The organism is Paenibacillus sp. NPDC093718 (assembly GCF_050279985.1).
In the GTDB taxonomy this organism is placed as follows: domain Bacteria; phylum Bacillota; class Bacilli; order Paenibacillales; family Paenibacillaceae; genus Paenibacillus_AQ.
Genome location: NZ_JBNNUS010000003.1, coordinates 388,993 through 446,663, shown reverse-complemented (window position 1 = coordinate 446,663; position 57,671 = coordinate 388,993). Strand labels below are relative to the sequence as shown.

At 50.8% G+C, this 57,671-nt stretch carries 50 protein-coding genes; 37 read left to right on the top strand and 13 right to left on the bottom strand.

All coding sequences use genetic code 11. The features are described from left to right. The first annotated feature begins 189 nt into the window (after positions 1 to 189). Complete coding sequence (locus ACQKPA_RS11890; protein ID WP_427492406.1) at positions 190 to 1,296, top strand: GIY-YIG nuclease family protein; 1,107 nt, start codon at positions 190 to 192, stop codon at positions 1,294 to 1,296. Between the two features lie 133 nt (positions 1,297 to 1,429). Here ACQKPA_RS11890 and ACQKPA_RS11885 read toward each other — a convergent pair whose 3' ends face one another. The 3 genes from ACQKPA_RS11885 to ACQKPA_RS11875 form a co-directional block, all read right to left on the bottom strand. Beyond that, positions 1,430 to 1,939, bottom strand: coding sequence for a hypothetical protein (locus tag ACQKPA_RS11885; RefSeq protein WP_427492404.1), 510 nt, complete (start codon positions 1,937 to 1,939; stop codon positions 1,430 to 1,432). Between the two features lie 25 nt (positions 1,940 to 1,964). Beyond that, complete coding sequence (locus ACQKPA_RS11880; RefSeq protein WP_427492402.1) at positions 1,965 to 2,927, bottom strand: phosphotransferase enzyme family protein; 963 nt, start codon at positions 2,925 to 2,927, stop codon at positions 1,965 to 1,967. 407 nt (positions 2,928 to 3,334) lie between these two features. After that, the gene (locus ACQKPA_RS11875; RefSeq protein ID WP_427492400.1) at positions 3,335 to 4,222 is read right to left on the bottom strand and encodes a sigma-70 family RNA polymerase sigma factor; all 888 of its coding nucleotides are present in this window, start codon (positions 4,220 to 4,222) and stop codon (positions 3,335 to 3,337) included. 241 nt (positions 4,223 to 4,463) lie between these two features. Here ACQKPA_RS11875 and ACQKPA_RS11870 point away from each other — a divergent pair, with 241 nt between their 5' ends. Continuing rightward, complete coding sequence (locus ACQKPA_RS11870; RefSeq protein ID WP_427492398.1) at positions 4,464 to 4,772, top strand: hypothetical protein; 309 nt, start codon at positions 4,464 to 4,466, stop codon at positions 4,770 to 4,772. 320 nt (positions 4,773 to 5,092) lie between these two features. Here ACQKPA_RS11870 and pgmB read toward each other — a convergent pair whose 3' ends face one another. After that, complete coding sequence (gene pgmB, locus ACQKPA_RS11865) at positions 5,093 to 5,773, bottom strand: beta-phosphoglucomutase (protein ID WP_427492396.1); 681 nt, start codon at positions 5,771 to 5,773, stop codon at positions 5,093 to 5,095. Between the two features lie 215 nt (positions 5,774 to 5,988). Continuing rightward, positions 5,989 to 8,277, bottom strand: a complete 2,289-nt coding sequence (locus ACQKPA_RS11860) for a glycoside hydrolase family 65 protein (protein ID WP_427492393.1) — start codon at positions 8,275 to 8,277, stop codon at positions 5,989 to 5,991. A 111-nt stretch (positions 8,278 to 8,388) separates the two neighbouring features. Here ACQKPA_RS11860 and ACQKPA_RS11855 point away from each other — a divergent pair, with 111 nt between their 5' ends. From ACQKPA_RS11855 to ACQKPA_RS11800, 12 genes are all read left to right on the top strand, one after another. Continuing rightward, the gene (locus ACQKPA_RS11855; RefSeq protein WP_427492391.1) at positions 8,389 to 9,132 is read left to right on the top strand and encodes a helix-turn-helix domain-containing protein; all 744 of its coding nucleotides are present in this window, start codon (positions 8,389 to 8,391) and stop codon (positions 9,130 to 9,132) included. A gap of 294 nt (positions 9,133 to 9,426) precedes the next feature. Continuing rightward, positions 9,427 to 9,897 (top strand): DinB family protein, encoded by a 471-nt coding sequence (locus ACQKPA_RS11850; protein WP_427492389.1) that lies wholly within the window; start codon positions 9,427 to 9,429, stop codon positions 9,895 to 9,897. Between the two features lie 550 nt (positions 9,898 to 10,447). After that, complete coding sequence (locus tag ACQKPA_RS11845; protein WP_427492387.1) at positions 10,448 to 11,002, top strand: glycerol-3-phosphate responsive antiterminator; 555 nt, start codon at positions 10,448 to 10,450, stop codon at positions 11,000 to 11,002. 300 nt (positions 11,003 to 11,302) lie between these two features. Next, the gene (locus ACQKPA_RS11840) at positions 11,303 to 12,640 is read left to right on the top strand and encodes an ABC transporter substrate-binding protein (protein WP_427492385.1); all 1,338 of its coding nucleotides are present in this window, start codon (positions 11,303 to 11,305) and stop codon (positions 12,638 to 12,640) included. Further along, a complete protein-coding gene (locus tag ACQKPA_RS11835; RefSeq protein ID WP_374198218.1) occupies positions 12,640 to 13,596 on the top strand; it encodes a carbohydrate ABC transporter permease in 957 nt (318 codons plus the stop codon). The genes ACQKPA_RS11840 and ACQKPA_RS11835 overlap by 1 nt, the downstream gene beginning before the upstream one ends. Further along, positions 13,586 to 14,446, top strand: coding sequence for a carbohydrate ABC transporter permease (locus ACQKPA_RS11830; RefSeq protein ID WP_427492383.1), 861 nt, complete (start codon positions 13,586 to 13,588; stop codon positions 14,444 to 14,446). The genes ACQKPA_RS11835 and ACQKPA_RS11830 overlap by 11 nt, the downstream gene beginning before the upstream one ends. A gap of 245 nt (positions 14,447 to 14,691) precedes the next feature. Beyond that, complete coding sequence (locus tag ACQKPA_RS11825) at positions 14,692 to 15,411, top strand: glycerophosphodiester phosphodiesterase (protein WP_427492381.1); 720 nt, start codon at positions 14,692 to 14,694, stop codon at positions 15,409 to 15,411. 358 nt (positions 15,412 to 15,769) lie between these two features. Further along, the gene (locus ACQKPA_RS11820) at positions 15,770 to 17,218 is read left to right on the top strand and encodes an MDR family MFS transporter (protein ID WP_427492786.1); all 1,449 of its coding nucleotides are present in this window, start codon (positions 15,770 to 15,772) and stop codon (positions 17,216 to 17,218) included. A gap of 28 nt (positions 17,219 to 17,246) precedes the next feature. Continuing rightward, complete coding sequence (locus ACQKPA_RS11815; protein WP_427492379.1) at positions 17,247 to 17,846, top strand: TetR/AcrR family transcriptional regulator; 600 nt, start codon at positions 17,247 to 17,249, stop codon at positions 17,844 to 17,846. A gap of 167 nt (positions 17,847 to 18,013) precedes the next feature. Beyond that, positions 18,014 to 19,045 carry a copper amine oxidase N-terminal domain-containing protein gene (locus ACQKPA_RS11810; RefSeq protein WP_427492377.1) on the top strand — a complete coding sequence of 344 codons (1,032 nt, stop codon included), beginning with the start codon at positions 18,014 to 18,016 and terminating at the stop codon, positions 19,043 to 19,045. Positions 19,046 to 19,382: 337 nt separating this feature from the next. Further along, positions 19,383 to 20,705, top strand: coding sequence for an MFS transporter (locus tag ACQKPA_RS11805; RefSeq protein ID WP_427492375.1), 1,323 nt, complete (start codon positions 19,383 to 19,385; stop codon positions 20,703 to 20,705). Then, positions 20,677 to 21,597 (top strand): polysaccharide deacetylase family protein, encoded by a 921-nt coding sequence (locus tag ACQKPA_RS11800; RefSeq protein WP_427492373.1) that lies wholly within the window; start codon positions 20,677 to 20,679, stop codon positions 21,595 to 21,597. The genes ACQKPA_RS11805 and ACQKPA_RS11800 overlap by 29 nt, the downstream gene beginning before the upstream one ends. A 110-nt stretch (positions 21,598 to 21,707) precedes the next feature. Here ACQKPA_RS11800 and ACQKPA_RS11795 read toward each other — a convergent pair whose 3' ends face one another. Beyond that, entirely contained in the window at positions 21,708 to 22,412 is a 705-nt protein-coding gene (locus tag ACQKPA_RS11795; RefSeq protein ID WP_427492371.1) for a hypothetical protein, read from the bottom strand. A gap of 160 nt (positions 22,413 to 22,572) precedes the next feature. Here ACQKPA_RS11795 and ACQKPA_RS11790 point away from each other — a divergent pair, with 160 nt between their 5' ends. The 5 genes from ACQKPA_RS11790 to ACQKPA_RS11770 all read left to right on the top strand — a co-directional run bounded on the left by ACQKPA_RS11790 (position 22,573) and on the right by ACQKPA_RS11770 (position 30,054). Continuing rightward, positions 22,573 to 23,292 carry a response regulator transcription factor gene (locus tag ACQKPA_RS11790; protein ID WP_427492369.1) on the top strand — a complete coding sequence of 240 codons (720 nt, stop codon included), beginning with the start codon at positions 22,573 to 22,575 and terminating at the stop codon, positions 23,290 to 23,292. Further along, a complete protein-coding gene (locus ACQKPA_RS11785) occupies positions 23,289 to 24,656 on the top strand; it encodes an ATP-binding protein (RefSeq protein WP_427492367.1) in 1,368 nt (455 codons plus the stop codon). Before ACQKPA_RS11790 ends, ACQKPA_RS11785 begins: the two co-directional genes overlap by 4 nt. Before the next feature lie 233 nt (positions 24,657 to 24,889). Beyond that, entirely contained in the window at positions 24,890 to 26,350 is a 1,461-nt protein-coding gene (locus ACQKPA_RS11780; RefSeq protein ID WP_427492365.1) for an aspartate ammonia-lyase, read from the top strand. A 367-nt stretch (positions 26,351 to 26,717) separates the two neighbouring features. Then, positions 26,718 to 28,331 (top strand): ATP-binding protein, encoded by a 1,614-nt coding sequence (locus ACQKPA_RS11775; RefSeq protein ID WP_427492363.1) that lies wholly within the window; start codon positions 26,718 to 26,720, stop codon positions 28,329 to 28,331. Between the two features lie 106 nt (positions 28,332 to 28,437). Beyond that, a complete protein-coding gene (locus tag ACQKPA_RS11770; RefSeq protein ID WP_220686757.1) occupies positions 28,438 to 30,054 on the top strand; it encodes a Na/Pi cotransporter family protein in 1,617 nt (538 codons plus the stop codon). Between the two features lie 110 nt (positions 30,055 to 30,164). On the opposite strand, the gene tsaA is transcribed toward ACQKPA_RS11770, so the two are convergent. Further along, positions 30,165 to 30,623, bottom strand: coding sequence for a tRNA (N6-threonylcarbamoyladenosine(37)-N6)-methyltransferase TrmO (gene tsaA, locus ACQKPA_RS11765; RefSeq protein ID WP_427492360.1), 459 nt, complete (start codon positions 30,621 to 30,623; stop codon positions 30,165 to 30,167). A gap of 17 nt (positions 30,624 to 30,640) precedes the next feature. Beyond that, positions 30,641 to 31,441 (bottom strand): AraC family transcriptional regulator, encoded by an 801-nt coding sequence (locus ACQKPA_RS11760; protein WP_427492358.1) that lies wholly within the window; start codon positions 31,439 to 31,441, stop codon positions 30,641 to 30,643. 223 nt (positions 31,442 to 31,664) lie between these two features. Between ACQKPA_RS11760 and ACQKPA_RS11755 the strand changes: the two genes are divergently transcribed. The 18 genes from ACQKPA_RS11755 to ACQKPA_RS11670 all read left to right on the top strand — a co-directional run bounded on the left by ACQKPA_RS11755 (position 31,665) and on the right by ACQKPA_RS11670 (position 53,891). Further along, positions 31,665 to 32,117 (top strand): SRPBCC family protein, encoded by a 453-nt coding sequence (locus tag ACQKPA_RS11755; protein WP_427492356.1) that lies wholly within the window; start codon positions 31,665 to 31,667, stop codon positions 32,115 to 32,117. A 302-nt stretch (positions 32,118 to 32,419) separates the two neighbouring features. Beyond that, entirely contained in the window at positions 32,420 to 33,751 is a 1,332-nt protein-coding gene (locus ACQKPA_RS11750) for a hypothetical protein (protein ID WP_427492354.1), read from the top strand. Positions 33,752 to 34,193: 442 nt separating this feature from the next. Continuing rightward, on the top strand, positions 34,194 to 35,288 hold the full coding sequence (locus tag ACQKPA_RS11745; protein ID WP_427492352.1) for a DUF4349 domain-containing protein: 1,095 nt from the start codon (positions 34,194 to 34,196) through the stop codon (positions 35,286 to 35,288). A gap of 131 nt (positions 35,289 to 35,419) precedes the next feature. Continuing rightward, a complete protein-coding gene (locus ACQKPA_RS11740; RefSeq protein ID WP_427492350.1) occupies positions 35,420 to 35,554 on the top strand; it encodes a hypothetical protein in 135 nt (44 codons plus the stop codon). 206 nt (positions 35,555 to 35,760) lie between these two features. After that, positions 35,761 to 36,777: an NAD-dependent epimerase/dehydratase family protein gene (locus ACQKPA_RS11735; protein ID WP_427492348.1), complete on the top strand. Its 1,017-nt coding sequence runs from the start codon at positions 35,761 to 35,763 to the stop codon at positions 36,775 to 36,777. Next, the gene (locus ACQKPA_RS11730; RefSeq protein ID WP_427492345.1) at positions 36,777 to 37,859 is read left to right on the top strand and encodes a dihydrodipicolinate synthase family protein; all 1,083 of its coding nucleotides are present in this window, start codon (positions 36,777 to 36,779) and stop codon (positions 37,857 to 37,859) included. Before ACQKPA_RS11735 ends, ACQKPA_RS11730 begins: the two co-directional genes overlap by 1 nt. Positions 37,860 to 37,898: 39 nt before the next feature. Then, positions 37,899 to 38,582, top strand: a complete 684-nt coding sequence (gene sdaAB / locus ACQKPA_RS11725; RefSeq protein ID WP_071222255.1) for an L-serine ammonia-lyase, iron-sulfur-dependent subunit beta — start codon at positions 37,899 to 37,901, stop codon at positions 38,580 to 38,582. Beyond that, on the top strand, positions 38,579 to 39,511 hold the full coding sequence (gene sdaAA / locus ACQKPA_RS11720) for an L-serine ammonia-lyase, iron-sulfur-dependent, subunit alpha (RefSeq protein ID WP_427492343.1): 933 nt from the start codon (positions 38,579 to 38,581) through the stop codon (positions 39,509 to 39,511). The genes sdaAB and sdaAA overlap by 4 nt, the downstream gene beginning before the upstream one ends. A 622-nt stretch (positions 39,512 to 40,133) precedes the next feature. Then, a complete protein-coding gene (locus tag ACQKPA_RS11715; protein WP_194540661.1) occupies positions 40,134 to 41,741 on the top strand; it encodes an extracellular solute-binding protein in 1,608 nt (535 codons plus the stop codon). 79 nt (positions 41,742 to 41,820) lie between these two features. Continuing rightward, positions 41,821 to 42,786 (top strand): ABC transporter permease, encoded by a 966-nt coding sequence (locus ACQKPA_RS11710; protein ID WP_427492340.1) that lies wholly within the window; start codon positions 41,821 to 41,823, stop codon positions 42,784 to 42,786. Continuing rightward, the gene (locus ACQKPA_RS11705) at positions 42,780 to 43,661 is read left to right on the top strand and encodes a carbohydrate ABC transporter permease (protein WP_009595681.1); all 882 of its coding nucleotides are present in this window, start codon (positions 42,780 to 42,782) and stop codon (positions 43,659 to 43,661) included. The genes ACQKPA_RS11710 and ACQKPA_RS11705 overlap by 7 nt, the downstream gene beginning before the upstream one ends. 65 nt (positions 43,662 to 43,726) lie before the next feature. Next, on the top strand, positions 43,727 to 45,967 hold the full coding sequence (locus ACQKPA_RS11700) for a helix-turn-helix domain-containing protein (RefSeq protein ID WP_427492338.1): 2,241 nt from the start codon (positions 43,727 to 43,729) through the stop codon (positions 45,965 to 45,967). 23 nt (positions 45,968 to 45,990) lie between these two features. Continuing rightward, positions 45,991 to 46,998 carry a zinc-dependent alcohol dehydrogenase gene (locus ACQKPA_RS11695; RefSeq protein ID WP_427492336.1) on the top strand — a complete coding sequence of 336 codons (1,008 nt, stop codon included), beginning with the start codon at positions 45,991 to 45,993 and terminating at the stop codon, positions 46,996 to 46,998. A 352-nt stretch (positions 46,999 to 47,350) separates the two neighbouring features. Continuing rightward, positions 47,351 to 48,574 (top strand): glycosyl hydrolase family 8, encoded by a 1,224-nt coding sequence (locus ACQKPA_RS11690; RefSeq protein ID WP_427492334.1) that lies wholly within the window; start codon positions 47,351 to 47,353, stop codon positions 48,572 to 48,574. Positions 48,575 to 48,855: 281 nt separating this feature from the next. Next, positions 48,856 to 51,261 (top strand): family 43 glycosylhydrolase, encoded by a 2,406-nt coding sequence (locus ACQKPA_RS11685; protein WP_427492332.1) that lies wholly within the window; start codon positions 48,856 to 48,858, stop codon positions 51,259 to 51,261. A gap of 292 nt (positions 51,262 to 51,553) precedes the next feature. After that, a complete protein-coding gene (locus tag ACQKPA_RS11680) occupies positions 51,554 to 51,958 on the top strand; it encodes a DoxX family protein (RefSeq protein ID WP_427492330.1) in 405 nt (134 codons plus the stop codon). 22 nt (positions 51,959 to 51,980) lie between these two features. Then, positions 51,981 to 52,607: a nitroreductase family protein gene (locus ACQKPA_RS11675; RefSeq protein WP_427492328.1), complete on the top strand. Its 627-nt coding sequence runs from the start codon at positions 51,981 to 51,983 to the stop codon at positions 52,605 to 52,607. A 174-nt stretch (positions 52,608 to 52,781) separates the two neighbouring features. Continuing rightward, entirely contained in the window at positions 52,782 to 53,891 is a 1,110-nt protein-coding gene (locus tag ACQKPA_RS11670; protein ID WP_427492326.1) for a hypothetical protein, read from the top strand. 82 nt (positions 53,892 to 53,973) lie between these two features. Here ACQKPA_RS11670 and ACQKPA_RS11665 read toward each other — a convergent pair whose 3' ends face one another. The 5 genes from ACQKPA_RS11665 to ACQKPA_RS11645 form a co-directional block, all read right to left on the bottom strand. Beyond that, positions 53,974 to 54,408: a DUF6376 family protein gene (locus tag ACQKPA_RS11665; RefSeq protein ID WP_427492324.1), complete on the bottom strand. Its 435-nt coding sequence runs from the start codon at positions 54,406 to 54,408 to the stop codon at positions 53,974 to 53,976. 142 nt (positions 54,409 to 54,550) lie between these two features. After that, positions 54,551 to 55,048, bottom strand: a complete 498-nt coding sequence (locus ACQKPA_RS11660; protein WP_427492322.1) for a hypothetical protein — start codon at positions 55,046 to 55,048, stop codon at positions 54,551 to 54,553. Positions 55,049 to 55,315: 267 nt separating this feature from the next. Further along, entirely contained in the window at positions 55,316 to 55,966 is a 651-nt protein-coding gene (locus tag ACQKPA_RS11655; RefSeq protein ID WP_427492320.1) for an amino acid ABC transporter permease, read from the bottom strand. A gap of 42 nt (positions 55,967 to 56,008) precedes the next feature. Next, positions 56,009 to 56,668, bottom strand: a complete 660-nt coding sequence (locus ACQKPA_RS11650) for an amino acid ABC transporter permease (protein ID WP_100539919.1) — start codon at positions 56,666 to 56,668, stop codon at positions 56,009 to 56,011. Between the two features lie 133 nt (positions 56,669 to 56,801). Further along, positions 56,802 to 57,611 carry a glutamate ABC transporter substrate-binding protein gene (locus ACQKPA_RS11645; RefSeq protein WP_427492317.1) on the bottom strand — a complete coding sequence of 270 codons (810 nt, stop codon included), beginning with the start codon at positions 57,609 to 57,611 and terminating at the stop codon, positions 56,802 to 56,804. Positions 57,612 to 57,671 lie beyond the last annotated feature (60 nt).

Here is a 57,671-nt window from a genome sequence, read left to right as displayed (position 1 = left end):
GCATGACAACCAATTCACCCTATGCGAGAAGGGGATAATAGAGGCTGTAGCCTTAGTCCCTAATAGAGCACCACGTTCATCAAGCTGGATCAGCCCGTGACTGTGGTGCTTTTTGGTGTGCATATGGTATCTTGGAAGTGAACGAAAACGCCATGTTTAATAGATTCGTTGAGAGGATCGACAGTCAAAATGAAAACAAAAATACAAGAGCTGCCGCTGTCGCCGGGCGTATATCTCATGAGAGATTCGCGGGGAACGGTCATTTACGTTGGCAAATCCAAAAGTCTCAAGAAGAGAGTACAATCGTATTTTTACAACAATAAATCGCACTCCCCAAAAGTAAAGAAGCTGGTTCAGCATGTCAAAGACCTGGAGCATATCGTCACCGACACGGAGTTTGAGGCGTTCATGCTGGAATGCAGGCTCATTCAGGACATAAAGCCGATGTATAACCGCAAGATGAAAAATCCGCTAGGTTATAGTTATATCGTATTGCGGCAAAAGCGAGATTGGCGATGGTTGGAATTTACAGATACGCTGGATGAAGGTGGTCACGACCGGTCTCGTTTTTTCGGCCCCTATACCGCCAGCAGACATAGTCTTGAACATGCAGTGCAAAAGATTAAGGAATGCTGTAAAATCGCCTGCAATCATTCACCTGCCGCTCCTTCGGCAAATACTCCCTGCTTGAATTATTCGATTGGCCTCTGTCTTGGCAAGTGTCTTGGCGGCGAAACCGCGCGGCAATTTGATGAAATCATGGATCGATTCATTGCGCTGCTTCAAGGGGACGACCGAAGTTTATATGATGAAATGGAGCGAAACATGCTCGACGCCGCAGAGCGTTTCGATTTTGAGCAGGCTGCAAAATACAGGGACGGCATGGAGGCGGTGAACTTGCTCTTAAGTAAACGGCATGTGATCGAGTTCGCCGAAGAGAATCACAGCATCGTTGTCTACGAGCATTTAAACGAAGATACGATCAAGTTATTTCTGATTAAGGGGAACGTTGTGCTGCACAGCGAGCGATGCTCTGTGGCTGCAACAGTGGACATTGAATCGTTGAGGTGGAGGGTCAAAGCGTTGATTCTTAGCTATTTCACGAGGGATCCGGAATGCGATGCTGCCGAGGTTACCCGGGAAGATATCGATGCTGCACAAATCATCTACAGCTATTTGCAGAGCAGCGCCTGCCGCTATCTTGTTCTTCAGGATTCATGGCTCGAAGACGGTGGGGAGCTTGCTATGGAGGCTGCACTGCGGGATTTTTTGAATCATTATGTTGTATCATCTTAATTGGATTATGAACCGGGCTGCTGCAGCCCGGTTTTTTCTTACCAAAAAATTTCCAATCCTATGTTGTGGAGACGTTATCCCGCTGGGCGGAAATTGTATCGTAGGAAAGCTATCAGCAACACATCTATGAGGATTAAGGTTTATTGAAAAATCGCCCCATCGGCATCTCTCTCGTAAAAGTGATCCCCCAATACTTATATTTTACTTCAATTCGGGTGATGGGCTCATCGTTATAAAGACGTACGCCGTAATTAAGCGGAATGCGCGTTCCTTGATCGAGTGCAGCTCTCTTCTCATCCGGCATTAGCTCGGGGGTTATCGGCAGCTCCCGAATATCCACGAATTCGATATCGGGATCTTCAGCAAGGGCCTCGCCGCCGACCAGATGAAGGGAATAACTGACGCCCAGCTCGGCCTTGGTAGGCTTCATGCCATTATTCACCCGCACGTCCAGCAGCTCCACATCGGCGAATCCTTTATTGATCACTTCAAAGATGATGGTGTTCTCCCCCGTAAAGGATGTAAATCCACCCACCTTGATGGGCGTGGGGCGAAGGAACAGTAGGTAGAGCATGATGGCCGAGAGGAGCAGCCCCAGGCCCATATATCCGAGCCGGCGGAGAGGTTTGGATTTTATTTTCATGGCAGAGCAATCTTCCTTCGCTAATTTAAATAGACAGCTTTACAACCGATTTGCCTGCCTCTATATCCGCTTTCATCGTTAACAGATATTTCCGGGTCCGCTCATCCATCTCATTCCAGTTAACGAATTTGGAGAAGTAGACAAAGGAGTAGATATTGCGAAAGTCGAGGAACAACGGGATCCGCTGGATCCATTCCTCGCTCAGCGTATTCTCTTCAAGGTAGCCGGATAGAAACGAATCGAAGAATCGGGCCACAAATTCGGCTTTCCTGTTCTCAGGAACCGTCTGCACCGCATGATAGATGGCAATAGCGATATCGTAGGCGAACCAATGATACGAGACATCCCCGAAGTCGAAGAAGATTAACTCCCCGTTATGTACATGAAAGTTGTTATGGTGAAAGTCATTGTGAACGATGCCGTAGCTGTCTTGATCCTGCGGAAGGGACTCCAATTCCTTAAGATACTGCTTCCATTGGGTATGTACCTTTTGGCCGGCACCCTCCGGGAACGCATCGGCAAACATCATATGATCATTCCACTGGGGAAAGGCCATTCGGTGAACGAGCGAAGCTGCGGTGGCGTCCTTCTTGCCGAGTTTGTGCATCTTGCCCATCCCTCGCCCCCACTGCTTGACTATCGCAAAATCCGACGTCAAATCCGTTAACGGGTTGCCGGGAGCCTTCGTAAAAGCAATGACATAATATCGCTTGGAGTCGTGGGTTACCTCTTCAATCAGAAGATCCTGGGCCGATCGAATGGACACCGCCATGTTGAGTCCCTGCTCGGCAAGATAGGCCATCCACGTAAGCTCGCGAATGATGGAGGCTTTGCGGTATTTGGCTGCGTCCAAAAATTTAATGATGAAGCGGCGTCCGTCTTCACCGTTGTATTCAAATACATTCTGATCGAATCCCCCAAGTACCTTCAGCGAATAAGAACCTCGGCCGAACCGTTCGGCTCCTTGATCCAAGACAGCCTGTTCCATGGAAAGTCCCCTTTATCGTATTCTCGATATGATGCTTATGCTTACATACCGGTAAGTTATTGTACTCAGTTACTGTACTCGCTACCAACTACAGTCTAACGAAGATCGCGGGTGGTTGCAAAAAATGGGACAGCGCACGAAAAAGGGTGTGTGGCAGCAGATAACGTGGTAATAATCCCTTTAACTTATAATGCGCTCCCCTTATAATTATCAATACTGGGTGGAGTATTTTCTAAAGCCATTGTCTCAACCCATTTTGGTTCATCAAGTGTTGTTATGATATATGCAGTGGAATCATTTACTGATAAAGCAAGAAAAAACGCATTGTCTACGATCTCGACAGTGCGTTTTTTTGTTCTTTTGTGTTCTATTTTAGCGTTGTTGCAGTTCCTTAGATCCTCAGCTAATCAATCGTTCAAAGCGGCGATGTCGAGCCTGCGAAGGCGTGCCTGGTCGGCAATCATGCCGATCTCGGTGATCTTGCGATCCACAACCGTGAATTCGAGAATGAATATTGGTTGATCCAAAGGACCCGCGATGACGCCTACCGATCCGTTCACGAGCACCGGCTTCATGCTCCGGGCACGATCGGCGAATTGCTTGGCCAGCTTGGCCACGGCCTCTGAACCGCGAACAACCGGCGCATTTGCGACTGGCGCGAATACGGGGTCGTTTCGAAGTACGACATTCGGGTCTAATACCGAAAGTAGCTTCTCAAAGTTTCCGTTGCGCGATGCGGCGAAGAATGCGTCGACAAGCTCCCGTTTACACTGAAACTCCGCAGTTTCCGTAGTTGCATCGGCATCCTGAACCCGGCGTCGTGCGCGGCTCGCCAATTGTCTTGCTGCGGCCTCGTTACGCCCGATAATGGGAGCGATCTCCGAAAAAGATAAGGCGAATATATCGTGCAACACGAATGCAATGCGTTCGGCAGGATTTAATTTTTCAAGGACCACGAGCATCGCAAGACCAACAGAATCGGCCATCAGCGCTTCGTGCTCGGGGTCGCTTCCATCTTGGCGGCTAGTTACCGGTTCAGGTATACTAACCATCGTAAGCTCCTGGCGACGCGATTTACGAGATCGAAGCATATCAAAGCATACTCTTGAAACGATTGTTGTCAACCATCCTCCAAAATTCTCGACTCCGCTCGTATCTGAGCGACTAAGACGTATACATGACTCCTGTAGAGCGTCATCCGCTTCGCTCAGAGATCCGAGCATCCGGTAAGCCACCGCCTGCAGGTGATTCCGATGCGCCTCGAATTGTTCTACAAGCCAGTTGTGATCGTTCATGCGCCTCATACCCTCCTTCATTCCTCTTTATTTATATGTCGAATGAAACTCAGCAGATGTGACCGAGTTGTACGAAAACTACAGTTTTTATTTCGAATTTCTTATCCAAACATTTTTCGCCATTTCTGTCACGTTTCCTTTATGACTTACGACATAGTTAGTGACAAAGGAAACCGGTCTATGTGAAAGAAGAGTATATCGGTTGTCCGTTGAAAACATTTAAACCAAGGAGATGATCGTTGTGAGTACGAGTTTGATCCCTTTTCTTGAAATGAACGGAAGCGCGAATGAGGCCATCGATTTATACGTGAAGGTGTTGGATGCCAAGGTCACTTATATGCTTCGGTTCAGAGACATGCCGGAAAATCCGGAAGCCCCACTTCCGCTGGAAAAGAAGGACTGGGTGAATTACGCCGTTTTGAAAATTGGCGATTCCGAGCTACAGATTACGATAATGTCACTGGAAGCACCTACGAGAAGGGAACGCAAATCACCATCGTTGTTCAAACCGACGAAAAAGAAAAAGCTATCCAATATTTCGAGGCATTGAAGCTAGGTGGTCGAGTGAACGACCCGCTACAAGCAAGTTTCTTCAGCCCCGCTTACGGTAATGTAACGGATAAATTCGGTATCACGTTCCGGATCCTTGCAAAAGGACGTCAGTGATCTATCGCGCCATAAACACACAAAGAACATAAAGAAAACGCCCTCCAACTTGCCGAGAAGGCAAGCTGAAGGGCGATTGTGTTTTTTTGGAGGAATTCTCGGTAGAAATCCACTGTGCCCCCCAAATATACTCCTTCACTTTATCAAAGAAACCACTTTTCTCTACATTCTGAAAGGTGCACCTACAGGAGCACTCTTTTAATTCTATGATCTGCCTTCAAACGTCTGCGCCAGTTCCCGGAAGTCCAGCTCCGCCGTGCTGGACAGCACAACATCCGCATGCGGGAAATGCGCGGCGTTGCCGATCGCGACGGCGAACATGCCGGCGCCCTTGATGGCGTCAACACCGGATGCGGCATCCTCCACGCCGATGCAATCGGCAGGCTCTACGCCAAGCTCTGCAGCAGCGGTGAGGAAGATCTCCGGGTCCGGCTTGTTGTTCTTCAGCTTGGTTACGTCGACAATCACGTCGAATTGATCCATGACGCCAAGTCGGGTCAAAACGGCAATGGCGTTCTTGCTGGCGGACGCGATGCCGGTCTTCAGGCCGGCCGACCGGATGTCTCCCACAAACTCCGTAATGCCGGGCAGCAGGTCGGCTGGTGTGATCGTTTCGATCAGCTCGACGTACAGCTTGTTTTTGCGGTCGGCCAGCTGTACCAGCTCTTCATCGGAATAGTTTACAGGCGTCTCCGCCTGACTTAACAGGAGCTTCAGGGAATCCATGCGGGATACGCCTTTGAGATTCTCGTTGAACTCTCTCGTGAAGGGAATGCCCAGCTCGGTTGCCGTGGCTTTCCATGCCTGATAATGATACTCCGCGGTATCGGTAATGACACCGTCCAAGTCAAAGATGACAGCCTTCAGCTTTCGTGTTTCGTTCATATCTTATAGCTCCTTTTTGAGATATCGGAGAGTACAAACCCGAAATAAGGACCTTCCTGATATCGCAAGAAAAAATGACGGTTAGTCGCAGTCTGTTTTCATAAGAAATTTGCCGGAAAATTTGTCAGAAATTTTGTCGATTGATCGTTTTCCTCGTAAGCCGGGATTGATGCCCTGCGCATAGGGAGGGCAATCGCCTCATGGCCTAAACATCGTTATATGCTCTGCAATGAATGTTTCACAGGTTTCCCGGCTTCAAGCATAACGACCTCGTCGTACAGCTTGATCTCGATGGATTCGCCTTCGACGATCTCCAAGGTCACGCCGCCCTTCTCGATGGATACGCCGATGAGGCGGCCGCGGAAGTTCAGGCGGAACGCATACTTCTCCCAGTCCTTCGGAATGGCCGGGGAGAGGGATAGTCCGCTTTCCTTCAGGCGCATGCCGGCAAAGCCGTAGACGATGGACATCCAGGTGCCGCCCATGTTGGCCATGTGCAGGCCGTCCTTCGTGTTGCCGTGCGTATTGTCCAGGTCCAGGCGAGACGTCTCGATGAAATACTCATACGCTTTGTCCATATTCCCGATCTTCGAGGCCATGATGCTGAAGATGCAGGAGGACAGCGACGAATCATGCGTCGTGATACCTTCATAGTAGTCGTACGAACGCTGAATCGTTTCCAAGCTTTGCTCGTCTTCCAGCAGGAAGTGGGCGAGCACCGTATCCGCTTGTTTGCACACCTGATAACGGTAAATGGTGAGCGGGTGATAGTTCAGCAGCAGCGGATATTTGTCCTCCGGCGTGTTCTCGAAATCCCATACCGCTTTGCGGAGGAACGTATCGTCCTGTGGGTTAATGCCAAGTGCCTCATCATATGGGAGCAGCATGGCGTCCGCCGCTTTCGCCCAAGCCGAAATTTCATTCGCGGTTACGCCGAGCCGCTCACACAGGGCTTTGAAGCCTTGGGCATCATAGGAATCCAGAATGGCGCAGCTCTTGGCGGCCCATTTCAGGTTATGCTTTGCCATGACGTTCGTGTAATAGTTGTTATTCACGCAGCATGTATATTCATCCGGCCCCGTCACCTCATCGATATGGAAGGCGCCGTTATAATAGTGGCCGATGTCGACCCACAGGCGGGCGGTTTCGATCAGCACCTCCGCCCCGTAGGACAAGAGGAAATCCCGGTCCTGTTCGGCGAGATAGTATTGAATATAGCTGTATGCGATGTCTGCGCTGATATGGTATTGCGCCGTTCCCGAAGGGAAGAAGGACGAGCATTCCGTTCCCGAGATCGTGCGCCACGGGAACAGCGCGCCTTGCCGGTGTCCCATTTCCCGCGCTCTGCCTCTCGCCTGCTCCAGCGTGGAATAGCGATACAGCAGCAGCTGGCGCGCAATGTCCGGCTGCGTCATCAGGAATACCGGGAACATGTAAATCTCCGTGTCCCAGAAATAGTGGCCTTCATAACCTTCACCGCTCAGTCCTTTGGCGGAAATGTTGCTGTGCTTGTCCCGACCGGCGGATTGCAGCAGCTGGAATAGATTGAAGCGGATGCCTTCCTGGAGCTGGTCATCGTTCTGAATCACGACGTCGGCCGATTTCCAGTAGTCGTTCAGATACTCGGCCTGCTCGGCAAGCAAGTCCTCGAACGAAGTATCCTTCAACTCCTCCTGCAGCTGGATTCCACGTTCGATCATGTCTTGCCCGTGACGAAGACTGTCGGTATACAGATTGTATTTCGTAAACTGGATCGGTCCGGTCAATGGAAGGACAGCGGTGAAGGTAACTTCTCCGGTTCCGGATTCGAGCCGAATGTCCGCATCGGCATCCAAGCGGTGACGGGTCACGCAAGCTGCACGCAGTTTGGACGCCATCGTCTCGTCAACGACATAGGCATCGCTGCCCTTGACGCCTGCATCGATGACGGTCATCCGTTCCGCATGCCCTGCGCCTACCCGGGGATCGTTGGCATTGGTATAGTTCTTCACTTTGCCGTTGACGGTGGAAACGATGCGAACCTGGCCGTTGAAATTGATCGGCTCGATCCGTACGTCGATGGCGAACAGCTCCCGGTGCGCGAAGGACACCAGACGGCGGAAAGTCAGCTTGATCTCTTTTCCTTCGGGCGATTTCCACTGCACGATGCGTTCGGAATACCCCTTGTCCATATGCAAGCGGCGTTCATGGGCAGTGATCGTTCCATGATCGAGGCGGAAAGGTTCTTTTTCGTCGCCTAGATAGATCAGGACCGTTTGGGCATCAATATTGTTAACGAGTTTTTGCTGTGTATCAGGAAAGGCGAAGAGCTTCTCGCCGTAAGGGATTTCAATCACGTCGTGGAAAGCGTTCAGGTAGGTACCGCGGATGGTGGACATGCTCTCTCCGTAGCCTTCTTCGAAATTGCCGCGTACACCCAGGTAACCGTTTCCAAGTGCAAAAATACTTTCCATATTCAGCAGGGCTTGCTGCGACAAATCAGGATTTGATATATTCCAGGTCATGTTCTACACTTCCTTCCTAGCATGGTTATGCTTGAATTTTAGAGCCAATCGGGGTTATGTTATACTAAAATATCAAGGTTTTTATCAATATTTTTAGGTGGTGTGGAAATAATGAAAGGGCCTTCACGCTCGGGAAACCGTCCGTTTTATCTGTCCTCCCGTATGCATTATTTGCGCGAGAATTTTATCCATCCCCCGTTTGATTATGAGCACGAACTGCTGGAAGCGATCCGCTTCGGCGATGAGAATAGAGCCATGGATATGCTTCGTAAGATTAACGAGCTGGAAGCAGCTGTGCTTGCGACGTATCCGCTTCGTTCGAAGAAGAATGCCCTGATTGCGTCCTGTACCTTATTTACCCGGGCGATAATCAAAGGCGGCGTAGACCCTGAGATTGCTTTTCATTTAAGTGATACGATGATCCTTGAGATTGAGAAAATGACCGATGTGGAGCGGCTGGTTCATTTTGAATATGAGATGCTGGTGCAGTTTGTGTCGATGATTCGCTCCGAGAAGGAAGACGTGTCGTACTCTCACATTGTGAACCTGGCGATCTATTACATCCGGGAGCATATTTTCGAGGAGCTGTCCCTGCAGAGGGTTGCGGAGTATTTGAAAGTCCACCCAAGCTATTTGTCCGACCGTTTTAAGCGGGAGACGGGTGTACTCATTACAACCTTTATAAATCGGCGGAAGATTGAGGAGTCCAAGCATTTGCTGGCCAACACGAATCAGTCGATATCGGAAATCGCGTTTACGTTCAAATTCTGCAGTCAGAGTTATTATACGCAATTATTCAAGAATTTTACGGGGATGACGCCGAGGAAATTCCGGATCAGCGGGACGGCGCGATAAAGGACGATTATATCTAGCAACGAGAAGAGAGCGACAACACCCATGAAGAAATTAAATCAGAAAATGCTGCACTTAAGTCTGGAGAAAAAACCGATTGCGGCGTCAGTTCTTGAGAATGCAACCGGATTTCATCTCGTTGGCTGATCGGTCATACGATGTATGGCGGAACAACCTGTCTCTTAGCTTTTAAGATCAGGTTGTTTTTTGTTGAAATATTAGGAACGTATGTTCTATAATGATGAAGCGAGTTTGAACCTATTAGTGTTTTATACATTACCAGATTGGAGAGAACCTATGAATTCCTATTGTACATATGCATTGCATCAAATCGAGGTGGCTGTCATCTCTGTTGTTGCGATTATCGACAGGCTGGATGAATCGGATTTGCTCGTTCAACCGACAGAAGACAAGCATTCCGTTGGAGAGCTGCTTAAGCATATTGCAGTGATCTGCCGGGCTGATTTTTACATATCGGGCGGGGCCACACAAGAGGAGATGGACGCTTATTATGAGGGCGTGTCGTTAAATAACCTGAAGGATATACAGGCCGAATTGTTAAGCAGCTATTCACATTTGGAGCAGGCATACAGAGACATGACGGAAGAAGAGCTCCATCAAGAGACGACTTCCTACTGGGGCGTCACCTATTCAAGGTATGAATGGCTGCTTGAAATCGTCGCCCATCTGTATCACCATCGAGGACAACTGCATGCGATGCTGGTTCATTGTAACGGGAAGGATCCGAAGGTTCCGTTATTTGAATAGCCATCGCCCGGAAGAGGAGATCAAGGCTGGACCGGGCAACGGTCGGGACGTAATCCGCAACATAGAGCGGTTGTTGCCGGTCCGGAAATGCTTCGAAGCGAGATAGTGCAGAGATTAACCATAGATTAAGTTTACATGGACTCGAATTCGCTTCCGGGATTCGGGTCTTTTGTTTCTTGCAGTATCATGAAATCGTCGTTCGCGCCATGATATTTGTTACATTGAGCTGATATTCTTTTGAATTCGACAAAATAATACAAATTTCGCTATAGACTACGGCTAAATCATTCCTCTATGATAGATATTAAATAGCTTGGCAAGCTATTTTGAAAGCGCTATCCGTATCTTCGCTGAATCGAATGATCCTAAGTCTAGGGGGAATCCGCCAAACCAGGGGACATAGCAGAATCTGTTAACAGAATGGTAAGCGTATACATGATGTATCGAAGCCTTGATGAGTGCCGTTAACACAGATTTTACATATCTTTAATACTGTCATGATCTTATCGCCTTACCATAAGAGTGTTCGGTAAAAGGGGGACACGCACTTATGGCAGATCAAAGGACACGGCGTCTTCCCGTAATCGCTTCGATTACCAAGCTGGAACAGATCGATGCGGCTGTGAACAGCACGGTGGAACGGGTGAACCTGATGACAGGCGATATCTTGAAACTCAGGGATATCGTGAATCGACTTCACTCCTCAGGCAAAAAAGTGTTTGTTCATCTGGAGATGGTAAGCGGCATTGGCCGGGATCATTCGGCTGTACAGTATTTGGCCGATTCGTACAAGATCGACGGGATCATTACGACGAAGACGAATACGGTATTGGCTTCGCGCCAAGCGGGCATTAGCTCAATACAGCGAGTGTTTGCCATTGATACGACAGCTTTAAGGACCGCAGTGAAAATGATCGGACAAGCCCGTCCGGATGAGGTGGAATTAATGCCGGGTCTCATGCCCCGCGTCATCCGCGACCTGAAGAAGGAAATTCACTGTCCGCTTATTGTGGGAGGTTTTTTACGAAGCGAGGAAGATATCGATGAGGCGCTGGCAAACGGTGCAGACCTCGTATCTACAGGAGATACGCGTTTTTGGACGTAAGGTTCCCTGTACGGTGATGGATTAACTATAATTACATATTTGCTAGGGGTGGAGACGATGAGATAACCCGAGTAGCAGCTACTTTAGCTTTTATAGGAGGTGGTGGCTCTTAGGTTGCGCTCTTTTTGACGTCTCTATTTTTGTGCGCTTTTTAAGGGGTAGACGGGTTGATTGGCGGGGAGATTTCCCTCATTCCTTTAGGATCCGCGTGCCGTTGAACCGGCCATTTTGTTGAAGTGGATAGACAGCAGTGATGAAGATGAATGATGAGTAGATTCGAAAGGGGACAATAGATCATCTATGAAAAAGAAATCATGGTTGTTAATGTTACTGACCATATTTATGGTTATTACCACGGCTTGTGGAGGCGGCGGTGGAAGTGAAAGTGCCGGAGGAGAGGTTTCGCTTGACGATGTGGAAGCCGCTTCGATGGATATGAAGAATGATACAACGCCTGTCAAAATCCAGTACTGGCATGCCCACGCGGATGCTCAACTGGAAGGCTTGAACTACATGATCGCAGAGTTCCATAAGAAGTACCCGCATATTACGGTAGAGCCGGTGTTCCAGGGCGGCTATCCTGATCTTCACAAAAAATTATCGGCTGCAGTGGCTGCGAATGACGTGCCGGCTGTAACGAACGTTGAAGTTGCGTCCTTGCCAAACTTTGCGGACAGCGGAGTGTTCTCTGATTTGGGCCCATGGATTAAGCGCGATGAAGTGAAGATGGACGATTTTGCTAAAGGGATGTTGAACGCCTACGCATATAACGGCAAACAATTCGGATTTCCTCTTATCGTGAGCACCAGCGTATTCGTCTACAACAAAACGATGCTGGATGAGTTGGGTGTAGAGCCTCCTGCGAAGTGGGACGAAATCGAGGATTTCAATGCAAAGGTTACGAAAAAAGAAGGCGACAAAACGACCCGTTATGCTTTCTCCGTTCCAGGATGGGACACATGGTACTATGACCCGTGGAACATTAACGGCGGCGGACAAATCCTGACCGAGGACCTGAGTGCTTCGGCCGTTGAGAATGAAGAGTCGCTTCGTTATCTCCAGAACTTCTACAAGTGGCAAAATGAAGGCAGTATGCATATGGGCTTCGGCAAAGGAGCTTCCGACAATATGCGCCAGATGTTCCTGAACGGCGAAATCGCGATGGTGCAGCATTCATCGGCTTTGCTCAAGATGTACCGCGAGAATGCGGACTTTGAGGTTGGGGTATCCTTTATCCCTGGCGATAAAGTGCGGACCTCCAATATTGGCGGGGCGGGGATCGTCATGATGGACGGTGCCGAGGATCTGGAGAAAGAAGCGGCTTGGAAATTCATCGAGTTCATGACTTCGGCGGAGCAAAACATTAAGTGGGCTGAATCCGTTGGATACCTGCCGACAAGAAAATCCGCAATCGAGTCTGAGGAGGGCGATCAATATTTCGAAAGATGGCCGCAATACAGAGCGGTATACGAGCATTTCGACGAAGTAACGCCGCGCCTGCAGCACCCGGCTTACCCTGAATTCAGCGAAGTTTACAAAGAAGTCGTAGGGGAAATGGTATTAAACAAAAAAGATCCTATACCACTTATGCAGGATGCAGCCAAGAAGATCAACGATATTCTGGCTGACTATGAGTAATGCCTATGGAGACCAATAAACAAGTGACAAAGGCGGCGTCCAATCGGGCGACCGCTTCGGTCTCTAAACGGATGTCTCATACGTTGATCGAGAAGTGGAAGGACTTTTCGTTCGCGGTTCCGGCGTTGTTATTCATGGGCGTGTTTTTGTATTATCCCCTGGGCTATTCCGTGTACATTAGCTTTACGAACTGGAACATGACGCGGCCCGTAAAGAAGTTCGTAGGTGTTGATAACTATACGCGCTTGCTGTCGAACTCGGATTTCTATCACTCCTTGAAGGTCACTTTCTTGTATACCGTCATGGACGTTGTATTCACGCTTGTCATCGGACTGCTGCTGGCGTTGCTGCTCAACGTGTCGTCGTCACGGTTGTTCGGATTCATGCGCGGTGTCATTTTTATGCCCTATTACATCTCAATGGTTGTCGCGGCCATGGTATTTACATGGATTTACAATGGACAATACGGGCTATTGAATTCCATTGTGTCCTGGTTCGGCATGGAGCCGGTCGAATGGCTGACCAACCCTTCGACGGCATTGCCGGCGCTGGTTGCCGTTTCGGTCTGGAAGGGCGTTGGATTTGCGATGATCCTCTTTATTGCAGGCATGCGCGGGATTCCTGCCGAGTATTATGAGGCGGCCTCTATTGATGGAGCCAGCAAGTTCCGGCAGTTCCGCAACATTACGCTGCCGCTCTTGTCGCCTATGACCCTGTTTTTGGTCATCACCAGCTTTATCTCCTCCATGCAGGTGTTCCAGTCGATCGACGTCATGACGGGCGGCGGTCCGCTCAAGGCAACGAATGCGATCGTGTACTGGATTTATACGATGGCCTTTGATGAATTCAAAACAGGAAGAGCCTCGGCGCTTGTCATGATTCTGTTTGTAATCATATTGCTGTTAACATTGGTACAATGGGTGGTCAGCAGGAAGAAGGTGCACTATGAAGGATAATTATATGGCTGGATCCGCCAAGAACCGAAAGACCATGATGACGCTCCGTGTGATCGGGGCTGTGATCGTGACCTTTGTCATGTTCTTTCCGGTGTATTGGCTGCTGATCAGCGCACTCAAGACGCAGTCTGAGATGCGGATGGCCGTTCCTACATTCTGGCCGGAAACCTTTGCCTGGCAGAACTTTGCCGAAGCCTTCCGGGTTATCCCGTATGCACGATTTTTCGGCAACACGCTGCTGATGGCTGTCGGAACGATTATTCTGCAGCTGAACGTGGCGCTCATGGCCGCTTATGCATTCGCGAAGGGGAAGTTCTGGGGACGAGACGCGTTGTTTCTGTTGGTGCTTGCCGCGTTGATCGTGCCGGAACAGGTGATTTTCGTTCCCGTGTACGTCATGATGTCCAAGCTCGACTGGCTGAATACCTTCTGGGCGCTCATCGTGCCTCACGGGGCGTCCGCCTATGCGATATTCCTGCTGCGGCAGGCGTTCAAATCGATTAACAATGACGTGCTGGAAGCGGCACGCGTGGATGGAGCGGGTCGTTTCTCCATTCTGTACAAGCTGTTGTTCCCGATGGCGATGCCAACGATCGTCACCATGGGCGTGTTGATCTTCATTTCGTCCTGGAACTCGTATTTCTGGCCGCTGATCATGACCAACAACAACGACATGCGCGTGCTTACGGTCGGTATTGCGATGCTGCGGGATTCCATCGCCGGAAATGAAGCGATGTTCTTCAATGTCATTATGGCGTCCAGCGTCATGGCGATTATCCCGATCGTGCTGGTCTTTACGGTCATGCAGAAGCATATCGTGGCCGCGATGGCGAATTCGACTTTTAAATAACCGTATAACCGTGATTAAGCAGGTATTCTAGACGGTGTGGAAACGGTGGGTAAGGATACACCGCCATACCGTCTCTTTGTTTTCTCCTGAAGGTTATGATCTGCTGCAAACAGCAGGGATCGGAAAGTTCATGGCGAACAGTCCTATAGAGCTTCAAACGGCGATTCGATCACGTAAGTTCGCCCTCTTGTGGCAACAGTGTGATGGAGGCCGTCAATCGACTTATATTATGGAGGGAATGGCACATGGAAGTACGGGGATTGGCCCATAGAGGGTATCCGCTGAAATATCCGGAGAACACGATGCTGGGCTTTCGGAAAGCACTGGAGCTTGGCTTCTCGCACCTGGAGCTGGATGTCCAGCTGACAAAGGACGGCGTGCCCGTTGTGATTCATGATCCCACGGTTAACCGGACAACCAACGGAACCGGAGCGATCAATGCCTTCACGCTGGAGGAAATACGCAAGCTGGATGCAGGCCAGGAGGAAGTCATCCCCACGCTGGAGGAAGCGCTGCTTTTTGCCAAGGATCGGATGATTGTTGATATCGAGCTGAAGCAGATGGGCGACACCTACCCCGGGCTGGAACAGAAGGTCATTGACGTGATCAAGGATACAGGCATGGGGAAGCAGGTATTCCTGACCTCCTTCGATCACTATTCCATTGAACGGGCTCGCACGCTTGATCCTGACATCGAGCTGGGGCTTGTGATTTATGGGGCGACGCCATCGGTCTTTCCTTATCTGGAACAGATCGGAGCTCGCTATGTGTCCGTCAAATATGTATACGTGACCCCTTCGTTTATGGAGGAAGCGCGAAAGCGGGGGATCCAGCTTATCGTTTGGACGCCGGATGACGAGGCGGTATTGGCATCCCTTGCCCAGTATCCTGAACTCTTGATCGTAACGAACAATCTGGAGGGCTGGGCCAGAGTGTACAAAGAAAAGATTGCACTGAATGCCTAGTGTTGTCAGAGACTGATGCGCGTAGCGGAGTGACCTAACAGGACACTTGCATTTAGGAAATGCCAGGGATCTTTCGAAGCAAGGCGAACCTGAGATCGGCATGTGCATAGAAAAAGGATCTGCCCCAGTCGCGAGTTAGGGGCGGATCCTTTTATAATGAATGGCCGAAATGTTGGATATCCTGCTTGTTTCGGCTGCTTATGGCAGCGGAAAACGCCGCGGGCTTTATCAGGATGGACGAATTTGAAAATTAATTGAAAATTTTCAGTTGACCTGCGGACAATTGTCCGTTAAAATGAAAAACGCATTACCGGACAATTGTCCGTATACAGAGATAAGGGAGGATAAGGTCTTGGATATGGGAGTGGGGCCAAGTTCGGCCAAGATTGATTTAAGCAAAATAAAGAGAGGGCCGATTGTTGCCGCACTGATTATTGGCGCGTTCGTTTCCATCTTGAATGAGACACTGCTGAACATCGCTTTCCCAAGCTTGATGGAGCAGTTTGGTATTGGAGAGTCTACGGTTCAGTGGCTTTCAACATCCTATATGCTGGTTGTCGGTATTCTGGTGCCGGTCACGGCGCTGCTGCAGCTGTGGTTCACGACAAGACAGATGTTTATAGGCGCCATGACGCTATTTCTTATAGGTACGATTGTCTGCGGCTTTTCACCGGTATTTGGTGTGCTGCTGGTAGGACGTATCCTGCAAGCGATCGGAACGGGGCTTATGCTGCCGGTTCTGATGAACACGATACTTAGTATTTATCCGCCTCAGAATCGCGGAGCCGCCATGGGGATGATCGGTCTTGTCATCATGACGGCCCCGGCGATCGGACCGACGCTGTCGGGCTTGATCGTGGACGCGCTGAACTGGCGCTGGTTGTTCTATCTGGTCATTCCGCTTGCTGCGTTCTCCATTGCATTTGCAGCGGTTTACCTTAAGAATGTATCGATACTGACCAAGCCGAAGGTCGATTATATCTCGATTATTCTGTCTACTATCGGTTTCGGGGGTATCGTATATGGATTCAGCAGCGCCGGAGAAGGCACCTGGTCTGATCCGAAGGTAGTATGGTGCATTACGGCAGGAGCTATCAGCTTGCTGCTCTTCGTATGGCGCCAACTGAAGATGAAGGAACCGATGCTGGATCTGCGTACCTTCAAATTTCCGATGTTCTCGCTCGTGACCGTGCTGATGCTGGTGCTGATGATGAGCATGTTCTCCACCATGATCATGCTGCCATTGTTCCTGCAGAACGCACTGGGCTTAACTGCGCTTGCAGCAGGCTTAGTCATGATGCCGGGAGGTATTATCAACGGATTGATGGCGCCGATTACAGGAAAGCTATTCGATAAATTCGGACCGAGGGTTCTGATTATCCCTGGTCTTGCTCTTTTGAGCATCGCCATCTTCCTGTTCTCGCGCATCGACTCCTCATGGACTGGTGGTTATGTCATCTTCCTTCATGTTATGATGATGATAGGGATTTCGATGGTTATGATGCCGGCCCAGACGACAGCCTTGAATCAGCTGCCGCGCTTGCTGTATCCGCATGGAACAGCCATCATGAATACACTGCAGCAGGTAGCAGGAGCCGTAGGTATGGCGCTCTTTATCAGCATCATGACAGCAGGTGCTAAAAATTACGTTGAAACAACCGGGGATCTCAATCCGGTAGAGAGCATGGTTGCCGGTCTTCATAATGCTTTCGTAATCGGACTTGTTCTTGCAATCATCGCTTTAGTACTGGGCTTATTTGTTAAACGCACAACCTCACCCGTTGAAGAAGAACAGTCTGCTGCATAAGGTTCCCGTGTGTTCAAATTAGAAAGGGATGCGTGCATTGCCGAAAGAGAATGACGAGTTGGGTCAAAAGATTTTAGATACGGCTCAGGCTTTATTTAATAAATACGGAGTCGAGGACGTCTCCATGCATCAAGTGGCGAAAACGGCCGGGATCGGGCAAGGCACCTTGTACCGCCGTTACCCCAGCAAGAGCAAGATTTGCTTTACGCTGATGGAAGCCAAGATCGATCGGTTTATGGAGGGGCTGGAGGTTTACCTTCAGAGCAGCGAAGGTGAACCGGTGGCTCATCGGCTGCGGACGGTGATGACGAAGGTCATTCTGCATTTCAATGAAGACTTGGAGTGGTTAAGGGTGATGCTGACCTCTGACCGTCTGGAGGACACCAAGAACATTATGTGTGAGAACCCGCCCTTCACGTTTTTGCGGTTTCAGATCAAGCGCCTGCTGGAGCGTGCGGCGGAGCAGGGAGTACTGATGCCGCTTGACCCTCAGTTTACCTCTGTGATGCTTGCATCTCTGCCGCGCGCGGATATCATTCTATACATGCGTGATATGGGATACAGCGCGGAGCAGATAGCGGAGGAATACTGCAGAAGCTTTGTTGACCCGCTGTTTGTCCATCGCTAAGTCAGATATTAGAGGCCGTTTCGGAAGACTTGATAAGTCTAACCCGGAACGGCCTTTTTGCGTGCTATCTTCCACATTCACTTATCAATTCATTGCAACATTTGGCAAATACGCCCGTCAGTATAGTAGTACATGATAATTTAAGGCACCTAGAAAGGATGATGAGCATGAACAAACAATGGAAGAAGCAAGCAGCTACACTGATGGTTGCGGCCATCGCTGTCTCTGGTGGCGCAGCGGCTTATGCAGCACCCCTGACTGGAGGCAGCCAGGAACAGAAACCGGTCGTAATTTCGGCTGTAATGGATTATGGAGTTCTGGTTAACGGTAAGGAAGTGGCCGGCACCGGTTATATGAACGCGGATGCGAAGCAGATCATGATCCCTCTGCGGAGTGTATCCGAGGCGCTCGGATTTGAACTGGGTTGGAATCAACAGGACCGTTCTGCAGAGCTGACTAAACCGGGATCCCCGATCTGGACCCTCGTGCAAACGGGCAAAGACCAGTATGCGGTAAACAAAATGTACAAGTCCCTCGGCGCTGCGCCGGTGAATGTGAAGGGTACGCTTTATGTTCCGGCTAACTTCTTCAGCGAAGTGCTCCATGCTAACATCTCGACCGATGGCACGAAAGTGAGTATCTCGTCCGAAGAGGAAGTGAAGAAGGAAACCGCAACTGGCAAAATCACCGAAATTATCAATAACGAAGATCGCCAAGCCGTTCACATAAACGGAACGGGAACGGAAGGAATCGTTCTGAATGTGGATGAGAACACCGTTATCCGCGATGAAGAAGGCAAGGGCATCGAGTTTAAGGATCTTGCGAAGGGGATGGAGATTGAAGCCGTTCACAGCCTGGCGATGACCATGAGCCTGCCTCCGCAGACCTATGCTTATGAAATCAGCGTGAAGTCGGACAAGGAAGAGACGGAGCAGCTCGCTACAGCCGGTGCCATCACAGACATCAATGCGGATGGCGGCAACCTGCGCGTAACGATCAAGGGTAAAGGATTAACGGAACAATCGCCGAATGAAGTTGTTCTGAATTTGACGCCTGAGACGGTTGTTGTGAATAAAGACGGAAAAACCCTGAAAGCAAGCGATTTGGCTGATGATGCAGAGATTATCGGTTACTACAGCCCGGTGCTCACCAAGAGCCTGCCGCCGATCGGCAATGCCATCAAAATCGTTCTTCAATAAGGAATGTAAACAAGAAGCCTGGCGGATAACGCCAGGCTTCTTTAGTCGTTAATGTACAGCGGGGTATCGCAGATGGTGATATTCAAAGTATCTGCTCTAAATGCAGAACCTCTGATCTTACTGGATGGTCCCGCTTATTATCCATCTGCTTCTCACGGCTTTTGAGGGATTCCATGGCATTGACCCTTTCGGAAGATCAACCAATCTTACGGTCGCATAATGGTCTTTCCTTTAGCTCTATTGACAAGATCCCTTACCGCCCTGATGAGCAGGTATATTCATGCCATGCGCAGAATACTGTACAACAAAATCGTCCATGACGGATGGAGGGAAACGGATGAAGCGCAGTTGGGTGAATTCACCGTATTCATTTTCGCTTGGCATGTTTGCCATGATGGTTCCGAGCCAGGCGTTCAGCTCCTTTTACATCTTTTTCTACGTGGATACATTGGGTCTTGGCATAGGGCTGGCATCCCTGGCACGAACCGTATTCCTGATCTGGGATGCGGTTAATAATCCGCTGATGGGGTATTGGTCCGACCGTACGAAGACCCGGCTGGGGCGGCGCAGGCCGTGGGTATTCGGCGCCATTCCGCTGTTTATGCTGACCTTCGTGCTGGTGTTCTCGCCGCCGGAAGGATTGACTGAGAACGGGCTGTTCATGTGGTTCTTAGTTGCCCTTATCCTGTATGAAGCGGTAGCGACCATATTATGGGTCAATTATGGAGCGCTGTTCCCTGAGCTGTTTCGCGGAGACCGCATCCGGGCGAAAGCCTCGGCCATCCAGCAGGGCTACCAGGTTGTGGCGTTATTGATCGGTACCGCGCTGACCCCGATTATTTATGACGCCATGGGATTTTCGAGTATGGCGATTCTGTACGCGCTGCTGTTCGGCGTGTTCATGTTCCTCTGCATGATGAGCGTCCGGGAGCAGGAGGCGTACAGTGCCAGCGAGCCGCTCAAGCTTGTTCAAGCATTCCGCGAAACCTTGCGCAACAAGAAGTTCTGGGTATTTAACATCTCCAATTCATTCGCCCAGACGGTAAATGGACTAATAAGCTCGACGATTCCTTTTTACGCAAAATATGTGCTCAATATCCCGGATAATCAAGTATCCATTCTGCTGGCAGCCGTATTTGTATCGGTCATTCCGCTGGTATTCGTCTGGTACTGGATGATCCGAAGAATGGATGGTGTGAGAGCATGGCGGTTGTCGCTCGGCGTGTATGGCCTATCGGTCATCCCGCTCTGGTTTGGCTATGATCTGATCAGCGGGATTCTGGCAGGCATCGGCGTGGGATTCGGTCTTGCGGGATTTCTGGTAACGCCGGCCATGGTTAGCGGCAATATCATCGACGAAGATGCGGAGCGGACGGGGCTGCGCAGAGAGGGGATCTATACGGCTGTCAGCGGGTTTATTACGCGTTCCAGCGGATTGATCTCTGCCCTGGCATTTTTTGTGGTAGGCATGATATTCGGGTATGAAAGCGGTGACAATCCGGGGAGCGATCCGGAATCGACTTTCAGGTATTTGATTAGTGTCGTTCCATTATGCTTACTGGCCATTTCCTTCCTGCTATCGTTTGCAACCAAAATCGAATTCTCTAAAACCATAGGAGGCGGGCACGACCATGGAGCGAAGATTGATCATCAACTGTGACGATTTCGGGCAGAGCAAGGCCATGAATGAGGCGATCCGGCATCTGCTGGAGGAGAACAAAGTCTCTTCGGCAACCATTATGACCGTGGCTCCCGGCTTTGAAGAGGCGGCCTCCTGGGCGGCACGCCGACGCCAACCGAATGTGGGGCTGCATCTCACCATGACGAGCGAATTTGAGGCTCTGCGATGGAGCAGCTTAACAGGGCATTCCTCCCTTCATGATGCCAGCGGCCATCAATACCGGACCGTTCAGGAGTTTGAACGGGGGGCGGAGACGGGTGCCGTGTTAAAAGAGCTGGAGGCACAGTACCGGCTGGCGAGCAAGGCGGGCATCCGCATCAGCCATGTGGATAATCACATGGGCAGCCTGTACGGGATGGAAACGGGGCGAAGCCTCATTCCGCAGATGCTGTGGAAGACTTCGCGTTGGCGCCTCCCCGCACGACTATTCCGCTATATCTACCCGGAGGATCCGCTGCTCAGCACGCTGCCGAATATCGAGCGTCCGGTCGCGCTCGCCTCGGGTCTTGCTGACACGTTTGGCGTGCCGATCCCGGATTATCTGCTCTCTCATCCGTTTCCCGTTGTTGAGGGAGAGACCTACGAGAGCTTCAAGCAATCGCTGATTGATAAGCTGTACAGACTCCCTGAAGGGGTCAGTGAAACCTACGTCCATCCCGGAGCGGAAGATGAATGGATGCTGGCGAATATCCCGCATTGGGAGAAGCGGGTATGGGAGTATCGACTGCTGTTCGATGACGATTTTGCTTACGGACTGCGGGATGCCAAGGTGATTCTGACGGATTACCGCTATGTGGAGGAGCATTTGAAGCGGCCCCGCATGCGCGCAGCCGTTAAACTAATGAAGGTCATGGCGAACAAAACCCGATAGAGTCCCCAATCAAGCACAAAGAACCCCTGCCGCGGCACCGGCAAGGGTTCTTGTGCTTTAAGTACGATTGGCTTTCGCCGACCGATGTTAGATGCTGCTACCGTATAGGTTTACTTCGCCTCAGCTTCCAGCTTAGCGATCTGTTCCTTGTATTGGTCCAGCAGTTTCGCCAGCGCTTCTTTAATGGAATCCGAGTCCTTGGAAACCACGGCTTTGAAGAGGTCGATTCTGGCATGGATGAAAGCCAGATCCTCATCACTGATTTTCACTGCTTCTATGCTGGCTTCCTCGCTGTGGATTATGTCGTGTTGAATTTCGCTTGAATCGACTTTCGCAACTTCCCCTATCTCGAATGTTACGACATCAAGCGGCGTACCGACCTCCTTGATCATGGCAACTTTGAAATTCTTGAGTTCCCCTTTATCAGGTAATTCCTTGATATCTGCAGCTGGAGTAGCCTTGACGGCAATAGCTACCTCGAATTCGCCATCAGGCGTATCTGGCTTTGCAGCACCGTTCTCTCCTACTGCAGCTGTAGCCTCCGTGAACATAAACGCTCCCTTGGCACCGGCAAGCTTCTCGTATTTCGCAAGCGTTTCTTTCCAATCTTGAACGGTGTCCGGTGCGTATTTCTGTGCCAATTCCAGTGGATTCGGCACACTGTTGATCATAGTAACGGCCTTTGTGTGCTCACCTTTAACCTTTTGATTCGGTACGTCACTTGTTGTGTCAGCTCCTGAAGCATGTACGGGGACGGCTGCCGTTCCGAGTAGGGCGGCGGTCAGGGCGAGCTTGCCAAACAGTTTGTTTTTCATCGTTTTAACACTCCTTGTGGGGTTAGTTTGTCTTACAGTCCCCAGTGTACGAGTCAGCATTGGCAGAACATTGGTGTATTTGTGGAAAAATAATGGCAATCCCCATTCGATTCTCGCTGCTTGGTATACTTGGGATAGATAAAGCCCGGAGGTCAAATATATGAACCAAAATTATCTCATCGCGGTGGTTGACGATGATCAGCATATACGGAATTTGGTGGAAGCTTATTTGCGCAAGGAAGGTTATCGGACGGTCGGCCTTGGAACGGCAGAGGAAGGCTGGGAGATGTGGAGAACCAACCCGCCGGATATGTGGGTGCTGGATATTATGCTACCTGGCATGGACGGCTTCGAATTGTGCCGGCGGATCCGTGCGGAAGCCGAGGTCCCGATCATCATGATCTCTGCCAAGGATAGCGAAGTGGATAAAATACTGGGGCTTGAGCTGGGAAGCGATGACTATATGGTCAAGCCGTTTAGTCCCCGAGAGCTGGTCGCCCGAATCAAACGACAGTTAAACCGATGGTACAAATTCCATCTTGGGGAGCATGTTCCGCGGCTTGCGGCGGTTTCCCCGGAGCTTAGCAATGGGCGGCTTCAGTTAATGCTGGAGGAGCGGCGCGTGTTCTGGGATGGAGAAGAAGTGGATATGACCAACAAAGAATTCGAGATGCTGAAAGTGTTTGCCGAGCATCCGAACCGGGCGTTTACGAGGGATGAGCTGCTGACCTCCGTATGGGGCGACGACTACTTTGGAAGCGACCGTGCGGTGGACCATCTCATTAAAAGGCTGCGCAAGAAGGTGGAGCAGCTGCCGATCGAGGCCATATGGGGACATGGATACCGAATGAGACCGGATGGGGAGGAATCATCGTTATGAAGCTGGTGCATCAGATCAATCTCGCTTTTGCCTTGTCGTTAATACTCGTGCTGTCGGTGACGGCGGTCGTGATTCATTATGTGCTGATGGACCATTTTATCGGAACGCAGAGAAAGGACATGCAGTCCATAGGGGCTGAGCTGACGGCAAAGCTGGAAACCGCAGCTGCCCAGAGCATTCCTATTGAGAGCACGCCTTTGGCCGTTAGCGGCGGGTTTGCCTCTGCGCAGGTTGCGGAGGTAGGCGTAATCATCCAAGATAACCAAGGAAATGTGGTCAGCACGATCCCGGTAACTCCCGCCGCCCAGTTCATGGGGAGTCAAGCGATCCTTCCGGACGGTGTGGCCTCGTTCTCCTCCGCAGCGGGGAGCGGGCAATTCCTGACCGAGGTCACGGCGGTCCCCCAAGGTACGATGACGCTAATCACCCCGATCAGTAAGATCAAGGCTATTGAGCAGGCGCTGATGGCGCGTTTGATGCTCGTATTTGGCGTAGGAGGCGTAATCATGGTGATCTTAAGTTTGTTCATTACCAAGAGATTAATTAAGCCGCTTATGCTGCTGCGAGAGGAATTGAGGAAGGTGAAAGAGCGTCAGTTCTCCGAAGTTGAGCGTGTGTCGGCAAGCGGGGAGATCGGCGTGGTTGCAGAGTCTGTGTACGAAATGGCGGGTGAACTGGAGCGATACAATCATGTACAGAGGCAGTTCTTCCAGAACGCATCCCACGAGCTGAAATCGCCACTCATGTCCATATCCGGATATGCGGAGGGAATTCGCGACGGGGTATTCGAAGGGGAGGAGATTCGCAAAGGGCTGGATATCATTATGAGCGAGAGCAGCCGGATGAAAAATATCGTGACCGAGATGACGCTGCTCGCGAAGCTGGACAGCGAGGATGGTATATTCAAAGCAACAGCGGTCAATTTGAAGGAACTGGTGGAGGAAGCGATCGAAAGAGTCAATCCGGTCTTGGTGAGAAAGGGACTGTTCGTGCATCCTTCCTATGGCGATAATGAATCGTTAATGGTGTATGCCGACCGGGATAAGCTGCTGCAAGCGCTGCTGAACATCGTTTCGAATGGAGCAAGACACGCTAGCAAGCATATTTACATTCAAGCCGGTATCGATAAAGACCGGGTGATGCTCACCGTTTCCGATGACGGCGAAGGCATATCCGAGGAGCTGATTCCATATTTATTCCACCGGTTTGTGAAGGGCAAGAACGGCGAATCCGGTCTGGGCTTGGCAATTGCTCGCGCAATCGTGGAGCGATGCGGAGGTCTGATCACGGCGGGGAATCGCAAAGAGGGAGGCGCGGTCATCTCGTTAGGCTTCCCTCCGTATAGGAAGACTACCGTGGCCTAGTTGATGCTTTCCATAAGAACACTCGGGATGCGTTTTTAACGCGTCCCCCAATCGGTGTCTTGGGTAAGAGGGACTTTTTCTGGGTATTTATACTTAAAAAAGTCTCTTTTTTTGCGCATTCACACATATCTTTCAATATTCTCTAACAAAACGCGTAAGCTATAGAGGATTTCAAGTTGAAAGACAGAATTCTGTATATATCCGGGCAAGCTGGATGATAACAGGTGACAAGCATGATACAAAATAATCAAAAGGCGATGGTGATGTTGTCCATGGATATGCAGTATCGAATCGAAAAAGATTTTCTGGGGGAAAAACAGCTTCCTGTGGAAGCTTATTACGGCATTAATACGGTTAGGGCGGTAGAGAACTTTCCAATCAGCGGGGTGCCTATACATGCAGAACTGATCTCTGCACTAGGCGAAGTTAAGAAAGCCGCAGCCCTGGCGAACATGGAGCTTGGCTTGCTGCCGAAAAAGATAGGCAGTGCCATTATAGAGGCGGCAGACGAGATCATTGCGGGCAATCTCCGTTCCGAATTCATTGTCGATTCCATCCAGGGCGGAGCAGGCACTTCGATCAATATGAATATGAATGAGGTATTGGCGAACCGAGCGTTGGAAATTCTGGGAAAACAGAAGGCTGAGTATTTCTATTGCAATCCTAATAATCATGTCAATATGTCGCAATCCACGAACGATGCCATCCCGACGGCGATCCGCATTGCGTCTTACCGTCTGACGCAGGATTTGCTTGAGGTGTTCCGGACCTTGGTTGCCGGCATTCGGGAGAAGGCCAAGGAATTTGATGATGTCATCAAGATGGGACGCACGCATCTGCAGGATGCGGTACCGATTCGACTCGGACAAGAGTTCGGGGCATATGCCAATGTTCTGACACGTGACATCAACCGGATCGAGCGGGCGGCCCAAGGTTTGTTAGTTGTTAATATGGGGGCGACGGCAGTAGGTACGGGGCTTAATGCAACGCCGGACTATATGCACAGCGTCGTCCAGCATTTAATCGAGCAGACAGGCTTCTCCTTGAAGCAAGCCGAAGATTTGGTCGATGCTACCCAGAACACTGATGCGTATATGGAATTGTCGGCTGCACTTAAAGTGTGTGCGGTGAACTTCTCAAAAATGTGCAACGATATCCGCTTGATGGCTTCCGGACCGAGAGCGGGCTTGAACGAATTGAACGTGCCGGCGAGACAACCGGGTTCTTCGATTATGCCGGGCAAGGTCAATCCGGTGATGGCCGAGGTCATGAACCAGGTGTCGTTTCAAGTTATCGGCAATGACCATACGATCAGTTTGGCATGCGAAGCCGGACAATTCGAGCTTAACGTCATGGTTCCGGTCGCAGCGAACAACTTGATGCATTCCCTCAAAATCCTGAAAAACGGCATGGATGTGTTCTACAAGAATTTGATGGTCGATCTTACAGCTAATAAGGAACGCTGCAAGTACTTCGTGGATAACAGCTACGGCATTATTACGGCATTGAACCCTCATCTGGGTTATGACGTAGCCTCCAGACTCGTGAAGGAAGCGCAGAAGACCGGCCAAAGCATCAAGGAGATTATTCTGGAGCAGGGACTTTTGACAGAGGAACAGATCCAGGTCATTCTGGACCCTTATCATATGACATCCCCAGGCATTGCCGGAGAAGAGTTCCTGTTGAACCAATAAGGTGTGCCATTGTTTTATCGATACGAAGAGCCGACCAAGATTCCATCTTGGATCGGCTCTTTTTCGTGCTGTCGGTATTCTCTGACGATGTTTGAGTCTAGACGCAAGATATGACCAGCAGGGCAATGGTGTGATTGGTGTTATGGGTTGTTGAGTGCGGATATTCGCTCTAAATAGTTACATAGACAGGAGGATATAAGAATAGGTCTCCAAATATCTGCTTATCCCGTATACCTTGATAAATGTTAATATGAAGGCTGCGATGTTCACATTCTATTAAGTTTTACTGAAAGGCTCCATTTGCCGATAAAAGTGATAGAATAAACGTTAGGTTACATTAAAGTGGCAGTATGATAAAAAGGGGTATGTGGTTTTGAATATTCGATGTGGTGAAATAACCGATCAGGAGATCATTCAGCAAACTAAGCAGCAGTGTATAGACAAGGGGATGAACCCGGAGCTTGTTCCAACACATACGAATCGATTGAATGATGAGGTATTGGCCGCAAGGCGTGCAAAATATAAAGAATACATTGAAGTGATACAAGTTTTCGTGAATAAGTTCCTTTCCTCCGGATCAGGAAACCCTGTCGTGATTACGATTACGGATAACGAGGGATTCATTCTTGATATGGAAGGGGACCCGACCATCATAGAAACAGCCCGGTACTTGGGTATCACCGAGGGCAACGGCTATTCCCAAGAAGACGGTCCAAGCTCAATTGATCTGTGTCTCCGGTACGAACGGCCGTTTACGTTGATAGGAGAAGACCATTTTCATCACATTCTTCACCGCATGGCATGTTATTCGGCTCCTTTTCACGGAGAGGATGGGAAGGCGATCATAGGAACGATCTCACTAATGACGAACAGGGAGTTTGTTCACCCGCATTTGCATGCTTTGTTGTGCACGATGGCCGATTCCCTGGAGCGGGAGATGGTTACCCGCAAACAGAACACACAGCTGCAAACCTTGAATCAGGTGCTCCTCGGAACGAATCATTATGGCGTGATCATTACCGATGCCAAGGGTCAGATTCTGGAGATGAACGAAACCAGCCTAAGTCTGCTGTGCAAAGGCGGCAGTGACCGGAGCCGAACCCAATATGTGGGCCGATCGGTGTTTGGTATCAAGCCGATTGGCGAGTATTATGAGTGGGTGATACACCGGCAGCAAATCTGCATCGGAGAAGAGCTTTCGCTTGAGATATCCGGAAGCATGAATCACTATATACTGGATGTCCAGCCTGCTTACGACCGTGAGGGACAGCTCATGCGGGTGGTAGGTTTTCTTCGTGATATTACGGACATGAAGCGTACGGAGGAAGTGCTGCGGAATACGGAAAAGCTGGTGTTTGCCGGTCAGGTTGCCGTAAGCATCGCCCATGAAGTGCGTAATCCCCTCACCACGGTGAAAGGAATGCTCCAGTTAGCGAATAAGGACGTCTGTCTTCGGCACTATGACCTGATCATGTCCGAGCTGGAGCGGGCCAATCTGATGGTAGGGGAATTTATGATTCTGGGCAAGCCTCAGGCTGCGGTGTTTAAGCTTGAGGACTGTGGTCAAATTCTGGAAGAGGTGCTCCACTTGTTTGCGATTCAGGCGGAGCTTAGCGGGATCGAGATGACCCAGAACATCGGACAGAATGCAACGATTCTGTGTGATCGGAACCAGATTAAGCAAGTTTTTCTTAATATTCTGAAGAATGCATTGGAAGCCTTGCCGCATGGCGGGAACATTCACATTCATCTGGATGTGCAGGAAGGATTTCAACGCGTAATCTTTACGGATAACGGCTCCGGCATGACGGACGATGTGCTTCAGCGGATTGGGGAGCCTTTTCATACGACCAAGCCGGACGGAAATGGCCTTGGCATTATGATCGTCCACCGGATCATGGAGAGCCATAATGGCCGGATTGTCATCCGGAGCGAGGAAGAGCGAGGGACATCGGTCGAAATAAGTCTGCCGATCTCGTAATATGTCGATACTTAGATAGGTGTAACTTGTTATGATATTATGCTAAATTATTAGAGGGTTTTTATATCCACACTACGAGGTTGACATCTAAAGGAGGATTTTTTTCTTGGATTGGCAGGATATCCTATTTAAGTTTGTAGGCGGCTTGGGCATTTTTCTGTTCGGCATCAAGTACATGTCGGACGGACTGCAGAAGTCAGCAGGAGACAAAATGCGCGGGTTGTTGGAGAAATACACGTCTAACCCGGTGCTGGGCGTGCTGGTCGGTGTCGGTGTCACGATTCTGATTCAATCCTCATCAGGAACGACCGTGATGGCGATCGGACTGGTCAATGCGGGACTGATGACACTTCGACAAGCCATAGGCGTTATTATGGGCGCCAACATTGGCACAACCATGACTGCATTTATCGTGGGGATCAAAATTGAAGAATATGCACTGCCCATTATTGCGGTAGGAGCGTTCTTTTTATTTTTCTTTAACAAGAAAAGATTTCAATATATTGGCCAAGTGATTTTTGGCTTTGGTACCCTGTTCCTAGGGTTGTCGACTATGGGCAGTGGGGTGAAGCCGCTTAGTCAGCTTCCTGCCTTCACGGATTTTATGATCCAGCTAAAGGACCAACCGATCCTGGCTCTTATTGTTGGTACTTTGTTCACAGTGATTGTGCAAAGCTCAAGCGCGACAATCGGTATATTGCAGACGATTGCAGACGAAGGCATGATCAGCCTGCAAGGATCGCTACCGATCCTGTTTGGCGATAACATCGGGACCACCATTACGGCAGTGCTTGCTTCGATTGGCGCAACAGTCGCCGCAAAGCGAACAGCCTTGGTGCACGTCATCTTTAACGTCATCGGTGCCATTATCTTCATGATTCTGCTGATTCCCGTCCATTCTCTGGTGGCGTGGCTGGGTGAGGGCGTTAATATTCGGATGCAAATCGCGTACGCTCACGGCATCTTCAATACGACCAATGCCCTGATCTTCCTGCCTCTAATTCCGACTCTGGCATGGATCGTAACCAAGATCATTCCCGGCAAAATGCAGGAAATTGAATTTAAGGCGATTTATCTGGATGAGCGTTTACTGGCCACACCGGCTGTCGCTTTTGGACAAGCCCAGCATGAAATTCTGCGCATGGGGCAATATGCCCGAGAGACGCTCAATGATGCGTCTGCTTTCTTTTTCAGCAGGGAACCCCGGGTGGGGGAACTCGCCCTGCAGAAGGAAGAGCTTATCAACGAATTGAATCGGAAAATTACGGATTATATGGTGAAAATCCAGCAGCAGAACGGATTACCGGAAGGGGAGTCCGAAAAAGCCTCCGGTTGGTTCCAATTGGTGAACGATATTGAGCGGATCGGCGATCACGCGGAAAATATCGTGGAGCTCTCCGAATTCAGCATTAATAAAAAGGTTGAGTTCTCAGAGGAAGCCGGGCGGGAGCTGAAGGAAATGTTGTCCTTAGCCGACAAGGCGGTGGAACGGGCGCTGACTGCGTTAGAGCATAATGACGTGGCCGCGGCTCAAGAGGTGCTGGACTATGAGCGGCAATTAGACGAGATGGAAGTTAGGTTCCGCAAGAGTCATATCCAGCGGTTGAACCAGAATCTGTGCACAGGGAACTCTGGAGCGGTCTATCTGGATATTCTGAGCAACTTGGAACGTGTCGGAGACCACAGTAAGAATATTGCTCAATTCGTCATGCACGAGGAGTAGACTTAAACAGAGATGTATTCAATAAAAACAGCGCTGGCCGTGCCGGTCCTTTGAAACTCAAAAGACCGGGCGCGGCAGCGCTGTTTTTCTTTAGGGGAAGTGTGCAAAGCTTATTCCCAGTAACGGGACATGATGTCCGTAGCCCATTCGGGCTGCTTGGTCTGCGTCTTCGGCAAAAACTCCTCCATGACAGGTTTGATATCAACGACGGGAGTCCCGTCTATGGCATCCAGCGCTTTTACGAAAACGGACCTGCCCTCTCTGCTTACCAACTCCACCATGGTGGCTCCTAGCTTGTTGGGGCGGTTCTTGCCCCGTTGGGAAAAGATACCGACCTTGGGAAAGCTCGGATTATTCCGCGGATGTCTCGCTACGTACTGGATGCTGTCGTCCTGGACGAGATGGAATACATAGATGACTTCAAGGTGGCTGAACGTTTCTATCCCATCCAGGGAGCTTTCATCCCACTCTTCGCCCAGCTTGATCTCCGAGATGACATCCCCCCAGTAATCATCCTGAACCGCCTTTCTTTCGTTATGGACCGTTCCGATCGCCTGTATGGTATACATGCGTTAACCTCCTTCAGTTATCGTTCCTTCATATAAACTTCCGGCGTTTTACCGATCACCGCTTTAAAATCCCGGATAAAATGCGACTGGTCGTAATAGCCCATGTCCATGGCCAATTGCAGTACATCCTGTTGATCAAGGCCTTCAAGCATCTCGGCGGCATTTTGCAGCCGGTACAGGCGAATCACCCATTTAGGGCTTACCCCGACGTACTGCTTGAACAGGCGCTGAAGTGATCTTGGGCTCATCTGGAACCATTCGCTAACCTGCTCGACTCGGATGATGTCCCGGTTGTGATGAATTTGATCGATGATGGTATGAATCCGTTCGATCTGCTCGTCTTCTTCGGGGAGAACGCGGCGAATAAGCTCCTCCATGTACCTAACTTTTTGCTCCGGTTCCTCTGCGGTCAATAGCTGCTGCTCCAGCGTATGGGGGTCGACTCGGAGAATCTCCATGGTCCCTATGGAGGAATCCGTCAGACGGTCCATGGACGCGTTTACGAACGGATAGAATCCGCCAGGTCTGAACTTGATTCCGAATACTTGGCCCCTCCCCTCCAGATGGTGGGAATGCCTGGTGCTGGATACGCCATAAAAAGCGGTTCGATGAGGCTGAACGACCAAGTTTGCGCAAGGATTAGGAACAACATCCTGCAGATGAGGCTCCTGACCGGTTAAATCCCAATGAATGATCCAGTAATGCTTGATGAAATAGGAAAGGTCGCTGGATGGGGGGACTCGCAGGAGCTGGAACTTCTCTCCGGCTCTTTTCATGTTCAAAATGCCAAGGCTGGACTGATGAGGATGCTGAATCATGGGCATAAACACCTCCAATAATCCGTAACAGGCCTGGATCAATAGACCACTGATCACTGGCCCCATACGGGACTTTTGCTTGAAGTGATTTGAAGTGATTCCATAGGTTGCAGTCTGTCGCATTTTTACAATACTTGGATCACAGCTGCTTGATAACATCATCATATCACAGGAGGACAAGTCGGTCTTCCTGCGCATTTTATAGAGGGTAGGGGGAAGCTGCATGGAGCCGTTGCAATATGAGTTTTATATCGGTGCTTCGCCGGAGAAGGTATGGGATGTCTTAATTTCGCCGGAGGGTACGCGGGCCACCTTTTTCGGGAGCGAACTGAGATCTTCATTTGAAGTCGGGGAACCTTATGCTTATGTGGGTCCGGGGAATGACGGGGAGGAGACAGTTCATGTCTACGGGAATATTCTGGCTTATGAGCCGCAGAAGACACTGAGTCTGTCCGAGCATCCGGGGCCGTCATATTATGCAAATCATGAGGAGCTGGAGTCCCGGATTACGTTCACTCTCGAGCCGGTGGGGAATTGTACCAAGCTGACGCTTGTCAATGATCAATACACGCCGGGTCATCCGTCCCGCGCCAAGGCAGCGGACAGCTGGTGGATGGTCATGAGCATTCTGAAGACCTATGCGGAGACGGGAAAGACCCTGGATTTGGGCTGGTAGCCACATTGTGAATAATCGGCATATGGCCGACAGCATTCAAGCATCCGGCCGAGACCGTGTACCGTACGCATGACGCATGGACTCGCTATATATCCAGGAAAGAAAGTCGATTAAAGAGCCGTAATGGCTCTTTTTTTGCGGGGGTTTATACAGGCAGGCAGCAGGGTTGGAACCGAAAAGCAATGAATCTCGCTGGCCATTTTCACTTGCCAAATTTCCGATAGCGGGTATGATTTAGGTATCCATGCCGGCTTGCCTAAAAGCGGCTTCCCGGCAATGGGAAAGATGGGAGTGAAGGAAATATGACGGAGCGGAGGCAACTCCCTGTCCAGCAAATTCGTATCGGTATTATCGGAACCCAGACGATCGTTGATAAAATCATGAAGGTCATTGAAACCTTTCCTTCTTTTGACCCCGTGCCGCTTGTTTTTCAGGATGATGGCGAAGCGCCGGCACTGGCTGAGCGGATCGGAGGCGAGGTTGAGGTGTTGTTCCTCTCGGATCCGCTGACCCAGCGCAAGGTGAAGGAGCTTGGACAGGTCTCGATCCCAGTGCATTATGTCCCTGTCACGGACGCGGGTTTATACAAAGCGTTGTTCCACGCCGGGCAGCGGGGAAGACTGGCTGGCGGCATATCGGTCGATACTTTAACCGAGACGATGGTGGTCCGGACGATAAGGGATCTGGGTATCCCGGCCGTACAGGCCGCCATTTACGATGGACCGGCTTATGCCCCGAAGGAGGACCTGATTGCTTTTCACCGTCTACAATATGAATCCGGCGAATGCTCCGTTGCGTTCACGGGCGTGGAAGCGGTGGCCCATGAGTTGACGAGGCACGGGGTCCCTAATGAGTGGCTGCTGCCTTCCGATCAGGATATCGTGGTATCACTGGAGCGGGCTTTGCTGTCTACGGCATCCCGCCGTAGCAGGGAAGGCCAGATCGTGGTCGGGATGATTAATATAGACGATTTTGGAGCCCAGGCGTTAAGACGGAATAATGAGCATGAGGTGCAGAAGCTGAAGCTGGATATTCACCGGATGGTGCTCGATTATGTGGAATCGCTGGACGGCTATCTAACCCATCTGGGCGGGGACGAGTATTTGTTCTTCACGACGCGCGGCATCTTTGAACGGGAAACTGGCGGTTATAAAACGATCCCCTTGGCCAAAGACGTGAACAAAACCTATGGTATTTCGCTCAGCATCGGCATGGGTTTTGGCCAGTCGGCCAGCATGGCGGGAACCAATGCGCGAATCGCGATGCGGAAATCCAAGGAGGTGGGCGGCAACGCCTGCTTTATCGTGCGTGAGGATGGCACACTGATCGGACCGCTGGAGATGGCCGACCCTGTTCAGGAGGTGTTGTCCTTTACGGATGCAGGGCTGATCAAACGGGCGGAGGACGCCGGGATGACGAGCGCCTACTTGAGCAAGCTGCTGAACCAGCGTGCCCGTTCGGGTAAATATGAATACAAGGTCCATGAGCTCGCTCATCTGCTGGACATTACCGTCCGCAGTGCACATCGGCTGCTCCAACTGTGGACCGACAACGACTTGGTCGAGATTGCCGGAATCGAGAAGGTGCCGAGGGGGAGACCGAGGCAGATATTCAGATTCACCTTTCTGGAATAGCGTTGTGAAATGACTTTGGGAACGGGCGCCTCTTCTGTTATGCGACGGAGGAGGCGCTTTTCATGTGCTTTTTTGTGAACGGAAAAGGCGCGGCGGTGCCATATCGACATGGCGAATACGGTCCAGGCTCCATCGACGCGGGGATATAAAGTGACGGGGGCCACCACGCTTTTATTAAGGAAAGTGGTGCGGCGGTCATCGTTCTTGGAGCTTAGAAGTGGGGATCAACGGGGCTATGTTAAATGCGATTGGTTCATGGACACTGTTTATCCAGTAAAAGTATACTTTCGTGTCATTTAAGGCTATTTCGGAGGTCGATGAGCACCAAATTCAAGCAGAAGGCCCTGCTTTGATAAATTTCTTTAGCGTGCTTGCAACCTTCCAGATGATGGAACCGTTAGTAGATAAAACGGGGATTATCCATCTTTAAGGGGGTTAAAGTATGAGAAAGCGGGGTTCATGGATTGCTGCGTTGATGCTTATCGTATTGCTGGTCGGCGGCTGCTCTTCGGGTACTCAAGACAAAAGTGCCGGGGGTGCAGCGCCCGTCGAAAAGCAAGTAACATCGGCGGATCAAGCCTCAAACCAAACAGATGGAGGTGCGGCGAAAGCCGAAAGCGAAACGGCGGTTAAGAGCAATAGCAGCGCCGAGGAGCCGGCATCGGTGGATGCCGAGCTTCCGAATATGCCATCGCCTCCCCAGACTTCCAGCGCAGGCTTTAACTCACAGGATGTGTCAAGCGGTCTCAACCAAAAGCTGATGTACAAAGCGAATATCGTGATGGAGATTCAGGACTATGGAAAAGCGCAGTCGGAAGTCCGGAACACAGTGACGCTTTCCGGCGGTTATATTGTTAATTTCAGCGAAACCCAGTCCAGCAGCGAAAAAGGCGGCACGTTTATTGTGAAAGTTCCTGCAAACGGTTTCTCCTCCTTTATAGACCGTTTGGAGAACATTACACATGAAAACCTGCAGCGAAGCATCGAAGGGCAGGACGTAACCGAGGAATACGTCGATTTGGAATCCAGGCTCAAGGCCAAGCAAATCATGGAGGAGCAGTACGTTGCCTTCATGAAAAAAGCGACCAAAACGACTGACCTTGTCGCTTTTGCCAACGAGCTGGAGCGCATTCAATCGGAAATCGAGCAGATGAAAGGCCGGATGCGTTACATTGACCAAAACGTGTCTTATTCCACGGTGGAAATCAGGCTTTACGAGACGCCCCAAAAAAAGGATGATCCCAAACCGTCCGCCATTCAGGCGCCGCTCGGGCAGCGGGTTTCCGAAGCTTTTCAGGGCAGCATCGACGTGATCACCATCATCGTCCAATGGATTATCGTCATCCTTTCCGGCTCGCTTCCCGTATTGGTCATCGCGGCCATCGTTCTAATCATCCTATGGCTGGCGCGAAAATCGGGGCAGCGGAAACGGGAGGACGCAGCCCGTAAACGAAAGCTGTTCAATAACGGGCCGGCATCTGAGCAAGGGCATCCGGAAGACCAAAAGGACGAGGAAAAACGAATGAAAGACGAATAACGGCAGGAGCAGACCCGGATGCATCAAAAAACGCACATAAAATCCAGAGGAAGGCCAAGGCAAATCTTCGGATTTATGTTTCTGGAATAGAGCATCATATTTGTACTATAATGGAAGTCGAGGTGATCGTGATGAATAAAACGAAGGTCAAATTTACTCGGTTTGAAAAAATCGTCATCTTCACGATGCTGGGGCTTGCAGGCTCCTTTATCATTGCCTTCCTTGTGCTTCGACACATCGTGCTGAACGTTTCGTTTGCTCCCTGAGACCAGGGGGCTTTTTTAATGCTTTTATGAAGATTGTTGCAGCTCGTCCGTCAAGGTCGGGGGCAGCACCACCCGTTTTCCGGGAAGCAAACACGCCGAGTATGATGGACATCACCGCCTATTTAAAGACGATTTAAAGATTTGTCTTTATATTAATTGGGGCCGTATGATGAAGAAGAATCATCAATCGGAGGAGGAGATTGTTCATGTTAACCGTTGCAGAATTAGAAGCGAAACTGGCGGAGCCTTCAGCACAGCTTGTTGCCGATCTGGCATCTTTAGAGGGGGATATTCTTGTGCTGGGTGTCGGCGGAAAAATGGGTCCCAGCCTTGCAAGGCTGGCGGCCAACGCCGTTCGAGAAGGCGGGGGCGGCAAACGGATCATCGGCGTATCCCGGTTCTCGAACCAAGAGGCTAGGCGCGAGCTGGAGGAGGCGGGCGTTCAGACGATTTCATGCGACCTGCTGAACGATGGGGAACTGCAGCAGCTGCCCGAGGCTCCTAACGTGATCTACATGGCGGGCAATAAATTCGGCACGACCGGCCGTGAATATTTTACTTGGGCGATGAACTCGTACTTGCCGGGCCGGGTGGCCGAGAAATTCAAGCAATCCCGCATGGTGGTGTTCTCGTCAGGAAATGTGTATCCGTTCTCGCCGGTGGGCAGCGGCGGAGTCAACGAATCGGTAGCGCCGGAGCCGGTTGGAGAGTATGCGCAGTCTTGTCTCGGCAGAGAACGCGTGTTTGAATATTTCTCCCACCAGAATGGTACGCCGATGGCGATCTACCGCTTGAATTATGCCATCGACATGCGGTACGGCGTTCTGCATGAGCTGGCCAGATCGATTCACGAGGACCGGCCGATTCACCTGGCAATGGGGCATGCGAATATTATATGGCAAGGGGATGCCAACGAGATGGCGCTCCGTTCGCTCCTGCATTGCAGCGCGCCTCCGGAAATCATCAACATTACCGGACCGGAGACGATGTCGATCCGCTGGGCGGCACAGGAATTGGCGGCACGGATAGGCAAGGAAGTGACCTTTACGGGTACGGAATCCGAGACCGCGCTTCTGAACAATGCGGCGAAATCCCACCAGCTGTTCGGTTATCCGAAGGTGTCTCTGCTGCAGATGCTGGACTGGACCGCAGCATGGGTGCAATCCGGCGGCGAGAGCTGGAATAAGCCGACTCACTTCCAAGAGAGAAAGGGGAAATTCTAATGAGCGGACAGGTTCCCGCAACTCAACGTTTGGCCTCCGAGAAGCTTAAAGCCCTGTATGAAGGGCTCGTTATACCGGCTCACCCGCTTGCTTTGGATGAGAATCGGAAGCTGGACGAACGACGCCAGCGGGCATTAACGCGCTATTATGCGGCATCCGGTGCGGGCGGTGTTGCCGTCGGCGTTCATTCGACCCAATTCGAGATTCGCGACAAAGGCATCGACTTGTATGAACCTGTGCTGCGACTTGCGGCAGAAGAGGTTCGCAAGGCGGAGCTTGATCGACCGTTCATTATGGTGGCCGGCGTCTGCGGCCCCACGGAGCAGGCTGTTGAGGAAACGGAGATCGCTCGCAAGCTCGGCTATGACGCCGTCCTCCTCAGCATGGGTGGTTTAAGCGGCTGGAGCGAAGAAGACATTCTAAGGCGCACGGAGGAAATTGCGCGGAGGATGCCGGTGATCGGTTTCTATCTTCAGCCGTCGGTTGGCGGCAACATCTTCTCCTTCGACTTTTGGCGCGCCTTCGCTGAAATTCCGAATATCGTGGCGATCAAGATGGCTCCCTTCAACCGCTACCAGACGATTGACGTCGTTCGGGCCGTCTGTTATTCGAGCCGCAAAGATGACATTGCGCTCTATACGGGGAACGATGATAACATTGTCAATGATTTGCTGACGACGTATCAATTCCAGGTGGACGGGACGCTGGTCACCAAGCCTATCGTCGGCGGTCTGCTCGGTCATTGGGCAGTCTGGACCAAGAAAGCGGTAGAGCTGCTGGAAGAGATCAAGCAGGCGCGCACACAGGAGCGATTCGCGAAGGAGTGGCTGACACGCAATGTGGAGATTACCGACTCCAATGCAGCCTTTTTTGATCCAGCCCATCAGTTTGCAGGCTGTATTCCGGGTATCCATGAGGTGCTCCGCAGGCAGGGGCTGCTGCAAGGCACATGGTGCCTGAATCCGCATGAAACGCTGTCTCCCGGACAATCTGAAGAGATAGACAGAGTCTACCGCGATTATCCGCATTTGAACGATGACGAATTTATTCAAGAGCACTTGGAAAGTTGGCTGGCGGACTGATACAATGAGGGCAGAATAGTTGAAAGTGGGGAATCGCGCATGCGATTTAAAGATGTGTTTTCTATTATTGGGCCCAGTATGGTGGGGCCGTCGAGCTCTCATACCGCTGGGGCCGTGCGGATCGGAAGGGCTGCGCGGCGCATATTTGGAGCATTCCCCGATCAAGCGGAAATTGTGTTCTACGGTTCTTTTGCTGAAACCTACCGCGGCCACGGCACCGATCTGGCTGTCGTAGGCGGATTGCTCGATTTTGCCACGGATGATATGCGTATCCGGAATTCGATCGAGCTTGCGGAGGCGGCAGGCATCGAACTTAATTTCAAAACGGCACAGAATGTGGCCTTTCACCCGAATACCGTGGAGCTGAGGCTGACGGACGGCGATCATACCGATGTCATTGCAGGCGCTTCCATTGGCGGAGGCAGTGTAGAAATGCTGCGCGTGAACGGTTTCGACGTCAAGTTTACGATGAATTATCCGGTGCTGCTGGTCTTTCATGACGATACGCCGGGCATGGTCGCGCATATCACCCGGCTCCTGGAGGCCGGCGGCGTCAACATTGCCTATATGGACGTGGACCGCAAGGGAAGAGGCGGTGATGCCATGACGGTGGTGGAGTCGGATGAAGCGGTCCCGGCTGAGTTGATGAAGCATATCGAAGGGCTGCCGAGCGTACACCGCGTCGTCGTTGCGGATTTGACAGTAGAGGAGGCGCAGTCATGAAGTTTTCTACGCTGGAGCAGATCATCGCATGCTGCCGGGAGGACCAGGTTACGATCGGCCAGCTGATGCTGAATGAGCAGATCAAGGAAACCGGCAAGAGCAAGGAAGAGACGTTTAAACAAATGGCCGATTATTACGGCATCATGAAGGAAGCGGTGCATCGGGGAATCCATGAACCCGTTCCTTCCAAAAGCGGGCTGACCGGCGGGGATGCCGTGCGCGTCCATCAATATATGAGCAGCGGGGTGCCTGCGCTCGGTACCGACGCTTGCACGGCACTGGCCTACGCCCTGTCCGTGTCCGAAGTGAATGCCTCCATGGGGCGCATCGTGGCTACGCCGACAGCAGGCTCCTGCGGCATTATCCCCGGCGTATTCGTCAGCACGCAGGAGCGCTTCGGCTGGGAAGACGAGCATCTGGTGATGGGGCTGTTCAGCGCAGGCGCGATCGGCTACGTTATCGCCAACAATTCGTTTATTTCCGGTGCGGAGGGCGGCTGTCAAGCCGAAGTGGGCTCAGCCATCGGCATGGCGGCAGGCGCTCTGACAGAGCTGCGGGGCGGTACGCCGGAGCAAGCGGTTCATGCCGTTGGACTTGCACTGAAAAATTCCTTAGGGCTCATCTGCGACCCGGTTGGCGGACTGGTCGAGATTCCTTGCATCGTGCGCAACGGCTTCGGCGCCGTGACCGCGCTGGCGGCATCGGATATGGCGCTTGCCGGCGTACGCAGTGTCATTCCATCGGATGAAGTGATTGACGTGATGCTGGAAGTCGGCACGGCCATGCCGTCCAAGCACAGGGAAACGGCCAAGGGGGGACTTGCGCAGACGCCGACAGGCAAGAAAATCCTGAAGGATCTGTATGGCAAGGAAGGCAAGAAATTACGGGAAAAGGGTGGCAAAGCCAAGAAAGACGAAACGAGTGATTGAATTCACACCCATTTTCTTATAACGCCTAAGGCGTCGGCTTCTCTAAGTACGATGAAGAAGAGAAGGAATTTAACATGCTCCGTGAGGGATTTCGTTATGAAATCTCTCATTTTTTTTAGATATAGAATTTATAAGTTATCTTGCTACGCTGATGAAATTCTATATCGCAAAAAAACCAACCTTTGAATCGCGGTCGCTCGTCCATGAATTGGCCTCGACAGAGGTTTTTTTATCTATTTCTACCGCTTTAGCATTTTCCACCTGCCTGAAAAGCTTGATATTATGCGGGTTTGCGGCTTTTTATCGGCCTGATCGAGAAAAAACACCATCTCGCAGAAATACGCTTCTTTACGAATCATGGAAGCGTTTTTATGATGTGGATGGGTAGAAAAATCCGTACCGAGGATCGGCATTGGCTGCCCGAATGATTTTAGAATATTCCCTGCGCTCAGCCAGGGATCTTCGCCAACAAGGAGGAGTGATAGGAAGCGTCTTGCATTTGCAGCACGGACCGGATGAGTAAGCAAACATACACAGATGAGAGGAAATGACGGGGGTAGAGTAGCGATTGCAAAGATTCAGTCAGCCGCATTCAAATGATGGATTAAGAGGAGGAACGAACATGACAAAAAAGTGGTTTCGCATGGCACTCGTATTCACATTAATCATTTCGATCCTGGCCGCATGCAGCGGAGGAGATAAAGAGGCAGCTCCCGAAACGGACGGAGACACAGCACCTCCAACGGCACCGGCAGATCCCGATCAATATGGAGATACAGGAGGCCTCGCGCTTCCATTGGTCGATAAACCGACAACGATCAATTGGATGGTCGTCAGCGAGAAAACCAACCTGAACGATTCCCTGCTTGCCAAGGAAATCGAGAAGCGAACCGGAATCAAAGTGAATTTCCAAGCTTATTCTTCGGCTACGTTTCAAGACAAACTGAAAGTAACCGTTGCATCTGGCAAGCTCCCGGACATTATCCATGGGCTGACGCCTCCGGAGCTGAAGAAGATCGGCAAACAGAAAGCGGTTGTTGCCATTAACGAATATCTCGACATGCTGCCGAACTTCAAAAAAATGTATGTGGACGAGAACCCGTGGGTCATTCCGTCCTTCGGAGACGAATCCGGCAACATCTATACCTGGCCGGTTGCGAACATTAACCGTGATGTCAACCACGGCTTCCTGTACCGCAAAGATATTTTCGATGAGCTGGGCATCAAGGAATGGACGAATACCGATGAGTTTTACCAGGCTCTGAAGAAGTTGAAGGAAGCCTATCCGGATTCCTATCCTTACGCCTCCAAGACGAAGGAGCACATTTTCCGCGACTGGGCCTTCGGCTGGGGAATCGGCGGAGCCAACTATCCGACGTATTACGACGAGACGGCCAAGGTGTGGAAATACGCTACTATACAGCCAGAGCACAAAGAAATGCTCGATTTCATGAAGAAGCTGTACAACGAGGGACTCCTTGATCCGGAATTCATGACGGACACCGATGATTCCTGGACGGCGAAAATGACGTCAGGCAATAAATCTTTTGTGACCTATGACTGGATTGGACGTTTGGACCTGTTCTACAACCAGGTGAAGGATCAAAACCCGAACTATGATCTGAGATACGGAAATCCGGTTGGACCGACCGGCAACGGCAAGACGATCGAGAGCATCACGAACGGCTTCAGCATCGCGGTAGCAAACAACGACAACAAGGAAGCTGCCCTGAAGCTGCTCGACTACCTGACGAGCCCGTCCGGCGCAACGCTGGTAACGATGGGCGTGGAGGGCGAGACGTTCAAGATGGAAGGCGATAAAGCCGTCTATCCGGAGCTGACCGACGTGCCGCTGGTGGATATCAGCGTGCTGGAGGACCGTTATGGTCTGTGGCTGCAAGGTCTGTATGTCAATTCCGATAAGCGCAGCGTGTACTTCAACTACACGGAGAAGGAGCAGGAGGCTCAGGATAAGCTGCTGAACGGCAATAAATTCGAGCCGCTGGATCCGGTTGTGAACTTTACGGATGACGAAACCGCAACGATTGCGGAAATCCAAACCTCGCTGAAGAAATTGGCGGATGAATTTAACGCAAAATACATTCTGAACAAAAACTACGGCGATGCCGAGTGGCAGCAATGGCAGGTCCAGGCTGAGAAGCAGGGAGCCAAGCAGCTCGTCGATATTTTCAACGCAGCCCAGAAGAGATTGGATGAAGCCACGAATTAATCTGCAGAGGAAATAGGAGTGATGGCGGCATCCGGGTACCACGCTCGGGTGCTGCTCATCATCTTAAGGAGGGAACACCATGTCAAGTGCAGGGACAGAGACGAATCTCGCCACTCCCCGCGGCGGGCTTGGAAGAAGAATGGTTTCGGCCTTTCAGCATATGAAGCGGGACAGACAGCTGTTGATTTTGTTTATCCCGTGCCTGTTGTTTTATATTATTTTCCGATATGGGCCCCTGTACGGCTTAATCATTGCCTTTAAGGACTACAGCGTATTCACCGGCATCCTGGAGAGCGACTGGGTGGGGTTCAAGCATTTTGAGAAATTTTTCAACAGTCCGGATTTCTGGCTGTTGTTCAAGAACACGCTGCTTCTCGGTGTATATAATCTGATTTTCGGATTTCCTTTTCCCATCATTCTGGCGATTCTCTTAAACGAGGTCAGAGTCAAATGGTTCAAAAAGTCGGTTCAAACACTCAGCTATCTGCCTTCGTTCCTGTCGGTCGTCATTATCAGCAGCATGATCATCGACTTCCTATCGCCCAATCAGGGAATCATTAACCAGCTTATCGCCGCGCTAGGCTTTGAGAAGACGTACTTTCTCATAGAACCGAGCTGGTTTAGAACCATCTATGTTTCCTCGGATATCTGGGCAACCGTCGGTTATGAGGCCATTATCTATATGGCTGCAATCGCAGGGATCAGCCCGTCGCTCTATGAAGCGGCCAAGGTGGATGGTGCCAAAAGGCGCCACATGATCTTCAGAATTACGATTCCCGCCATTCTTCCAACGATTATTATCATGTTTGTCTTGAAGACGGGATCGATGCTCCGGATCGGATACGAGAAGGTACTGCTGCTTTATAACCCGATGACCTACGAGGTGGCGGACGTATTCTCGACTTATGTCTACCGGAAAGGGCTCCTGGAGAGCAACTATAGCTATGGGGCAGCCGTGGGCTTGTTCGAAGCCGTTGTCGCCATGATATTGCTGCTGTCCTCCAACTACTTCAGCAAGCGGCTGGGAGGTAGCGGATTATGGTAAACAACAAACGCTTCAGCCTTCGGAATATCTCGTTGTTTGGCATCATCAATACGTTGATTCTGACGTGTCTTGCCATCATTACCGTGTACCCTGTCGTGTATATCACCGCTGTTTCCCTCAGTGCGACTTCCGAAGTGGTGCAAGGGAATATCACCTTGTTTCCCAAGGGATTTAATCTGGATGCCTATGCCCAGGTGCTGAATGATGACCGGGTGCCGCGCGCCTACCTGAACACGATTTTTTATACCGCGCTCGGTACGGCCATTAACCTGCTGCTTACGGCTGTAGCGGCTTATCCGCTCGCACGCAAAAACTTTTTCGGGCGTAAGTTCTTTCTGCTGGCAATCATCATGACGATGTTCCTGAATCCGGGGATCATTCCGAACTACCTGATCGTATCGGAGCTTGGCCTGCTGGACAGCGTATGGGCGCTCGTGCTTCCGAATGCGATTTGGACCTTTGAGCTGTTAATCCTTAAAAGCTTCTACGAGAACATGTCGGAATCTCTGCGCGAGGCAGCCGTTGTTGACGGCGCTTCCGAGTACCGCATTCTGTTCCAGATCGTGCTTCCGCTGTCTAAACCGGCGCTGGCCTCGATCGGATTGTTTTACTTCATGGGCCATTGGAACAGCTTCTTTATCCCGCTTATTTATCTGAACGATGCGAATATGTATCCGCTCCAGGTCGTGCTTAGGGATATGCTGATTTTCAGCGAGAACGGCAGCAACCCGAGTCTGGTGGATGCGTCGGCGCTCGCTCCGCAAGCGATGAAGAATGCAACCATCGTACTGTCGATGATTCCGGTGCTGCTGATCTATCCGTTTGCCCAGAAGTATTTTGCCAAAGGGGTCATGCTTGGTTCCGAGAAGGGATAACGGGGAGGTGCCGGGGGCTTTCATGTTGAATATGAAGGGATGACATCCAAGAGAGGTGAATCCGTATGAATCGATTGATCGCCAACAGAGGTTTGCTCCAGATTTTCTTCGCTCTGCAACTGGTCGTCGGCATCATGTTCATATTCAATTACATTGTGTACAAGAATTCCATTACCGGAATTTACGACAAGGTGAGCGAGAACAACCGGATGGTGATCAGAAATATCATTCAGTCGTTTGATACCAGTTTCTCCTCCGTAAACAACCTGATTTTTAATATCCATGCGCTTCCTTCAGATCGGATGCTGATGGAGAACGGCATGCTGGACATGGAGAAAGTCATTTCCTTGCAGGACAGCGTCTCCAGCATTGTGTCCAACGTCGACATCGTGGAGGATGTGGTCATCTCGTTCGACAATCATGATTTGGCCATTACGACGCGCGGAACCAGCAATCTCGACGCCTTGTTTGACAGGCGGTACAAGTCCCAGAAGTTCAACTCGATGTTCTGGAAGACGTTTACCCGATCGGAGCACGAGCTTACCATTTTTCCGGCAGAGGTTTATGCGGATCAGAGCAGCGGATATGGCCGTAATTTGATGATAGCCGTGGACGGCAACAAGGTCAGGATGTCGAACAAAAACCTCATGGTCCTGATCAACGTGAACCGGCTGCTAAAAGGGATCGATTTGAATTCGATGATTCCGGGAGCCTCGCTCATCGTGCTGGATGCGAACCGGAACGTCATCTTGAGCACCGAGAAGGATCTGGATTTGGTAGGCATTCTGAACGACGTATACTTTAACCCGTCCCAGGAAGCTTCCCTCACGCACGACGATTTTGAGTACAATTTCTACAAATCGGACTATAACGGTTTTATATATATCAATAAATTGCCGTACAAGTTTCAAAATATCGATTCCGTCACGAATGCCAATACGTGGATTATGTACGGCGCGATTGCGTTAAACGTCATTTTGTCGGTGCTGCTCAGCATTTATCTGTACCGGCCGGTGAAGAACATTGTACAGCTGCTCGGAGGTAGTTCTCTGAAAGGGAATGATTTCGTGAAAATCCAGAGCGGCATCATCAAGGTCCAACGGGAGAATGAATCCCTAAAGAAGCAGATGGACCTGGTGGATGAGGATATTCGCCGCGGCGTGTTTCTGCAAACGTTGGATGGCCATCACCATTCGCGCGAGCAGGAAATGCAGATGCAGAAGCATTACACGCATTTTTTCCAGTGCCGGCATTTCATGATGGCAGCCGTAAATTTGCAGCCTGCCGGCAAGGGAGCGGCCCAGGCGGATTTTGTCCTGGAGGATTTGACGGCCCAGATTCGAAGCAGCCTGCAGGAACGCTACGAACATGTGGTGGTTTATCATGTGGAAGAACTGAGATTCCTCGCGCTTATCGGTTTGGATCAGCCGTCGGACCGCAAGCAGCTGGTACGGAAATTTGAAGACTATATCCGCCTGTGCAACCAGGAGTATACGGATATGTTCACGGTGTGGGGCTGCGTTAGCCGGACATATGAGTCCAAGATCAGCAACTGCTGCGAGGCATACCGGAACATTAAGGATGGCCGGTTATACCGGAATGTGAATGCAGACACGGATATAGTCGATACGGAGCAAATCCGTTACGTTCCGGATATTTATTATCCGCTTCAGAAGATTGAGAAGCTGAGCAACTGCATGCTGAGCGGCAAGGTGGACGAAGGACTCCAGATCGTAAGTGACATTGTTCAGCAGAATGCGGACCTTCACATCCATCATCATCAGATGGTGCACATTGCGAAGAGCATGTTCTTTCTCGTCATGAAGCAGGCGGACTCGCCGTCCGTTGATCGCAATGAGCTGTTTCAGCTGGAGAGTGATTTCATCCGCAAGGTCGATCAAGCCTACACCTATGAAGAGATTCAGAAGGCGCTGATGGAAGTGATGCGCGTGGTGGCCAATACGCGGAACCATGATCCGCGGAGCAAGCTGAATCCCGCCTTCATCTCCCAATATATCGAACTTCATTATATGGAGAATCTGTATTTGGACCATATGGCTGAAGTGCTGGATACCAGCTCGAAATATTTCTCGAATTATTTCAAGAAGACATTCGGCGTCAATTATGTGGAATATTTGAACAAGGTTCGATTATCGCACGCACGTGAATATCTCCGGAACACGGATCTCAGTATTGCTGAAATCGGAGAGAAAACGGGGTATTCGAACTCTTCCACATTTACGACAACGTTTAAGAAGTATAGCGGCGTATCGCCAAGCGAATATCGGAAAGCATCAGGAAAATAAGAGGTGGAGCAGGAGGGTTCATATTGAAGGCTGTTGCCACGATTCATGGAAAAGTGATTGTTGATCAAATCGAGAAGCCGGCTGAATTGCCGGCAGGCCATGTGCGGATTCGTACCGAATACTCGGCGGTCAGCCCGGGCACGGAGATGATTTTTATACGAAGAGCATCGGATCAAAAGGTCATTATGGGTTATAGCGCTGTTGGAATTGTCGAAGACATGGGGGAAGGCGTGCAGGGGCTAACCGTTGGTCAACGGGTGGCCTGTTATGGGGCTCCTTACGTGCGCCATGCTCAGTGGCTCACGGTGCCTTCCAACCTAACAGCGATGGTTCCGGATGGCGTGGATCCGCAGGAAGCGGCTTTTGCGGGACTGGGAGCGATTGCGATCCATGCCCTGCGGGTGGCGGATCTGCGCTTTGGCGAATCGGCCGTGGTGGTCGGACTTGGCATCCTGGGGCAGATCATTGCCCAGATCGCGCACGCGGCGGCTTGCCCGGTTGCGGGATTTGACCTGAATCCGGAGCGGGTGCAGGAGATGAAGCAGCATATTGCCTATGCTTATGATAACCGGGAGCAGCTTGAGGAGCAGATTCAGGTTATGACGGGCGGACATGGAGCCGACAGCGTCATTCTGTGCGCAAGCGGTCCCGGGGAGGAACTCATCAACTCTTCGATGTCATGGATTCGGGATAAGGGAAAAATCGTCATTGTCGGCGATTTGTCCATGACTTACGCCCGGGACCGGATGTTTGGCAAGGAGGCGCAGGTGCTCATATCGCGAGCAGGCGGTCCGGGCCGGTACGACTCAAGCTATGAACTCAACAATACGGATTACCCGATCGGCTTTGTGCGCTGGACGGAAGGCCGCAACATCGCCGAGTATATTCGTCTGTTGGCGGAAGGGAGAATATCGGTTAAACCGCTGATCTCGCATGTGGTCCCTGTGGATGAAGCGGACAAGGCTTATGAGCGGTATGGCCCCGGATCAACGACGCTGGGGACGATATTTAACTACGCAGACAACGCTTGAATTCCAGGAATCGGATTCCCGGCACAGGAATGAGAAGAGGAAACACGATAGCTGTCTTTCCGAGCAGTGATGGCGCTGCAGAAAGGCGGCTTTTTGCATGCCCCCGGAATCCAATCCGTCAAACATATTAATTTACAATAATATACAAATTCTATTATAGTAGTAGTAGATATGAATAATATCTCGTGTTATATGGAGGCAGTTACATATCTAATCTTCTTGGTATTTATACATATAGGCAGCGTTCCTCGTTTCCATCGATTATTGGAAGGGTGGTGGTTGATTCGAAACCGGTTTACCAGGCTGTAGTGGTAATGGCTTTCCAATTCGAAAAACAAAGGAGCGAAGCGTGATGAAAGTATTCCGAAATTCGATCATCCGTAAGTCTGCTGTGTTGTTCTGCGCTGTTCTACTGATCTTGCCAGCCGGATTGTCTCTGGCGGCCAACAAGCCGTTTCCCCAGCATACGTCGTATACGAGCGGTTCGATTAAACCGAACAATGTGACGCAGTCAGCAATGGACAATGCGGTCAAGAACAAATGGAACAGCTGGAAAGGGTCTTTCCTGAAGCCTGCAGCGACAGGGCAATATTACGTAAAATACAATTCGGCGGGCGAGACGGTGTCCGAGGCTCATGGCTACGGGATGCTCTTCACCGTTCTGATGGCGGGATACGATAGTAATGCCCAGTCGTATTTCGACGGACTTTATCGCTATTATAAAGCGCATCCGAGTAATAACAATCCGTATCTGATGGCTTGGAAGCAGAACAGCAGCTTTCAGAACATAGGGGGAGCCAATTCGGCAACGGACGGCGATATGGACATTGCCTACGCACTCCTGCTTGCGGACAAGCAGTGGGGAAGCAGCGGGGCAATCAATTACCTCCAGGCAGCAAAGGATATTATCAATGCCATCATGAGCAATGACGTTAATCAATCGCAGTGGACGCTGCGCTTAGGCGATTGGGCAACAAGCGGCATCTTCGACACCGCCACGCGGCCATCGGATTTCATGCTGAACCATATGAAGGCATTCCGTGCGGCTACCGGCGATGCCCGCTGGGATAACGTCATTAACAAAACCTATACGATCATCAACTCCATCTATAACAGCTACAGCTCCAATACCGGCTTGCTCCCGGATTTCGTAGTCATGTCGGGCAGCAATTATCAGCCTGCGGAAGAGGGATTCCTGGAGGGGGCGAATGATGGGAAATACTATTATAATTCGTCCCGGACCCCTTGGCGGATTACGACCGACTATCTGATGACCGGCGATACGCGCGCGCTGAATCAATTGAACAAGATGAACTCGTTCATTAAATCAGCCACAGGCAGCAATCCTGCCAATATTAAGGCAGGGTATAACCTGAACGGCACCGCGCTGGTGACTTATAACAGTGGGGCGTTCTATGCTCCTTTTGGCGTAAGTGCGATGACTTCGTCCAGCCACCAGAGCTGGCTGAATTCGGTATGGAGTTACACGGCGAATGCATCCGCCGAGGGGTATTATGAGGAAAGCATCAAGCTGTTCTCGATGATCGTCATGTCGGGTAACTGGTGGACATATTAATGCATAACGCCCTTTAATTTTATATAAATATAAAACAAAACCCTGATCCGCATTGGATCAGGGTTTTGTTAGGTCTTTCCTACCAATAATTGATTTGTAGCAATAAATAATAAGAAATTGCATTGAAATTTCATGCCGAGCAGTGTTAATATCTTATCAAATATAAAATGTTTTATATTAATCTAAATTAAATAGCAACGAATTTACCGAAACGTACATCTTGATTTTTTATTTATGAAAGGGTTTACAAAAAAACGAGTCGGGAACGAAGGGAGAATCATATGCACAAGAGCATGCTGAGTAAGACGGCTGCGGCAGGGATAGCCGCAGTTTTAATGGTGGGAGGTTTAGGCGCTGCAGGCCAAGGGCCTGCAGCGAGCAGTCCGGAGGTATACGCGCAGGCGGCGCAGGTGAAGAAGGGGGAGAAAGCGCCTGTATTCCGAGAGGCATCCGTCCACGATCCGTCCGTCATCAAGACAGGGGATACCTACTATGTGTTCGGTTCTCATCTGGCTGCCGCCAAATCGAAGGATCTGATGAGTTGGGACATGGTAGCGTCGGGGGTCTCGAATGGCAACCCGCTGATTCCGAACGTGACGGAGGAATTGAAAGAAACGCTGGAATGGGCGCAGAGCGATACCCTGTGGGCAGCCGATGTGATTCAGCTTGCCGACGGCAAATTCTATATGTACTATAATGCTTGCAAAGGGGATTCCCCCCGCTCGGCTATGGGCATCGCTGTAGCCGATCAGATCGAAGGCCCGTATAAGGACACCGGCATCATTCTGAAATCCGGCATGTGGGACGAGATTAGTGAGGATGGAACCGTCTATGATGCTACGAAGCACCCGAATGTGGTGGATCCGGATGTGTTCTTTGATAAGAACGGCAAGCTGTGGATGGTATACGGCTCCTATTCCGGCGGGATTTTTATAATGGAGCTGGATCCTAAGACCGGAAAACCGCTGCCTGGGCAGGGATACGGCAAGAAGCTGCTCGGCGGCAATCACAGCCGGATTGAAGGGCCGTACATGCTCTACAACCCGACCACGGACTATTACTACCTGTATCTGTCCTACGGGGGATTGGATGCGGTTGGCGGCTACAATATGCGGGTCGTCCGTTCCAAAAATCCGGATGGTCCTTTCTACGATGCGGAGGGCAACGATATGAGAGAGGTGAAGGCCGATCCTTCCCTTCCGATCTTTGATGACCGATCGATTGAGCCGTACGGCGTGAAACTGATGGGGAACTACTTGTTCAAGCGCTTGATCGGCGATCCGGGAACGGGGATCGGCACCGGGGCCGTATCGCCGGGCCATAACTCCGTCTATTATGATGAACAGAGCGGAAGAACATTCCTTATCTTTCACAGCCGCTTTCCCCAGCGGGGGGAAGAGCATGAAATCCGGGTGCATGAATTGTATATGAACCAGGACGGCTGGCCGGTATCGGCTCCATACCGCTATGCGGGTGAGGCAGCCAATGAATCCAAGAAAATTACGCCAAATGATGCAGCCGGAGACTACAAGCTGATTCAACACGGGAAAGATATTTCGTCCGTCATAAAAGAATCGATGCCGATTGAGCTTCATAAGAACGGTAAAGTGACGGGCGGTGCATCCGGGACATGGAAGATCAGCGGCAAGCGGGATGTGTTGCTTGCTCTGGATGGAAAGAGTTATAAAGGCGTACTGACTCTGCAGTGGGACCCGGAAGCGAAGCGGCAGGCGATGACCTTCACGGCTCTCTCGGCCGATGGCACCGCTGTGTGGGGCGCACGTCAGCTTGATCGAAGCGACAAGGAACTCGTGGATGCCGTGCAGAAGGACCTGTCCCTCGGGGATGTGAGCGGGGTTTTCTACGATCTTGATCTGCCGTCAGAGGCTTCCGGCGGTGCGGTTATTCGCTGGAGTTCCTCTCATTCCCAGGTCGTATCAGCGGAAGGTAAGGTCCATCGTCCTGCTGCCGGGGCCGGGGACGCGAAGGTTACGCTGACCGCTCAGATTACAAAAGGCAAAGCGAAGACTTCCAAGACCTTTGACGTGACAGTGTTGCAACAGTCAGCAGGGCCGCTGCTGCTGAATTACCCATTCAGTGAGAATGAGGGTGGCTCGGTATTAGACAACTCGGATAATGGATTTCATGGCAAGGTCCTTGGAGGAGTCCAGTGGAATGAGAAGAGCCGGCAGGGAGGCGGAATGGACTTTAACGGCTCGGACGGCTATATTGAACTGCCGAATCGGGTTGCGGATACAGAGGACTTTACCTTTGCTGCTTGGGTATATTGGAAGGGTGGAGCACCGTGGCAGAGAGTGCTCGACGTAGGGAACGGACTTGCCAGGCATATGTTTCTGACACCATCCCAGCATTCGGGCGTTCTTCAATTCACGCTTCATGGCAGCATGGGAGATCAGAGCCTCCTGTCAAAGGCACCACTGCCGAGCAATGAATGGACGCACGTTGCGGTCACGCTGCAAGGGGATGCCGGTAAGCTGTACATGAACGGTCAAGTCGTAGCATCCGGTGATCATATGAAGCTGAATCCGAATGAACTGCTGGCAACGGAAGCTTACTTAGGTAAAAGCCGGTTTGTGGCCGACCCTTATTTTAACGGGAGCTTGGATGAGGTGCGGATTTACAACGTGGCGCTAACCGACAGCGAAATCAAGAAGCTGGCGGAATGACTTTACACGATGTATCATGAGTTATGCGTGCAGACTACCGTCTGCACGCTTTTTGTATTGGCGTTTAAAATAACGGTTGACAGGAGGATGTATTTCATATATCTTAATATTAAGTTAAGCAACTATATAAAAGTTAGTTGATTGAAAGGGGTAAGTTTAAAGTGTTTAAACGTTAGCGAAGAAGATGAAGCAGGTTAATCATTCTATATGTATATATCTTTAAATTAAGATATCGATGAACGGTGTCGATGGATTTCTATAAATTATGAAAATTATAATGGAGGCGAATAAAATGGCTATAGATATTGGATTGTTGTTGCTTCGTTTGGTGGTTGGCTTGTCGTTCATGGCGCACGGCGCACAGAAGCTGTTTGGATGGTTTGGCGGTTACGGGCCGAAAGGGACCGGCGGCTGGATGGAATCGGTTGGCATTAAGCCTGGTGTCACGATTGCGGTGTTGTCAGGACTGATGGAGCTGGTTGGCGGGCTGTTGTTTGCGGCCGGATTTCTCACGGTGCTCGGCGCAGCGCTGATCGCGCTGACGATGCTGGGCGCAATCGTGAAGGTGCATGGCCGAAACGGGTATTGGTCTACAGCGAATGGGTACGAGTATAATTTGCTGTTGATCGCAGTCGCAGTTGCACTGGCACTCACGGGTGCAGGCGCATATTCACTGGATGCGGTAATCTTTAACTAATCGATGATGGGGGCGTGCGGATATGAGTGATCTGACAACATTAATTAAGAGCCGGAGATCAGCTAATCTGTTTATGGAAGGGATCGAAATCCCGGATCAGGATTTGAATGATATATTTAATGAAGTTAAATATGCTCCTTCGGCTTTTAATTTACAGCACACGCATTATGTGGTGATTAAGGATCCCGATATCAAGCACAAGGTTTACGATGCCGCCAACAAGCAGCATAAGATACTCACTGGATCGGCCGTCATCGTGGTACTGGGGAATAAGCAGGCCTACGAAGATATCGGAAGAATGAACGAGGGCTTTCTGAATTTGGGCGTGATCGACAAGCTTGAATATGACATGACGGTTGAATCCGTCACGAACTTTTATGAAGCGGGTGGAGAAACCTTTAAGAGGGATGAAGCCATTCGGAATGCCAGCCTATCGGCGATGTTATTGATGATGGTGGCCAAGGACAAGGGATGGGATACCTGCCCGATGATCGGATTTGATCCCGATGCCCTGCAGAAGGAACTGAACATTCCGGATTCTTATGTGCCTGCCATGCTGATCGCGATCGGCAAGGAGGATGCAAGAAAGCCGCGTCCCCGGGGCTATCGCAAGCCGGTATTGGAGTTTGTAAGCTATAATCAATTTTAAATGATGCATAATATGAGAAGGAGCTCCCGCTGCAGGTCTTTAGATCTGGCGGGAGCTTTTTTTCATCTACAATGATAAACATTCCCCTCTGTCATGACGATGATGAATATAAAGAGATCGGTGCAGCGCCAATCCTAAATACGATTGTATTCGTTATATATGGAGGTGAACGAAATGAAGACGAGGAAAAGGCCTTATCTGCGATCCGGACAGATCCTAATTATGGCTGTCATGACGATTATGCTAATGGTGGCATGCACGAAGGAGGTGCCGGGATCGATACAGCAAAATAGATCGACTTCCGCCGCGCCGAGTGCAGGAGAAGCCGGGAATCAATCGGGAATGCCAGCAGCAGCAACGGAAGGTTTGCGTACGGCATTCCAGCCGGAAGATCAAAACCATCACCAGGCTAAGCAAGATTCGGAGCCGCCGGAGGGGGAGTCCAACCACAATCCGATTGAAGCGGTTCTCGACATGTACGAGGCGCTTCGGTCTAACGATTCCGCCATGTTTTTCCGCCATGCTGACATTCCGAGCGTCCGTATGTCCCCCGCCAAACTGAAGGTGCTGTTCGAAGAGGCGGGCAAACGTGAAGTGAGAGCGGAACGCTTCAAGCTGTTTGATAAAGAAGGGCTGGATGACGTAAGCAGCCGGTTGTTATCTCTTACGTACGGCAGCCAGGCCGAGATCGTACTGGAGGAGCTCAGCCAGGGCGATCAGAACCTGTGGTTTGTGACGACGTTCGCGGATAGGCTTACAGTCGTGGAGCAATCCACGATCTACCCCGGGGCCTATGAGCTTGGAAGAGAGGCGACTATGGAAGAGCTTATCGCTATAGAGATCCAGCACACGGCTGAAGACAGGGCGTATCTTGCAGCAAAAGCGAAGCAGCCTATATGGAATCCGGTGCAGACCGTTTCCTTGCTGTATCAGGCAGTACAGGCGGAGGATGCGGAAACCTTTTATACGATGTCAGGTGGAGACGAGGGATACTTTTCGGGTCAGTACGTCCGGGACATGGTGGAATTTACGGAATGGATGAGAGCTTTTGAAAGCGTGCAGCATATTTCAATCGAATCGGTTCCGCAGGAGAATTTGGCTGGGAGTTATAGAGAAGAATATAATAAAAGCTTTGGCGACACATGGCAATTCATTGTGGCGTGGGACCCAAAGGATGAAGAAGGATACCAAGGGACTTACTGGATTATGGCGCCTAGCGAAGACGGAACGCGATATGTCGTAAAGCAGACGCTTACCGCCAACCTCGAATCCTTTTTTAAATGAGGAATACATACATAGCGAAGAAACATAGCAGCCCCGCTCATGAAGAGCAGGGCTGCTATGTTGTTGGCCAGGGTTTGCCTGATTACGGCTGAAGATTTTGGAGCATATCCATCGTTTCGTTAATTTTATTGACGGTTTGAACGATGTTGGAATTCTGGAAGTCGGTCACTCCGTTCTGGATTTGATCCATATAACCGTTGATGTCGGTCAGCAGCGTGTCGTTTAAAGCGACCAGCTGTTCATGGATGGTCTGTGCAAAAGCAGGGGCTTCGATGCCATTAAACTCCGAGATCCGGGTTTTCATCGCTTCGAGTTCTTGGGTCAGCGTTTCCTTGGCATCTGTATTCGTGGCGGCCTGTTGGGCAAGCTCCGGAATGGACTCGGCAAATTGGGAGGCGTCATTTATAAAAGTGGTGGCTTCTTTCGTATAATCCAAGGAATTGTTCACACTGTCCACCAAGGAACAGCCGGAGAGAACTCCCAGAACAAGTGAAATCAACAATAATCTTTTGATCATTTCTCATCCTCCTGTCGTTTAAACGCAGTTCTTATACGTTGTATACGTATGACATGGAGAATGGTTGTATTTTTTTCGCGCGAAGGAGCAGGTATTTTCAAGAAAACCTGAAACAGCGTTTCCTGAGATGGCTGGGAAGGGATTAATATTTCCCCAGCAGGTAGCGAACAAGCTCAATCAAACCGGCCAGAATACCGCCGGGCTTTGGGCTTTCGGCCGATCGAGCCGGCTTCTCAGGCTGGATGCCTTCCCCCAGCGAAGTCACGTCAACGGAAGAGGAAGGCCCCGTATTTCCGCAGAGATGGGGTTTGAGCTTTTCCCCGCTTTTCTCGGCGAACACAATATATTCCTTGCCTGTTTCAAAGGATTCCCAGCCATTGGAATAAAGGGTGACGGTTGGTGAATCCGATTCTCCTTTCCACCACTCGGAAACCTGGAATACATATTTGCTTTTGGATATATCGGCTTTAGGATTGGACGAGGCCAACGTGCCCCTGAATACCGCGTCCGAGGTTTTTAGCTCCTCGGTAACCTTTCGAGGCTCCGCGCATGACAAGGCGGATACCGTGGATTGATCTGCGCCAAGCCATAGACCAACAGTAAGGGAAAGAGCGGTCATGGCGATAAGGCCTTTTTTCATATCGGCGTCTCCTTTCGGGAGGATTATGTATTTAGACGAGGAGGGTTTCGCCATTGTTGCAGCGTACTTGGAAATAAATCCGATGCCCATATGGCTTCAGGTGCGGGGAGCTTGAGTTTTAGAATTTGCAGGTGCTCCGGAAGCGCAAATACCCCGCAAGCCAAAATGGCTGCGGAGCAGATTGGACGTAATTGCTTATGCGGGCCGGTTGCTTTATTACTAGAATGGTTAGTGGTCCAGGATAGGAGCGGGAACAGAAGGGCCAGGTTAAATCTGTCTTGCTTCCAGCCGTTTGGCGATAATGGACAGAAGATAATTCAGCGTGAAGTACAGCAAGGACGCAAAAACAAGGGCAGGAATAACATAGGCGTAGCTGGAACCGCTAAGAATCTGCACGTTACGCATCAGCTCAGGCAGTGAAATGATCACGGCGAGCGATGTGTCTTTAATGAGCGAGATGAACTGGCTCACCATAGGGGGGGACATCCGGCGCAGCGCCAGCGGGAGAATCACGTGCCGCAGTGTCTGCATATAAGAGAGGCCGGAGGCCCGGGCCGCTTCGATCTGGCCTTTATCCACCGATACGAGGCCGCTGCGGACGATCTCGGCGATCATGGCTCCTTCAAAAATGCTCAGGCCAACGACGGCCGCCCAGAAGGTGGGGATTCGAATCCCGGTCTGGGGCAGCACCATGCCGATGAAGAAAATGATCAGCAGCAGCGGCAGATTGCGGATAATATCCACAAATATGGCCGTCGTCCTCGACAGGAAGGGGGTTTTCGTATACCTCACGGTTCCGAGCACGGTTCCAATGATGAAGCTGAATATAATGGATAAGCCGGCAACCTGCACCGTGATCCAAAAGCCTTGAAGGAGATATCGCAGATTCGGCCAGGAGTACGCACCGATAAAATCCATCTCATGCCACCTCCTGTTTATTAGGCAAACTTGCGTTTAACGTCAATTGCTTCTCGCAAAGCGGCGCTCCATGTAATGGACGGCCAGGCTGAGCGGTATGGTCAGGAGCAGGTAGAACAGGGCTACAAACGTATAGACGGGAATGCCTTTGAAGGTGCTCAGGTTAATCAGATCGGCATAATACATCAGGTCGAGTCCGGCGATAACGCCGAGGACCGAGGAATTCTTGACCAAATTGATCAATTGGTTGCCGATGGCCGGCAGTACGATTTTGATCGCCTGCGGAAGAATGATGTAGCGCATATTCTGGATATAACTCAGCCCGGAGGAGCGAGCCGCCTCTGACTGTCCGGAGGGTACCGCCTGGATCCCCGCCCGAATGGCTTCGGCAATGAAGGCAGCCGTATACACCATCAGCCCGAGCGTACCCGAAGTGAACGGGTCAACCGGTATGCCGAGAGAAGGCAGCCCCAGGAAAAAGAAAAAGACAACCACCAGGAGCGGAATGTTGCGGATAAACTCTACATAGATGGCGCCGATGGCTTTCAATATGCGGAATGGGGCAATCCGCAGGATGGCGATCAAGGTGCCCAGCACCAGGCTGCCGATCAGCCCAAGCAGGCTGGCGAGAATGGTCTGGCCCAGGCCAGCCATGAATTGATCCCAGTGCTGGGCCAGAATGTTAAAATCCCACAAGGTCACAATGCTTCACCTCCAATGGGGGATGATGGTCGTTTAGCCGGTCGAAAGTAGCCAGGCTGTTCCTAACGCTAAAAGGGAGGAACTGATTGGAGCCATGACGCCTTAAGCCCGGCCGACCATTACATGCTTGCGGTTATTCCGGTTTTACGCCCATCCATTGCTCATACAGTTTGTCGTACTCGCCGCTATCCTTCAGCTCCTTCAACAGCTCGTTGACGGTTTTCACAAACTCCGGATTTCCTTTTTTGATGGCCATGCCGTATGGTTCATCCGTAAAGTTGCCGCCGACCAGCTCAAAGCTCGGGTCCTGCTGCTGCATGCCGAGGAGGATGGAATTGTCGGTGGTCAGGGCATCGCCCTGTCCCGCTTTGAGGGCGGTGAAGGCGTCCTGATAATTCTCGAATTCGAGAATGACTGCGTCCGGCGCTTTCTCGCGGATATTTTGCGCGGAAGTGGAGCCCTTTACCGTGAGCACCTTCGTATCTTTGTTCAGGCTTTCCAGACCCGTGATCGGGCTTCCCTTCTTCACCAGCAGGGATTGGCCGGCTTCAAAATAGACATCGCTGAAGTCCACCTGCTCTTTGCGCTCCTCCGTTATGGTCATTGTGGCGATAATGATGTCAATGTCCCCGTTTTTCAGCATGTCGATCCTGGTCTTGGAGGTGACCTCCTTCAGCTCGACCTTGGTCTCGTCACCGAGAATTTTTTTGGCCAGCGCTTTGGCGATGTCGATATCGAAGCCCTCCACATTGCCGGTCGCTGGGTCCTGCAGTCCAAACAGCTTCGTATCATATTTCACTCCGGCTACAAGCTTGCCCCGTTTCTTGATCGCCTCGAGGGTGTCCGTATTGCCGGAACCCCCGCATCCGGATGCGACCAGCATGATGACTAAAGCTAGCAGGGCCGCGCTCCACTTGAAGGTCCTCGTCAATCTTTTCTTCATACACCAGATCCCCCTTAAAGATATGAATTCTCTTAATAAGTTAAGTTCCTAAAGAGCAAT

Excerpts from the sequence above, each read along its gene's own strand:
- ACQKPA_RS11890 (WP_427492406.1), top strand. The coding sequence starts at position 190 with ATGAAAACAAAAATACAAGAGCTGCCGCTGTCGCCGGGCGTATATCTC.
- ACQKPA_RS11885 (WP_427492404.1), bottom strand. The coding sequence starts at position 1,939 with ATGAAAATAAAATCCAAACCTCTCCGCCGGCTCGGATATATGGGCCTG.
- ACQKPA_RS11880 (WP_427492402.1), bottom strand. The coding sequence starts at position 2,927 with ATGGAACAGGCTGTCTTGGATCAAGGAGCCGAACGGTTCGGCCGAGGT.
- ACQKPA_RS11875 (WP_427492400.1), bottom strand. The coding sequence starts at position 4,222 with ATGAACGATCACAACTGGCTTGTAGAACAATTCGAGGCGCATCGGAAT.
- pgmB (WP_427492396.1), bottom strand. The coding sequence starts at position 5,773 with ATGAACGAAACACGAAAGCTGAAGGCTGTCATCTTTGACTTGGACGGT.
- ACQKPA_RS11860 (WP_427492393.1), bottom strand. The coding sequence starts at position 8,277 with ATGACCTGGAATATATCAAATCCTGATTTGTCGCAGCAAGCCCTGCTG.
- ACQKPA_RS11855 (WP_427492391.1), top strand. The coding sequence starts at position 8,389 with ATGAAAGGGCCTTCACGCTCGGGAAACCGTCCGTTTTATCTGTCCTCC.
- ACQKPA_RS11850 (WP_427492389.1), top strand. The coding sequence starts at position 9,427 with ATGAATTCCTATTGTACATATGCATTGCATCAAATCGAGGTGGCTGTC.
- ACQKPA_RS11845 (WP_427492387.1), top strand. The coding sequence starts at position 10,448 with ATGGCAGATCAAAGGACACGGCGTCTTCCCGTAATCGCTTCGATTACC.
- ACQKPA_RS11840 (WP_427492385.1), top strand. The coding sequence starts at position 11,303 with ATGAAAAAGAAATCATGGTTGTTAATGTTACTGACCATATTTATGGTT.
- ACQKPA_RS11835 (WP_374198218.1), top strand. The coding sequence starts at position 12,640 with ATGCCTATGGAGACCAATAAACAAGTGACAAAGGCGGCGTCCAATCGG.
- ACQKPA_RS11830 (WP_427492383.1), top strand. The coding sequence starts at position 13,586 with ATGAAGGATAATTATATGGCTGGATCCGCCAAGAACCGAAAGACCATG.
- ACQKPA_RS11825 (WP_427492381.1), top strand. The coding sequence starts at position 14,692 with ATGGAAGTACGGGGATTGGCCCATAGAGGGTATCCGCTGAAATATCCG.
- ACQKPA_RS11820 (WP_427492786.1), top strand. The coding sequence starts at position 15,770 with ATGGGAGTGGGGCCAAGTTCGGCCAAGATTGATTTAAGCAAAATAAAG.
- ACQKPA_RS11815 (WP_427492379.1), top strand. The coding sequence starts at position 17,247 with ATGCGTGCATTGCCGAAAGAGAATGACGAGTTGGGTCAAAAGATTTTA.
- ACQKPA_RS11810 (WP_427492377.1), top strand. The coding sequence starts at position 18,014 with ATGAACAAACAATGGAAGAAGCAAGCAGCTACACTGATGGTTGCGGCC.
- ACQKPA_RS11805 (WP_427492375.1), top strand. The coding sequence starts at position 19,383 with ATGAAGCGCAGTTGGGTGAATTCACCGTATTCATTTTCGCTTGGCATG.
- ACQKPA_RS11800 (WP_427492373.1), top strand. The coding sequence starts at position 20,677 with ATGGAGCGAAGATTGATCATCAACTGTGACGATTTCGGGCAGAGCAAG.
- ACQKPA_RS11795 (WP_427492371.1), bottom strand. The coding sequence starts at position 22,412 with ATGAAAAACAAACTGTTTGGCAAGCTCGCCCTGACCGCCGCCCTACTC.
- ACQKPA_RS11790 (WP_427492369.1), top strand. The coding sequence starts at position 22,573 with ATGAACCAAAATTATCTCATCGCGGTGGTTGACGATGATCAGCATATA.
- ACQKPA_RS11785 (WP_427492367.1), top strand. The coding sequence starts at position 23,289 with ATGAAGCTGGTGCATCAGATCAATCTCGCTTTTGCCTTGTCGTTAATA.
- ACQKPA_RS11780 (WP_427492365.1), top strand. The coding sequence starts at position 24,890 with ATGATACAAAATAATCAAAAGGCGATGGTGATGTTGTCCATGGATATG.
- tsaA (WP_427492360.1), bottom strand. The coding sequence starts at position 30,623 with ATGTATACCATACAGGCGATCGGAACGGTCCATAACGAAAGAAAGGCG.
- ACQKPA_RS11760 (WP_427492358.1), bottom strand. The coding sequence starts at position 31,441 with ATGATTCAGCATCCTCATCAGTCCAGCCTTGGCATTTTGAACATGAAA.
- ACQKPA_RS11755 (WP_427492356.1), top strand. The coding sequence starts at position 31,665 with ATGGAGCCGTTGCAATATGAGTTTTATATCGGTGCTTCGCCGGAGAAG.
- ACQKPA_RS11750 (WP_427492354.1), top strand. The coding sequence starts at position 32,420 with ATGACGGAGCGGAGGCAACTCCCTGTCCAGCAAATTCGTATCGGTATT.
- ACQKPA_RS11745 (WP_427492352.1), top strand. The coding sequence starts at position 34,194 with ATGAGAAAGCGGGGTTCATGGATTGCTGCGTTGATGCTTATCGTATTG.
- ACQKPA_RS11740 (WP_427492350.1), top strand. The coding sequence starts at position 35,420 with ATGAATAAAACGAAGGTCAAATTTACTCGGTTTGAAAAAATCGTCATC.
- ACQKPA_RS11735 (WP_427492348.1), top strand. The coding sequence starts at position 35,761 with ATGTTAACCGTTGCAGAATTAGAAGCGAAACTGGCGGAGCCTTCAGCA.
- ACQKPA_RS11730 (WP_427492345.1), top strand. The coding sequence starts at position 36,777 with ATGAGCGGACAGGTTCCCGCAACTCAACGTTTGGCCTCCGAGAAGCTT.
- sdaAB (WP_071222255.1), top strand. The coding sequence starts at position 37,899 with ATGCGATTTAAAGATGTGTTTTCTATTATTGGGCCCAGTATGGTGGGG.
- sdaAA (WP_427492343.1), top strand. The coding sequence starts at position 38,579 with ATGAAGTTTTCTACGCTGGAGCAGATCATCGCATGCTGCCGGGAGGAC.
- ACQKPA_RS11715 (WP_194540661.1), top strand. The coding sequence starts at position 40,134 with ATGACAAAAAAGTGGTTTCGCATGGCACTCGTATTCACATTAATCATT.
- ACQKPA_RS11710 (WP_427492340.1), top strand. The coding sequence starts at position 41,821 with ATGTCAAGTGCAGGGACAGAGACGAATCTCGCCACTCCCCGCGGCGGG.
- ACQKPA_RS11705 (WP_009595681.1), top strand. The coding sequence starts at position 42,780 with ATGGTAAACAACAAACGCTTCAGCCTTCGGAATATCTCGTTGTTTGGC.
- ACQKPA_RS11700 (WP_427492338.1), top strand. The coding sequence starts at position 43,727 with ATGAATCGATTGATCGCCAACAGAGGTTTGCTCCAGATTTTCTTCGCT.
- ACQKPA_RS11690 (WP_427492334.1), top strand. The coding sequence starts at position 47,351 with ATGAAAGTATTCCGAAATTCGATCATCCGTAAGTCTGCTGTGTTGTTC.
- ACQKPA_RS11685 (WP_427492332.1), top strand. The coding sequence starts at position 48,856 with ATGCACAAGAGCATGCTGAGTAAGACGGCTGCGGCAGGGATAGCCGCA.
- ACQKPA_RS11680 (WP_427492330.1), top strand. The coding sequence starts at position 51,554 with ATGGCTATAGATATTGGATTGTTGTTGCTTCGTTTGGTGGTTGGCTTG.
- ACQKPA_RS11675 (WP_427492328.1), top strand. The coding sequence starts at position 51,981 with ATGAGTGATCTGACAACATTAATTAAGAGCCGGAGATCAGCTAATCTG.
- ACQKPA_RS11670 (WP_427492326.1), top strand. The coding sequence starts at position 52,782 with ATGAAGACGAGGAAAAGGCCTTATCTGCGATCCGGACAGATCCTAATT.
- ACQKPA_RS11665 (WP_427492324.1), bottom strand. The coding sequence starts at position 54,408 with ATGATCAAAAGATTATTGTTGATTTCACTTGTTCTGGGAGTTCTCTCC.
- ACQKPA_RS11660 (WP_427492322.1), bottom strand. The coding sequence starts at position 55,048 with ATGAAAAAAGGCCTTATCGCCATGACCGCTCTTTCCCTTACTGTTGGT.
- ACQKPA_RS11655 (WP_427492320.1), bottom strand. The coding sequence starts at position 55,966 with ATGGATTTTATCGGTGCGTACTCCTGGCCGAATCTGCGATATCTCCTT.
- ACQKPA_RS11645 (WP_427492317.1), bottom strand. The coding sequence starts at position 57,611 with ATGAAGAAAAGATTGACGAGGACCTTCAAGTGGAGCGCGGCCCTGCTA.